Annotated in this window: 59 protein-coding genes and 1 pseudogene (1 of these 60 running past the window's edge); 28 read left to right on the forward strand and 32 right to left on the reverse strand. The window is 62.9% G+C overall.

The features are described from left to right. Positions 1-94: 94 nt before the first annotated feature. From NKH42_RS26855 to NKH42_RS26925, 15 genes are all read right to left on the reverse strand, one after another. Positions 95-316: a hypothetical protein gene (locus tag NKH42_RS26855; RefSeq protein WP_254820234.1), complete on the reverse strand. Its 222-nt coding sequence runs from the start codon at positions 314-316 to the stop codon at positions 95-97. 136 nt (positions 317-452) lie between these two features. After that, positions 453-1082, reverse strand: a complete 630-nt coding sequence (locus NKH42_RS26860; RefSeq protein WP_352507943.1) for a hypothetical protein — start codon at positions 1080-1082, stop codon at positions 453-455. Between the two features lie 80 nt (positions 1083-1162). Continuing rightward, positions 1163-1903, reverse strand: a complete 741-nt coding sequence (locus tag NKH42_RS26865; RefSeq protein WP_352507942.1) for an SDR family NAD(P)-dependent oxidoreductase — start codon at positions 1901-1903, stop codon at positions 1163-1165. 74 nt (positions 1904-1977) lie between these two features. Further along, entirely contained in the window at positions 1978-3447 is a 1470-nt protein-coding gene (purF, locus tag NKH42_RS26870) for an amidophosphoribosyltransferase (RefSeq protein ID WP_352479226.1), read from the reverse strand. A 144-nt stretch (positions 3448-3591) separates the two neighbouring features. Beyond that, on the reverse strand, positions 3592-4263 hold the full coding sequence (locus NKH42_RS26875) for a CvpA family protein (RefSeq protein ID WP_254820238.1): 672 nt from the start codon (positions 4261-4263) through the stop codon (positions 3592-3594). 46 nt (positions 4264-4309) lie between these two features. Then, the gene (radA, locus tag NKH42_RS26880; protein ID WP_352507941.1) at positions 4310-5728 is read right to left on the reverse strand and encodes a DNA repair protein RadA; all 1419 of its coding nucleotides are present in this window, start codon (positions 5726-5728) and stop codon (positions 4310-4312) included. Positions 5729-5999: 271 nt separating this feature from the next. Beyond that, positions 6000-6512, reverse strand: a complete 513-nt coding sequence (locus tag NKH42_RS26885) for a hypothetical protein (RefSeq protein WP_352507940.1) — start codon at positions 6510-6512, stop codon at positions 6000-6002. Between the two features lies 1 nt (position 6513). After that, positions 6514-8004, reverse strand: a complete 1491-nt coding sequence (locus NKH42_RS26890; protein ID WP_023677714.1) for a replicative DNA helicase — start codon at positions 8002-8004, stop codon at positions 6514-6516. 207 nt (positions 8005-8211) lie between these two features. After that, positions 8212-9180, reverse strand: a complete 969-nt coding sequence (locus NKH42_RS26895) for a small ribosomal subunit Rsm22 family protein (RefSeq protein WP_352974654.1) — start codon at positions 9178-9180, stop codon at positions 8212-8214. A 3-nt stretch (positions 9181-9183) separates the two neighbouring features. Beyond that, positions 9184-9507: a YnfA family protein gene (locus NKH42_RS26900; RefSeq protein WP_352507938.1), complete on the reverse strand. Its 324-nt coding sequence runs from the start codon at positions 9505-9507 to the stop codon at positions 9184-9186. Between the two features lie 81 nt (positions 9508-9588). Next, positions 9589-10878, reverse strand: a complete 1290-nt coding sequence (locus NKH42_RS26905) for a cyclopropane fatty acid synthase (protein ID WP_352507937.1) — start codon at positions 10876-10878, stop codon at positions 9589-9591. A 153-nt stretch (positions 10879-11031) separates the two neighbouring features. After that, entirely contained in the window at positions 11032-11616 is a 585-nt protein-coding gene (gene rplI / locus NKH42_RS26910; RefSeq protein ID WP_254820243.1) for a 50S ribosomal protein L9, read from the reverse strand. 214 nt (positions 11617-11830) lie between these two features. Then, positions 11831-12079, reverse strand: coding sequence for a 30S ribosomal protein S18 (gene rpsR / locus NKH42_RS26915; protein ID WP_006203718.1), 249 nt, complete (start codon positions 12077-12079; stop codon positions 11831-11833). Next, positions 12079-12570: a 30S ribosomal protein S6 gene (gene rpsF, locus NKH42_RS26920; RefSeq protein ID WP_254820244.1), complete on the reverse strand. Its 492-nt coding sequence runs from the start codon at positions 12568-12570 to the stop codon at positions 12079-12081. The genes rpsR and rpsF overlap by 1 nt, the downstream gene beginning before the upstream one ends. Before the next feature lie 557 nt (positions 12571-13127). Then, a complete protein-coding gene (locus tag NKH42_RS26925) occupies positions 13128-15053 on the reverse strand; it encodes an LTA synthase family protein (protein WP_352507936.1) in 1926 nt (641 codons plus the stop codon). Between the two features lie 247 nt (positions 15054-15300). Between NKH42_RS26925 and fabD the strand changes: the two genes are divergently transcribed. The 7 genes from fabD (at position 15301) to gmk (ending at position 21817) form a co-directional block, all read left to right on the forward strand. Then, positions 15301-16266, forward strand: a complete 966-nt coding sequence (gene fabD / locus NKH42_RS26930; RefSeq protein ID WP_352507935.1) for an ACP S-malonyltransferase — start codon at positions 15301-15303, stop codon at positions 16264-16266. Between the two features lie 60 nt (positions 16267-16326). Continuing rightward, the gene (gene fabG / locus NKH42_RS26935) at positions 16327-17064 is read left to right on the forward strand and encodes a 3-oxoacyl-[acyl-carrier-protein] reductase (RefSeq protein ID WP_352453223.1); all 738 of its coding nucleotides are present in this window, start codon (positions 16327-16329) and stop codon (positions 17062-17064) included. A gap of 187 nt (positions 17065-17251) precedes the next feature. After that, on the forward strand, positions 17252-17488 hold the full coding sequence (locus NKH42_RS26940; protein WP_006203723.1) for an acyl carrier protein: 237 nt from the start codon (positions 17252-17254) through the stop codon (positions 17486-17488). Between the two features lie 34 nt (positions 17489-17522). Then, entirely contained in the window at positions 17523-18785 is a 1263-nt protein-coding gene (fabF, locus tag NKH42_RS26945; RefSeq protein ID WP_352467164.1) for a beta-ketoacyl-ACP synthase II, read from the forward strand. A 93-nt stretch (positions 18786-18878) separates the two neighbouring features. Continuing rightward, complete coding sequence (gene mltG, locus NKH42_RS26950) at positions 18879-20099, forward strand: endolytic transglycosylase MltG (RefSeq protein WP_352752896.1); 1221 nt, start codon at positions 18879-18881, stop codon at positions 20097-20099. Between the two features lie 137 nt (positions 20100-20236). Continuing rightward, positions 20237-21127, forward strand: a complete 891-nt coding sequence (locus tag NKH42_RS26955; protein ID WP_352752902.1) for a YicC/YloC family endoribonuclease — start codon at positions 20237-20239, stop codon at positions 21125-21127. Between the two features lie 33 nt (positions 21128-21160). Beyond that, the gene (gmk, locus tag NKH42_RS26960; protein WP_254820312.1) at positions 21161-21817 is read left to right on the forward strand and encodes a guanylate kinase; all 657 of its coding nucleotides are present in this window, start codon (positions 21161-21163) and stop codon (positions 21815-21817) included. Here gmk and NKH42_RS26965 read toward each other — a convergent pair whose 3' ends face one another. From NKH42_RS26965 to lptF, 7 genes are all read right to left on the reverse strand, one after another. Further along, positions 21818-22111 carry a DUF1330 domain-containing protein gene (locus NKH42_RS26965; RefSeq protein ID WP_352507932.1) on the reverse strand — a complete coding sequence of 98 codons (294 nt, stop codon included), beginning with the start codon at positions 22109-22111 and terminating at the stop codon, positions 21818-21820. A gap of 75 nt (positions 22112-22186) precedes the next feature. Then, positions 22187-23026, reverse strand: coding sequence for a 16S rRNA (adenine(1518)-N(6)/adenine(1519)-N(6))-dimethyltransferase RsmA (gene rsmA / locus NKH42_RS26970; RefSeq protein WP_352507931.1), 840 nt, complete (start codon positions 23024-23026; stop codon positions 22187-22189). 69 nt (positions 23027-23095) lie between these two features. Continuing rightward, the gene (gene pdxA, locus NKH42_RS26975; protein ID WP_352752893.1) at positions 23096-24115 is read right to left on the reverse strand and encodes a 4-hydroxythreonine-4-phosphate dehydrogenase PdxA; all 1020 of its coding nucleotides are present in this window, start codon (positions 24113-24115) and stop codon (positions 23096-23098) included. A gap of 13 nt (positions 24116-24128) precedes the next feature. After that, positions 24129-25055, reverse strand: a complete 927-nt coding sequence (locus NKH42_RS26980; protein WP_352479239.1) for a peptidylprolyl isomerase — start codon at positions 25053-25055, stop codon at positions 24129-24131. A 113-nt stretch (positions 25056-25168) separates the two neighbouring features. Beyond that, positions 25169-27586, reverse strand: a complete 2418-nt coding sequence (locus NKH42_RS26985) for an LPS-assembly protein LptD (RefSeq protein WP_352752892.1) — start codon at positions 27584-27586, stop codon at positions 25169-25171. Beyond that, on the reverse strand, positions 27586-28671 hold the full coding sequence (gene lptG / locus NKH42_RS26990; RefSeq protein WP_352479326.1) for an LPS export ABC transporter permease LptG: 1086 nt from the start codon (positions 28669-28671) through the stop codon (positions 27586-27588). The genes NKH42_RS26985 and lptG overlap by 1 nt, the downstream gene beginning before the upstream one ends. Next, positions 28668-29870, reverse strand: a complete 1203-nt coding sequence (gene lptF / locus NKH42_RS26995) for an LPS export ABC transporter permease LptF (protein ID WP_352507927.1) — start codon at positions 29868-29870, stop codon at positions 28668-28670. The genes lptG and lptF overlap by 4 nt, the downstream gene beginning before the upstream one ends. 354 nt (positions 29871-30224) lie before the next feature. Between lptF and NKH42_RS27000 the strand changes: the two genes are divergently transcribed. The 5 genes from NKH42_RS27000 to NKH42_RS27020 all read left to right on the forward strand — a co-directional run bounded on the left by NKH42_RS27000 (position 30225) and on the right by NKH42_RS27020 (position 34933). After that, entirely contained in the window at positions 30225-31391 is a 1167-nt protein-coding gene (locus NKH42_RS27000; protein WP_352752900.1) for a flavin-containing monooxygenase, read from the forward strand. Between the two features lie 73 nt (positions 31392-31464). Next, positions 31465-31848, forward strand: coding sequence for a VOC family protein (locus NKH42_RS27005; protein WP_352507925.1), 384 nt, complete (start codon positions 31465-31467; stop codon positions 31846-31848). A gap of 81 nt (positions 31849-31929) precedes the next feature. Then, entirely contained in the window at positions 31930-33426 is a 1497-nt protein-coding gene (locus tag NKH42_RS27010) for a leucyl aminopeptidase (RefSeq protein WP_352507923.1), read from the forward strand. Positions 33427-33464: 38 nt separating this feature from the next. Next, positions 33465-33914: a DNA polymerase III subunit chi gene (locus tag NKH42_RS27015; RefSeq protein ID WP_352507922.1), complete on the forward strand. Its 450-nt coding sequence runs from the start codon at positions 33465-33467 to the stop codon at positions 33912-33914. Positions 33915-34033: 119 nt separating this feature from the next. Continuing rightward, a complete protein-coding gene (locus tag NKH42_RS27020) occupies positions 34034-34933 on the forward strand; it encodes an aminoglycoside phosphotransferase family protein (RefSeq protein ID WP_352507921.1) in 900 nt (299 codons plus the stop codon). Between the two features lie 28 nt (positions 34934-34961). Here the strand turns inward: NKH42_RS27020 and NKH42_RS27025 are convergent, their stop codons facing one another. Then, positions 34962-35429: a carboxymuconolactone decarboxylase family protein gene (locus NKH42_RS27025; RefSeq protein WP_254820302.1), complete on the reverse strand. Its 468-nt coding sequence runs from the start codon at positions 35427-35429 to the stop codon at positions 34962-34964. A gap of 85 nt (positions 35430-35514) precedes the next feature. Between NKH42_RS27025 and NKH42_RS27030 the strand changes: the two genes are divergently transcribed. The 5 genes from NKH42_RS27030 to NKH42_RS27050 all read left to right on the forward strand — a co-directional run bounded on the left by NKH42_RS27030 (position 35515) and on the right by NKH42_RS27050 (position 39102). Beyond that, the gene (locus NKH42_RS27030) at positions 35515-36186 is read left to right on the forward strand and encodes a TetR/AcrR family transcriptional regulator (RefSeq protein ID WP_254820301.1); all 672 of its coding nucleotides are present in this window, start codon (positions 35515-35517) and stop codon (positions 36184-36186) included. 4 nt (positions 36187-36190) lie between these two features. Further along, entirely contained in the window at positions 36191-36802 is a 612-nt protein-coding gene (locus NKH42_RS27035) for a hypothetical protein (protein WP_352507919.1), read from the forward strand. Continuing rightward, positions 36799-37647: a 23S rRNA (adenine(2030)-N(6))-methyltransferase RlmJ gene (locus NKH42_RS27040; protein ID WP_352689593.1), complete on the forward strand. Its 849-nt coding sequence runs from the start codon at positions 36799-36801 to the stop codon at positions 37645-37647. Before NKH42_RS27035 ends, NKH42_RS27040 begins: the two co-directional genes overlap by 4 nt. A 124-nt stretch (positions 37648-37771) precedes the next feature. Continuing rightward, entirely contained in the window at positions 37772-38224 is a 453-nt protein-coding gene (locus NKH42_RS27045) for a hypothetical protein (RefSeq protein WP_352507916.1), read from the forward strand. 125 nt (positions 38225-38349) lie between these two features. Then, a complete protein-coding gene (locus tag NKH42_RS27050) occupies positions 38350-39102 on the forward strand; it encodes a sulfite exporter TauE/SafE family protein (RefSeq protein ID WP_352507915.1) in 753 nt (250 codons plus the stop codon). A gap of 38 nt (positions 39103-39140) precedes the next feature. Here the strand turns inward: NKH42_RS27050 and NKH42_RS27055 are convergent, their stop codons facing one another. Next, on the reverse strand, positions 39141-39776 hold the full coding sequence (locus NKH42_RS27055) for a TetR/AcrR family transcriptional regulator (protein ID WP_352507914.1): 636 nt from the start codon (positions 39774-39776) through the stop codon (positions 39141-39143). On the opposite strand from NKH42_RS27055, the gene NKH42_RS27060 reads away from it, so the two are divergent. The 3 genes from NKH42_RS27060 (at position 39763) to NKH42_RS27070 (ending at position 42371) form a co-directional block, all read left to right on the forward strand. Next, a complete protein-coding gene (locus tag NKH42_RS27060) occupies positions 39763-40368 on the forward strand; it encodes a DinB family protein (RefSeq protein WP_352507913.1) in 606 nt (201 codons plus the stop codon). The two genes, NKH42_RS27055 and NKH42_RS27060, sit on opposite strands and share 14 nt — an antisense overlap. Before the next feature lie 495 nt (positions 40369-40863). Next, on the forward strand, positions 40864-41283 hold the full coding sequence (locus NKH42_RS27065; protein WP_352479251.1) for a hypothetical protein: 420 nt from the start codon (positions 40864-40866) through the stop codon (positions 41281-41283). 491 nt (positions 41284-41774) lie between these two features. After that, entirely contained in the window at positions 41775-42371 is a 597-nt protein-coding gene (locus NKH42_RS27070) for a glutathione S-transferase family protein (protein WP_352479252.1), read from the forward strand. Positions 42372-42448: 77 nt separating this feature from the next. Here the strand turns inward: NKH42_RS27070 and NKH42_RS27075 are convergent, their stop codons facing one another. Further along, positions 42449-43099: an outer membrane protein gene (locus tag NKH42_RS27075; protein ID WP_254820293.1), complete on the reverse strand. Its 651-nt coding sequence runs from the start codon at positions 43097-43099 to the stop codon at positions 42449-42451. 419 nt (positions 43100-43518) lie between these two features. Here NKH42_RS27075 and NKH42_RS27080 point away from each other — a divergent pair, with 419 nt between their 5' ends. From NKH42_RS27080 to NKH42_RS27100, 5 genes are all read left to right on the forward strand, one after another. Next, a complete protein-coding gene (locus NKH42_RS27080) occupies positions 43519-44295 on the forward strand; it encodes an SDR family oxidoreductase (protein WP_352752890.1) in 777 nt (258 codons plus the stop codon). Continuing rightward, positions 44292-46370 carry an excinuclease ABC subunit UvrC gene (gene uvrC / locus NKH42_RS27085; protein WP_352752888.1) on the forward strand — a complete coding sequence of 693 codons (2079 nt, stop codon included), beginning with the start codon at positions 44292-44294 and terminating at the stop codon, positions 46368-46370. The genes NKH42_RS27080 and uvrC overlap by 4 nt, the downstream gene beginning before the upstream one ends. Positions 46371-46470: 100 nt before the next feature. Beyond that, complete coding sequence (gene pgsA, locus NKH42_RS27090; protein ID WP_254820290.1) at positions 46471-47067, forward strand: CDP-diacylglycerol--glycerol-3-phosphate 3-phosphatidyltransferase; 597 nt, start codon at positions 46471-46473, stop codon at positions 47065-47067. A gap of 1 nt (position 47068) precedes the next feature. After that, positions 47069-47326, forward strand: coding sequence for a molybdopterin converting factor subunit 1 (gene moaD / locus NKH42_RS27095; RefSeq protein ID WP_352507910.1), 258 nt, complete (start codon positions 47069-47071; stop codon positions 47324-47326). Between the two features lie 3 nt (positions 47327-47329). Then, entirely contained in the window at positions 47330-47800 is a 471-nt protein-coding gene (locus tag NKH42_RS27100) for a molybdenum cofactor biosynthesis protein MoaE (RefSeq protein WP_352689597.1), read from the forward strand. An 18-nt stretch (positions 47801-47818) separates the two neighbouring features. Here the strand turns inward: NKH42_RS27100 and NKH42_RS27105 are convergent. Together NKH42_RS27105 and NKH42_RS27110 are read right to left on the reverse strand one after the other, a co-directional pair. Next, positions 47819-48311, reverse strand: a pseudogene (locus NKH42_RS27105) (DoxX family protein). A 5-nt stretch (positions 48312-48316) separates the two neighbouring features. Then, positions 48317-49117, reverse strand: coding sequence for an HvfC/BufC family peptide modification chaperone (locus NKH42_RS27110; RefSeq protein WP_352507907.1), 801 nt, complete (start codon positions 49115-49117; stop codon positions 48317-48319). Positions 49118-49312: 195 nt separating this feature from the next. Between NKH42_RS27110 and NKH42_RS27115 the strand changes: the two genes are divergently transcribed. Further along, positions 49313-50080 (forward strand): YbaY family lipoprotein, encoded by a 768-nt coding sequence (locus tag NKH42_RS27115; protein WP_352705323.1) that lies wholly within the window; start codon positions 49313-49315, stop codon positions 50078-50080. A 193-nt stretch (positions 50081-50273) separates the two neighbouring features. Then, positions 50274-50543: a hypothetical protein gene (locus NKH42_RS27120; RefSeq protein ID WP_254820285.1), complete on the forward strand. Its 270-nt coding sequence runs from the start codon at positions 50274-50276 to the stop codon at positions 50541-50543. A gap of 74 nt (positions 50544-50617) precedes the next feature. Here NKH42_RS27120 and NKH42_RS27125 read toward each other — a convergent pair whose 3' ends face one another. The 5 genes from NKH42_RS27125 to NKH42_RS27145 form a co-directional block, all read right to left on the reverse strand. Then, on the reverse strand, positions 50618-51226 hold the full coding sequence (locus NKH42_RS27125; protein WP_352689598.1) for a class I SAM-dependent methyltransferase: 609 nt from the start codon (positions 51224-51226) through the stop codon (positions 50618-50620). Between the two features lie 266 nt (positions 51227-51492). After that, entirely contained in the window at positions 51493-51915 is a 423-nt protein-coding gene (gene ndk, locus NKH42_RS27130) for a nucleoside-diphosphate kinase (RefSeq protein WP_023677669.1), read from the reverse strand. A 242-nt stretch (positions 51916-52157) separates the two neighbouring features. Further along, positions 52158-52373 (reverse strand): DUF1905 domain-containing protein, encoded by a 216-nt coding sequence (locus tag NKH42_RS27135; protein ID WP_502906431.1) that lies wholly within the window; start codon positions 52371-52373, stop codon positions 52158-52160. Between the two features lie 236 nt (positions 52374-52609). Beyond that, on the reverse strand, positions 52610-53245 hold the full coding sequence (gene bluB / locus NKH42_RS27140; protein ID WP_352507903.1) for a 5,6-dimethylbenzimidazole synthase: 636 nt from the start codon (positions 53243-53245) through the stop codon (positions 52610-52612). Positions 53246-53710: 465 nt separating this feature from the next. After that, the gene (locus NKH42_RS27145) at positions 53711-54421 is read right to left on the reverse strand and encodes a glutathione S-transferase family protein (RefSeq protein ID WP_352752885.1); all 711 of its coding nucleotides are present in this window, start codon (positions 54419-54421) and stop codon (positions 53711-53713) included. 76 nt (positions 54422-54497) lie between these two features. On the opposite strand from NKH42_RS27145, the gene NKH42_RS27150 reads away from it, so the two are divergent. Next, a protein-coding gene (locus NKH42_RS27150) for a DinB family protein (RefSeq protein WP_352457652.1) crosses the window boundary here: on the forward strand, positions 54498-54722 show its 5' portion. The gene runs 288 nt beyond the window's last position; only the first 225 of its 513 coding nucleotides appear in the window; the start codon lies at positions 54498-54500; the stop codon falls past the right edge of the window.

Consider the following 54722-nt stretch of genomic DNA (forward strand, 5'->3'; position numbering starts at 1 on the left):
TGCAAGCCAACGATAGGATGGCAAACTGTTCGCGATGTCCTCGCACAGCTGTTCGCGATGTCCCCGGTCCAAACAGGGGGGAGATCACGCTGTCCTACTGCGCCGACGGCTCCTCGGCGTCGCCCTCGTCGGCGAAGGGCGAGGCGCTCGGCACGCACTGCACCGACCAGCCGGCCGGCGTCGGTTGCTTCTGGTATTCGGTTATGGCGAAGGCGCACTGTTCGCGGGTGTCGAATGTGCTGGGCAGCACGACCATGCCGCCTTGCGGGCCGGCGATCACCAGATACCAGACTAACGCTACGCTCGGTGCCGCCATGAGTATTTCCTCGCTCTGCTTGTTTGGGAGTCGCACGATCCTAGCAACTCCGGCCCAGCGGCGAAAGCTGGGCCAAAGCGCGGCGTTAAGCCACGGCATCACAGCCGCGTGATGTCGGTCGTTTTCCGGCTGTGGTTCAGTTCACCGCAAAACAATAGAACAGGCCGTCGCCGCCGGTGCCCTTCAGCGCCTCCTGGCTGCAGCCACCGCGTGACGCATGCGAGGAATTCCACGATTTGGCGGCTGCCGAATCATCGAGGCCGGTACGATCGTGATGACCCATCATCGCCACACCTTCTGCTCCGCTCAGCGTCCAGTCGCCGCAGGTCTGGTCGGCTATTTTCGCGCCATCCGGCTTGGAGCCGGTCAAAACGTCGTGCCGGTTGGGCGTGTCGCCGCGGCCGTTGACCATTTGGCCCTTTTCGTCGAGTGCCGTCTGTTTGGTGATGGCGTTGGCATCGCTATGCAGGGAAGCGACATCATCGGCGATCTTGACGCCCTTGGCGTTGAACCACGGGCCTTTGCCGATACGGTCGCGTGCATCGGTATCGCTGGTCGAGAGATAAGCGCGCCATGTCTTGCCGGTAACGCCCGCGGCTTCGGCCAGTGAACTACAATGGGCGTCGGCGCCGGCCACACCGCCGAGATCGGCGCCTTTGCCGGAGCCGACGCTGGTGACGAAAAAGCTCATCGTTGCCTCCTGCGACGACGTGGCGCCGATAACTGCAAGCAGCGCGGTGGCAGTCAAGAGAAGCAGTCTCCGCATATGGTCCTCCGTTCCTCGAATTGTGGCACCCGAACAACGTTGGTGCCGGCGCAATTCTTCCGGCAAAATGCGATGTGTGGCTACTCCGGCTGCCGGTAGGCGACAAAGCGATTGTGCTTGGCCTGGAAGATCAGCCCGGTCTCCTTGAGCATAGGGCTGGCCAGCGGCACGATACGCTTGGCGATCTCCGAAGGGTGCGGCAGTGTTTCAGGATCCTCGCCGGGTACGGCCTGCGCCCGCATCGCGGTGCGCGTTGCCCCGGGATCGGCGGCATTGACCCTGAGCGGCAGGTTTTCGGTCTCATGCGCCCATGAACGCGTCATGGCCTCGACCGCCGCCTTCGACGCCGCATAAGGCGCCCAGAAGGCGCGTGCGGAGTGGGCAAGGCTGGAGCTCAGCACGATAGCACGGCCGGCATCTGAAAGCCTGAGCAGCGGGTCGACCGAGCGGATCAGCCGCCATGTTGCGGTGACGTTGATGGTCATCACCTTCTCGAAGGTCTTGGCCTCGACATGGCCGATCGGGGCGATGACGCCGAGCACAGCGGCGTTGGCGACCAGTATATCGAGCTTGCCCCAGCGCTCGTGGATGGCGCCGCCCAGCCGGTCGATCCCCGCCATGTCGGCAAGATCGAGCGGGACCAGCGTCGCCTGCCCGCCATCTGCCTTGATCTGGTCGTCGAGTTCTTCCAAGCCGCCGACGGTGCGAGCAACTGCAATCACATGCGCACCGGCCGCGGCAAGCTCCCTGGCGATGAAATAGCCGATACCGCGCGACGCGCCGGTGACGACCGCAACGCGGCCGGAGAGGTCAAGGCTCATACGATGGATTCCGACAGGCAAGGTGAAACCGCCGTAAGGGGCCAAGGGGACGGAGACAAACGGACCGGCAAGGCCTACGACCCACCTGCCGCCAACAGCGACAGCGTGCGCACATTGTCGGAGCCTTCGAAATCGGCAAGCCGGGTCGGATACTGACCGGTGAAGCAGGCGTCGCAGAATTGCGGCTGCTCGTTGTCGCGGCCGGCTTCGCCGACGGCGCGATAGAGCCCGTCTATCGACAGGAAGCCGAGCGAATCGACGCGGATGAACTCGGCCATCTCCTCCACCGACATGCGCGATGCCAGCAGCTTCGATTTCTCCGGCGTGTCGACGCCGTAAAAGCATGAGGCGCGCGTCGGCGGCGAGGCAATGCGCATATGCACTTCCTTCGCGCCGGCATCGCGCACCATCTGCACGATCTTCTGGCTGGTGGTGCCGCGCACGATCGAATCGTCCACCAGAACCACCCGCTTGCCTTCGATCATGCGGCGATTGGCGTTGTGCTTGAGCTTGACGCCCATGTGGCGGATCGAATCGCCGGGCTGAATGAAGGTACGGCCGACATAGTGGTTGCGGATGATGCCGAGCTCGAACGGAATGCCCGCGGCCTGTGAAAAGCCGATCGCCGCCGGCGTGCCCGAATCCGGCACCGGCACGACGATGTCCGCCTCGACCGGGCTTTCCAGCGCCAGCTCGGCGCCGATGCGCTTGCGCACTTCGTAGACATTGCGGCCTTCGACAGACGAATCCGGCCGCGCGAAATAGACATATTCGAAAATGCAGAAGCGGGTCTTCTGCGGCTCGAACGGGAACAGGCTTTCGATCCCCTTGCTGGTGACGACGACCATTTCGCCGGGCTTCAGGTCACGCACGAAACGCGCCCCGATGATATCGAGCGCACAGGTTTCCGAGGCGAGGATCCAGGCACCGTCAAGATCGCCGAGTACCAGCGGGCGGATGCCGAGCGGGTCGCGGCAGCCGATCATCTTCTTGGACGTCATCGCCACCAGCGAGAAGGCGCCTTCGACCTGGCGCACCGCATCGATAAAGCGCGAATTCAGGTCGCGCTCCTTGCTGGTGGCAACCAGATGCAAGAGCGTCTCGGTATCGGAGGTGGAAGAGAAGATGGCGCCTTGCTTCTGCAGCGCGCGCTGCACGGTCATGGCGTTGGTGAGATTGCCGTTGTGGGCGACGGCAAAGCCGCCATCGGCAAGTTCGGCGAAGAAAGGCTGGATGTTGCGCAGGCCGGAGCCGCCGGTGGTGGCATAGCGCGTGTGGCCGATGGCACGGTTGCCTTGCAGGCTGTCGATGACACGCTGCTTGGTGAAGGTGTCGCCGATCAGGCCGACATGGCGTTCGACATGGAATTGGGTGCCGTCGTAGGAAACGATTCCGGCCGCTTCCTGGCCTCGATGCTGCAACGCATGCAGGCCGAGGGTTACGATGGCTGCGGCGTCCTGCCGGCCGAAAATGCCGAACACGCCGCATTCGTCGTGGAAATGGTCGTCGGCTTCGGCGGAAAGCACGTCGTCTGCGTCTGCCATTGAGGCTGCCATTGGGGGCTCAAGCTCCGCTAAAGTCGCCATATAAGGCCATAGCGGATCGAAAGCAACGCACGTCGTGCGGCGTTCACATGATCGTCAGTCTTGATGCCTCGCCAAGCCTGCAGATTGGCAAGTCTGTCGAAATCAGTTTGCCGGCGCCGGGTTTGCAGGTGCCGGCGTCGCGGGCGCATTGTCTGCTGGCGGCGCGTCACTGTCGTCGGGTGCCGGTGCGGTGGCGTCGTCGCCGGCGGCAGGTGCTTCCGCTGCAGGCGCGTCTGGGGCCAGAGGCGTCTCGGTGGCTGGCTGATTCGGATTGAGCTTGTTGAGGATGGCGTTTTCCGGATCCTCGGGCAGCAGGCTTTCGAGCTTGGCGCCGATCGATTCGAGCAGCGGCTTTGACTTGGCGTTGGCAATCCAGCCTGGGGCCTTGGCGCCGGCCAGCCAATTGAAGAAAAGCAGAGCAACAGCGACGACCAGGATACCGCGCGCCGCGCCATAGAGGAAGCCAAGTGTACGATCGAGCGCGCCGATCCTGGAATCGATGATCCAGTCGGCGAGCTTCATGGTGATGACCGAAACGACGATCAGCGCTACAATGAAGACGATACCGGCGGCCGCGGCCATGGCGGCCTTTTCGTTGTCGATATAGGGCTGAATGTAAGGCAGCACCGGCTTGTAGAAGAAGAAGGCGGCCGCCGCGGCGGCTGCCCAGGAGATGATCGACAGGATCTCGCGCGAAAAGCCGCGAACCATGGCGAGCATCGCCGAGACCAGGGTGAAGCCGACGAGAATTCCGTCAAGCAGCGTAATCGGCATGTTTTCGCCCCACTCCGATCTCTTTTTCGCGGCTCGACGAGCCGCATCACTCTCGCTCGTCGACGCGGCTGCGCCGTGAGCCGGCTATGCGCGCCACGAGATCGGCAAGCTCGGTGGGCTGGAAAGCGCCGGCTCCGATCCCCCCGACCCCATTACAACCGACAAGTTCCTCGCTGCCCAAGGGCAGAACCGCGCTTCCGAAACCCAGCTTTTCGGCTTCCTTGAGGCGCTGCTGCGCATGTGCAACCGGCCTCACCGCACCCGAAAGGCTGATTTCGCCGAAATAGACGCAATCGGCGGGAAGGGCAAGACCGGTGAGCGAGGAAACCAGTGCCGCAGCCACCGCCAGGTCGGCCGCCGGCTCCGAAATGCGGTAGCCGCCGGCAACGTTGAGATAGACGTCGTGGGTGCCGAAGCGGACGCCGCAATGAGCTTCCAGAACCGCCAGGATCATCGACAGCCGGGCACCGTCCCAGCCGACGACGGCGCGGCGCGGCGTGCCGAGCGACGACGGTGCTACCAGCGCCTGGATCTCGACCAGCACCGGCCGTGTGCCTTCCATGCCCGCGAAAACCGCGGCGCCCGGCGACTTCGCGTGGCGTTCACCGAGGAAAAGCTCGGACGGGTTGGCGACTTCCCGCAAGCCCTTGTCCGACATTTCGAAGACGCCGATCTCGTCGGTTGGCCCGAAACGATTCTTGACCGTGCGCAGGATACGGAAGTGGTGGCCGCCTTCGCCCTCGAAATAGAGCACCGCGTCGACCATGTGCTCGACGACGCGTGGGCCGGCGATCTGGCCCTCCTTGGTGACATGGCCGACCAGAACGATCGCCGCCCCTGTGGATTTTGCGTAGCGGATCATCGCCTGGGCCGCGGCACGCACCTGGGTCACCGTGCCGGGCGCCGAATCAGCCATGTCGGTCCACAGCGTCTGGATCGAATCGAGAATGACCAGATCCGGCCGCTTGCCATCGGCGATGGTGGCGAGGATGTCCTCGACATTGGTTTCGGCGGCGAGCTCGACCGGGGTGTCGGCGACGCCGAGCCGCTGGGCGCGCAGCCTGATCTGGGCGACCGCCTCTTCACCCGAGACGTAGACGATGCGGTGGCCCTTTGCCGCCAGCGCGGCCGCGGCCTGGGTGAGCAGCGTCGACTTGCCGATGCCGGGATCGCCGCCGACCAGCAGCGCCGAGCCGCGCACGAAGCCGCCGCCCGTGGCGCGGTCGAGCTCGCCGATGCCGGAGACGATGCGCGGCGCGTCCTCGATGTCGCCGGACAAGGTGGTGAGCACTACGGCGCGACCCTTGCGCGCGTTACGGCTATTGGCCGGACCCGAGCCGATGCCGCCGGACGTACCTTCCTCGACCAGCGTGTTCCACTCGCCGCACGCATCGCATTTGCCGGCCCAGCGCTGATGCACCGAACCACAATTCTGGCAGATGAACTGGACGCGCGATTTGGCCATCAGGCGTGGCCCGGTTCGGGTGTGGCAGGTGCCAGCGCAGGATAGGGAGGCGGGACAGCGCCCCCCTCTGTCCTGCCGGACATCTCCCCCACGAGGGGGGAGATCGGACTGAACGTAGGATTTCGCCAATTTTCCGCGTCGCAAAAAAGAGTGGCGTCGCGAGTGACGGCCAATCTCCCCCCATGTGGGGGAGATGTCCGGCAGGACAGAGGGGGGCGCCGTAGAGCGCCGACCGCATTTTCGGGGCGTGGTTTAGCGAGCTGGTTCAAATTCAGTGCTTCTTGGCGAGAGCGCGAACTTCGGCAAGCGCCTCGTCGAGCAATTCCGGGTTGGGTGGCAGCATCTGCGAGTTGTAGATGGAAATCATCCCCTGTGTCTGGGTGGCAAACTCCGGCTCCGCTTTCCGCGCTTCCTCAGTGATCGCATCCACGTAAAACAGGAAATTCTGCCCGGCCAGAACAGGCACACCGCATCCACCCATGATCAGAGTGGTCGTGGAGACCACGCCATTCGGTTCCGGTTTGCCCTTGAACACCTCGGCAATCTCGTATCGTACGTTAACCAGTATTCGGCCATCACCCTCATCAGGCGGAACAGTTCCAAGTTTGATTGGGCTAAGCTCAGTTTCAGTAACCATGCCTCGGAATACCAGGGAGGCCTCCGCAAACGCTCGCTGCGGCGTCCAATGTGGAGGCATGGAACAAGCAGAGGCGGTTGCGAGGGCGGCAACCGCGCCAATGAGCGCAAAAGCAAGAACGGCGGCGCGTCTGAAGTGGTTACCCATGCTACTCAAACCGATCCGGCAAATGATGTTCCTCGGCAAGGTCGGAGAAGCGGGTGAACTCGCCCTGGAAGGCGAGGCTGACCGACCCCGTTGGGCCGTGGCGCTGCTTGGCGACGATGACTTCGGCCTTGCCGCGCATTTCGTTCATCTCGTGTTCCCATTTGATGTATTCGTCGGTGCCCGGCTTCGGCTCGCGGTTCTTCAGGTAGTATTCCTCGCGGTAGACGAACAGCACCACGTCGGCGTCCTGCTCGATCGAACCGGATTCGCGCAGATCCGAAAGCTGCGGGCGCTTGTCGTCGCGGCTCTCGACCTGGCGCGACAGCTGCGACAGCGCAATGATCGGCACCGCCAGCTCCTTGGCTAGCGCCTTGAGCCCGGTGGTGATCTCGGTGATCTCCTGGACGCGGTTTTGCGATGATTTCGCGCTCGACCCCTGCATCAGCTGGATATAGTCGATGACGATGACGTCGAGGCCGCGCTGGCGCTTCAGGCGACGTGCCCGGGCGGACAGCTGAGCAATGGAAATGCCGCCGGTCTGATCGATGAACAGCGGGATTTTCTGCATCGTCTGCGAGCACGCGACGAGCTTTTCGAAATCCATCTCGCTGATCTCGCCGCGCCGGATTTTCGACGACGGGATTTCGGTCTGTTCGGAGATGATGCGGGTGGCCAGCTGTTCGGACGACATTTCGAGCGAAAAGAAGCCGACGACGCCGCCATTGGCCGCTTTGAACGACCCGTCGGCCTGCTGCGCCGGGACGTAGGCCTCGGCGATATTGAAGGCGATATTGGTGGCGAGCGAGGTCTTGCCCATGCCGGGGCGCCCCGCAATGATGATCAGGTCGGACGACTGCAGGCCGCCCATGCGGCGGTCGAGGTCGCGCAAGCCGGTGGCGACGCCCGACAGATGCCCGTCGCGCATATAGGCGGCATTGGCCATGTCGACGGCGGTCTTGACGGCGTCGGTGAAGCTCTCGAAGCCGCCATCATAGCGGCCGGTCTCGGCCAACTCGAACAGGCGCCGCTCGGCATCCTCGATTTGGTCGGAGGGCGACATGTCGACCGGCGCGTCATAGGCGATGTTGACCATGTCCTCGCCGACGGTGATCAGCGCGCGCCGCGTGGCCAGATCGTAGATGGCGCGGCCATAGTCGGTGGCGTTGACGACCGTGACGGCCTCGACCGCCAACCGCACGACATATTGCGCCACCGTCATGTCGCCGACCTTCTCGTCGGCCGGCAGGAAGGTCTTCAGCGTGATTGGCGTCGCGATCTTGCCCATGCGGATGAGCTCGGCCGCGACCTCGAAGATCTTTCTATGCAGCGGCTCGTAGAAATGGCCGGGCTTCAGGAAGTCGGAGACGCGGTAGAAGGCATCGTTGTTGACCAGTATGGCGCCGAGCAGCGCCTGCTCGGCCTCGATGTTGTTCGGCGCCTCGCGATAGAGCGGTGTTTCCGCCACGCCGAATTTTCGTGCTGCCTCTGCCATGATGTCCCCGGTCCTGATCCCCGGTCTCTCGATATCAGAACGAGACAAGTCGGTGATGACTTATCTGCATCAGTCCCCAACCAACCAACTTTGATGCCCGCGATTCACAGCCAGGTTCTTTCGGTGGAAAGAATCTCAATTGACTCGAATCAAGATGGCGAGCCTAGCCGTTCTTGGGCGAGAACAAAACAGGAAAATAGCTGCCGGTCATTCCGGCAAGGCATCACCCCACTCCAGTCGCCGTGCGGCCTTGAACGTCTCGCCATCGCGCTTGGTGAACAGTCGCTCGGCAGCACTTCCATCCTGTTGGCAAAGCTTCAGCAAGACCTTGCCGGAGCCAGACTTCGGCGGTCCGATCACTCGCGCTCGAGGCGGAGTGGCCGGATGGCGGGAAGCCGCGACAAAGATGAATTTCTCGTCCTCCCACGGCACCTCGGCATCCTTGGCCAGACGGTGCAGGCGCGAGCGGGCGACCCGGCGGGCGAAATGGCACCAGTCGGGAGCGACGAGAGGGCAGGGCGCCTCATGCGGGCAGGGCGCAAGCACGTGCGCCCCCGTATCGATCAGCTGCCGCCGCACGGCAAGAATACGCTGCCAGCCGGCCGGCGTGCCCGGCTCGACGACCAGCAGCGTGTCGGCGGTCAGCTGCCAGAGCCGGTCGACGAGTTTTGCCAGCGATGCCGGCGCGATCTCATCCAGCACATAGGCTGAAGTCACCAACTCGGCCGGCTCCAGATCGACCAGGTCGACGGTGACGTCGCCGGTCCGCCAGGCGGTCCTGGCCGTGATCGCATGCGCGGCAAGTGCTTCGCCGACCCTTCGTACCGCGGCGCCGGCCTCGAGCAGCACCGCCTGCTGGAGATCAGGCCAGAGATTGATTGTGGCCCAAAGCACCGTGCCAGGGCCGGCGCCGACATCGAGCAGCGTTCTCGGAGCATAATCGGGCCGCGCCTCGCTTACCGCGTCGAGGCTGGCGCGGACGGCAGCATAAGTCGCCGGCAGCCGCGTTGCCAGATAGGCCTTCACCGCCATGTCTTCGGCCATGTGCAGGCGACCGTCGCGCAACTCTGCGCGGTAGCGGTCCGACAGCGTCTTTGCCGCTTGCTTAAGCATCGGCAACGGCACCTGTTCGAGAAGGCGATCGACGCCTTGTCTAAGCGGGACGGGCAGTTCCATCGCTTAGACAGTCCGAGGTGAGAGCAGAATGACCGAGGCGCCAACGATGCAGATCGCGGCACCGGCAAGATCCCAGCGGTCGGGGTGCACGCCTTCCGCCAGCCACAGCCAGGCCAGCGAGGCGGCAATGTAGATGCCGCCATAGGCGGCGTAGGCCCGGCCCGCGGCGCTGGTGTCGACCAGCGCCAGCAGCCACGCGAATAGCACCAGCGAGACGAGACCGGGCGCCAACCACAGCGGCGATTTTTCCAGCCGCCACCATGTCCAGAACGAAAAGCAGCCGGCGATCTCGGCAAGTGCGGCAGCGACGTAGAGGAGGTAGGTCATAAAAAGGTCCCGCGTTGACGGGAGCCTTTTCAGCGTGCCAGTCGGCAAATGGCAAGCGGCAATGGCGCGATCGCCGGCCGTCTACTCCGGATCCACCATTTTGCGGCGGCGAGCGGGCTTGGCCGCCGGAGCCTTTTCACGACGTCCAAGATCGCGCATCTCCAGCGCCTTCTCACAATTGGCCATGTAGTCGCGCGTCATCGGCAGCGTGTCGTTCTTCTTGGCAATCTGGATCTGGAAGATCACCAGATCTTGCCAGCGGAACGCAGCTTCCGAGGCGGCAAGATAGAACTCCCACATACGGCAGAAGCGCTCGTCATAAATCGCCTTGGCCTTGTCGCGGTTGGCCGCGAAGCGTTCGCCCCAATGCTTCAGCGTCTCGGCATAATGCAGCCGCAGAACCTCGATGTCGGTGACGACGAGCCCCGATTTTTCGATGGCCGGCATCACTTCGGAGAGCGACGGAATATAGCCGCCCGGGAAGATGTATTTGCGGATGAAGGCGCTGGTCGCCCACGGCACGCCGGAGCGGCCGATCGTATGCAGCAGCATGACGCCGTCCGGTTTCAGCAGCGTCGCCGACTTGTCGAAGAAGGTGCGGAAATGATTGACGCCGACATGCTCGAACATGCCGACCGAGACGATGCGATCGAAACGTTCATTGAGTTCGCGATAGTCCTTAATGTCGAAATGAACCCGGTTTTGCAGGCCCTGCGCATGGGCGCGGTCGGTGGCAACGCCGTGCTGCTCGGTCGACAGCGTCACGCCCTGTACGTCGACGTCGAACGCCTTGGCGAGATAAAGGCCAAGCCCACCCCAGCCGGAGCCGATATCGAGCACCGTCTGGCCGGCCTTCAGCCTGAGCTTGGCGGCAATATGGCGCTTCTTGGCCGCTTGTGCCTCGTCGAGGGTCATATCCGGCTGCTCGAAATAAGCGCAGGAATATTGCATGTCCTCATCGAGGAAGAGGCGGTAGAGGTCGCCCGACAGATCGTAATGGCGCTGCACGTTGCGGCGCGCCCGCGACGCCGTGTTGATCTGCTGCAGGCGCCGGAAGGCGTGGCGCAGACCTTCGATCGCTTTCGACCAGGTGGCATCGATACCGCCGCTGCCCATGTTCTGGAAGGCAATCCGCATCACCCCCAGCACGCCGCCCTCGAGAATGTCGAGTTCACCGTCCATGTAGGCTTCCGGCACCGCCAGCATCGGATCGAAAGTGATGGCGCGCTCGGCATGCCTGGTCTTGATGTGCATGTGCACCGGTTCGCCGCTGCCGTCACCGAAAGTCACCATCGAGCCTTGCGGCCCTGTCACCTTGAGATTGCCTGTGCGGACCAGGCGGTCGAGAATGCGTTTCAGCAGAATATTCATGACCAAATGTCCCCTCTCGGTCAGACAGGCTGTCTTATTCTGCATCAAGATATAGGGGTTCGAAAAGTTCCATTTGGCATAAAAATGCCCGGGTACGAGGCCCGGGCATTGGTCCAGAATAGCGATTAGCCGGCGAATGCCGACGAATGACGATCAGCCGTTGTCTTCGCCGCCCTCGAACTCCGCATTCGGATCGAAGAAGTTTTCCGGCCGCGCATTATCGTTGATGTCCTCGCCGTAGATGGCTTCCGCGGTTGTCAGCGTTTCGCCCTTGGCCTGGCGCTCGGCTTCGTCGGCCGTGCGGGCAATGTTGAGCGTGATGGTAACCTCGACCTCCGGATGCAGCGCGATCGCCACATTGGTGACGCCAATGGTCTTGATCGGCTGGTTGAGCAGGATCTGGTTGCGGTTGACCGAAAAACCTTCCGCCGTCACCAGCTCGGCGATGTCGCGTGTCGAGACCGAACCATAAAGCTGACCGGTCTCGCCGGCTGAGCGCACGGCGATGAAGCTCTTGCCGTCGAGCTTTTCTGCAATCTGCGCGGCCTCGGACTTGCGCTCCAGGTTGCGGGCTTCCAGTTGCGCCCGCTGTCCCTCGAACTTCTTCTTGTTAGCTTCGTTGGCGCGCAGCGCCTTGCCCTGCGGCAACAGGAAATTGCGGGCGAATCCGTCCTTGACCTTGACGGTGTCGCCCATCTGGCCGAGGCGGGAAACGCGTTCGAGAAGAATGACTTCCATGGTTTTGTTCCTTCGCTTGGGCGCTATCCTCAGGATCGGCGCCGAGTTGTCTGGAACAGGTCAGAAAGCTGGGGCGTCACCGCCTGTGTCGCTGTCCTGCCTGTCGCGGCAGTTAGGATCTCGTGTCGAAATCCAACCCGGGATTTGGTGTTCGATCCGGCTACGCCCGTCGTGGCCGGTGACAAAAAGCGGGCGGCGAACCGCCCGCGTAGATTTAGCGGACCACGTAGGGCAGCAGGCCGAGGAAGCGGGCACGCTTGATCGCCTTGGCGAGTTCGCGCTGCTTCTTCTGGCTGACGGCGGTGATGCGCGATGGCACGATCTTGCCGCGCTCGGAGATGTAGCGCTGCAGAAGCCGCACGTCCTTGTAGTCGATCTTCGGCGCGTTGGCGCCAGAGAACGGGCAAGTCTTGCGGCGGCGGTGGAAGGGGCGCCGGGTTGGGATCTGATTGATGTCGACCATTATTCTGCGGCTCCTTCAAAGCCTTCGCGCGGACGGCGCGGGCCACGATCGGCACCGCCATCGCCGAAGCTGCGCGGCGGACGATCACCACGGTCACCGCGATCGCGGTCGCCGAATGAGCGCGGGCCACGGTCGCGGTCGCCGAAGCCGCCGCGTTCCGAGCGCTCTTCGCGCTTCTGCATCATTGCCGACGGACCTTCCTCATGCGCATCGACCTTGATGGTCAGGAAACGCAGTACGTCCTCGGACAGACCCATCTGGCGCTCCATTTCGTTGAGCGCGGCCGGGGGGCAGGTGATGTCCATGAGTGTATAATATGCCTTCCGGTTCTTGTTGACCCGGTAGGTGAGGGACTTCAGTCCCCAGTTCTCGACCCGGCCGACGGACCCGCCATTCGCGGTGATGACGCCCTTGTACTGTTCGACAAGCGCATCGACCTGCTGCTGCGAGAGGTCCTGCCGAGCAAGAAACACATGTTCGTATAGAGCCATAGTGTTCGTGCCTTTCTTCGTTTCTCTCCCGGTTCCCGGCGGCAAAAGCCTCTGCAACTTCTCTGACCCGCAATCCTTGCGAAGGCGGGGAAGAAAGGAGCATGACGAGACGGTCGAGAGCGGAGACACGGGAGGCGGAAGCGCTTCTGGCTTCACGCGAAGGTTTCGAAAAACCTCCGGCCCTCCGTTCAGCCCCCAGCAAGGACCGGCAGATTGCGGGCGTCTATACAGGAATTTGGCCGCAAGGCAAGGGCAAACGGCCGACGTGTCGTAAGCAGATGAGTTGTCCGGATTAGGTAGCACATGAGTTGTCCGGTCTTATTGGGCTGCTGGCCTCATTCGCAAGGTCTTACGGATTCCCTGCCCGGACCCAAGAATGTTTTCCTGCATTTCGCCTGACAAAACAAACCGGATGCCCTGTTCGTATAATCGCGGGAGACGGTCGAGGTAACGCCAACAAATCGAACAGCTCTACGCAGTCGGCAATCAGCTGCAACAATTCCCGTCTCTCGACGACACGATCGGAGTTCGCGCATCACGCTGCAACTTCAGCTGCCTCAGCTCGTGTGTGCAGCCACTTTGCCTGTGGTTTCGGGGAAGAAATCGGGCGCCGCATGGCGCTTGCCGAACATCATGTCGTATTGCAGCAGACGGAAGTCGCGGATTGCCGGGTCGATCTCTTTCTGACGCGACCAATCGGGGGTGGCCTCGCCCCCCGGTGCCAACAGCAAATTACGGTCGATGACGCGGTAGCGCTCTCGCAACTGGCCGAGGAAGCCGGTGTAATAGGGATGGCTGATGCCGGCCGTTTTCAGGATATGGTAGGGCAGGAAGGCCGGGCTGACGGCGCCCAGATCCTCGGAGGGGCCGCTGCGGTTCGACCAGACGATCAATGGCGTCTGGTGGTGCTGCAGCATCTGGTCGGCCGGCTCCTTGCGCGGCGCGACATTGTCCTTCAGGAAACCGGTCTCGACGTAGACCGGCCCAAGCGGCGGCAGGTGATCGCCGAAGAATGCGATGACGGTCGGCCGCTCGCGTTTCTTCGCCCATTCGATCAGCCGCTCGAGGCCGCGGTCCGCGTCGGAAGAGCCTTCGGCGTAGCTCAACAGCGATTCACGTGCCCATTGGCTGATCGGCGCCTGCACCTTGTGGGTCGGATTGGTATAGCGATACGGCTCATACGGCCCGTGGTTCTGCAGGCTGACGGCGAAAAAGAAGACCGGCTCGGCGCTGGTATCGGCTTCGCGGATGATCTCGTCGGTCATCGCTGCGTCCGACGCGAGCGGTCCGCGCTTCTGCATGGGCGGCAACGTCTCCTCGGACTTGAAGTCGTTGAAGCCGAAATCGGCATAGACGGCCCCCCGGTTCCAGAACCAGTTGGTGCCGGGATGGATGGCGCGCGCTCGGTAGCCCTGACTTTTCAGGAAGGTCGCCAGCGAGGGAGTCGGTGTCCGCACATATTGCTGGTAGGGAATGCTGCCCGCCGGCAGGAAGGCGTTGGAAAAGCCGGTCAGGGCCTCGAACTCGATGTTGGCCGTCATGCCGCCGAACTCGGGCGAGAACATGTAGCCCGTGCGCAGTGCCCGCACATTGGGGATAGGGTCGGGTGTGATGGTGACGCCGGGCAGCTTGGTCGGATCCCAGAAGGATTCGCTCATCACGACGATGATGTCGGGCTTCTCGGCAGGTACCGAGGCGATCACCTGCGGTTTGCCGATCGCTTCGATCGCCTTGTCGGAATAGCCGGGCGGCGCCGAGACATGCGCCATCGGGACGTTCAGCGCGAAGGCGAGCGCAAAACCGTTCGAGGCATAGTTTTCCTTCTGGTCCCACATAATCGGGATGATCTGCAGCCGGTCGCGCGTCCACGAGAAAGTGGCATAGTCCATGATGGAGACGAAGAAAGCGATCAGCGGCACCGTCAGCGTCAGCCGGGCAAGGCGGCCCTTGTGGCTGAGCGCCGGAACGCGGCGGCGCCATAACCGCCAGCCATAGACGAGCAGCGACAGCCCGCCGACGATGCCGATCGCCAGGGCAATGGCGGTTCCCGGGCGATCGCGGACCAGGAGTGGCATCAGTGCCACGATCTGCCGGGAATAGAGGAAATCGGTCGGATAGAGCGGATCGCCGAGATAGAGCGACTTCTGGTGGCCGACGAACGCCAGCGACAATGTCAGCGGCGCGACGATCATCAGGCTCTGATGGCTGCGGCCGAGCACGGCGTCGAGGCCGATGAGGATCAGCGCAAAAATGATGATCGTGGTCCAGCCGGGTTTGAAAGGCTGCAGAAAGAAATCAATGGTGCCGGCAAAGTTGCCGCGCACGATCAGTTCGATGGCAAACACCAGGATAGCCGCAGCCAGCAAGCTGATAAGGCCATAGCGGATGACAGGCCATCTGCGCGCCGGCAGATAGCCAGTCGACGGATCGCCTTCAAGAAACTGTGGCGCCGCCTCGGCTGCGCTCTGCTTGGTCTTTGCCACTTCAATAGTTCCCCGGCCCGCAACAAAGGCGTCACTCGATTGTCATCGAACTGTCACGCAAAGCCTAGCGCCTGCGGCGGAAATAAGAAGAGCCAGCAAACAAATCGTGAGCGGTTTTCATCATGAGTGATCGCCAAAAAGCCTGCCGAAACAGGCACTCGGCCGACGCCGAGCGGTCAAGGTTGGACTTGACTTGGGCGCACGCCTTGCGTCACAGGCAGCGAGAACCAGCAGCTGGGAGCCGACGATGGCCATCGCATTCACCTTTCCGGGGCAGGGCAGCCAGGCTGTCGGCATGGGCAAGGACCTCGCCGATACTTTTGTGGAATCGCGGCAGATCTTCGAGGAAGTCGACGACGCGCTCGGTGAAAAACTATCGCAGCTGATCTGGGAAGGCCCGGAAGAGACGCTGACGCTGACCGCCAATGCTCAGCCGGCGCTGATGGCGGTGTCACTTGCCGCAGTCCGGGCGCTGGAGGCGCGCGGCTTCTCCCTGAACGGCAAGGTCACCTATGTCGCCGGCCATTCGCTCGGTGAATATTCGGCACTTGCGGCCGCTGGTTTCGTTTCGGTCGCCGACGCCGCCCGGCTGTTGCGTATCCGCGGCAATGCCATGCAGGCGGCTGTACCGGCCGGCGAGGGCGCGATGGCGGCGATCATCGGGCTGGAACAGGCCGACGTCGAGGCCGCTTGCGCAGAGGCCGCCCAAGGCACCGCCAAAGATCCCGCGCAAGCCTTGGTGTGCCAGATCGCCAACGACAATGGCGGCGGCCAGCTGGTGATCTCCGGCGCCAGGCCGGCGGTCGAACTGGCGGCGAAGCTATGCACGGAAAAGGGCGCCAAGCGGGCGCTGATGCTGCAGGTCTCGGCGCCCTTCCATTCGGCATTGATGAAGCCTGCGGCCGAGATCATGCGGGAGGCGTTGGCCGCCGTGACGAAGCGTGCGCCGGTCGTGCCGCTGGTCTCGAATGTTACTGTGACCCCGACGAGCGATCCTGACGAGATTGCCCGCCGCCTCGTCGAACAGGTGATCGGGCGCGTGCGCTGGCGCGAAACGGTGGAGTGGTTCGGCAGCAACGGCGTTGCGACGCTTTACGAAGTGGGCGCCGGCAAGGTGCTGTCGGGGCTGGCCCGCCGCATCAACCGCGATATTGCCACCACTGCCATCGGATCCGCGGCGGATGTCGAGGCGGCGCTGGCGGCGCTTGCATAATCAACTGGCGATTTGACCCCGCTCCATGCAAAGGGTGTTCGCTCAGATCAGGAGGCAAGAATGTTCGAATTGACCGGCCGCAAGGCGCTCGTCACCGGCGCATCGGGAGGTATCGGCGAGGCGATCGCCCGCGTGCTGCACGGCCAGGGCGCCATCGTCGGCCTGCATGGCACACGTATCGAGAAATTGGAGGCGCTGGCCGCCGAATTGGGCGACCGGGTCAAGCTTTTCCCGGCCAATCTTTCCAACCGCGACGACGTCAAGGCGCTCGGCCAGAAGGCGGAGGCCGACCTCGAAGGCGTCGACATCCTCGTCAACAATGCCGGCATCACCAAGGACGGGTTGTTCGTGCGCATGGCTGACGCCGACTGGGATAGCGTGCTCGAGGTCAACCTGACCGCCGTGTTCCGGCTGACCCGCGAGCTTACCCATCCGATGATGCGGCGCCGCCATGGCCGCATCATCAACATCACTTCAGTGGTTGGCGTCACCGGCAATCCCGGCCAGACCAATTACTGCGCCTCCAAAGCCGGTATGATCGGCTTTTCCAAATCGCTGGCGCAGGAGATCGCCACCCGCAATATCACCGTCAACTGCGTCGCCCCGGGCTTCATCGAATCGGCGATGACCGCCAAGCTCAACGACAAGCAGAAAGAGGCGATCATGGCGGCGATCCCGACCCGGCGCATGGGCACGGGCGCCGAAGTCGCCTCTGCCGTCGCCTACCTCGCTTCCAACGAGGCAGCCTACGTCACCGGCCAGACCATTCATGTCAATGGCGGCATGGCAATGATCTAACACTTGGGAAAACGCTTCATTCCGTCTTGGATGCATGGGATTTTTCGTGTAATGCCGCCCGCAACCCGGCGGTTCGGGCAAAAACCGGTCCTGTTCCGCTGCGTTTCCGGCAGGACCATCTTTCAGCTTGATTAGCGGCATTCTGCCCGCTAACGAAGACAGACAACCAAAAGACGAGGATGCCCAAATGAGTGACACCGCAGAGCGCGTCAAGAAGATCGTCATCGAGCACCTTGGCGTCGATGCCGACAAGGTGACGGAGCAGGCGAGCTTCATCGATGATCTGGGCGCGGACAGCCTCGACACGGTCGAACTTGTTATGGCGTTCGAAGAAGAGTTCGGTGTCGAGATCCCGGACGACGCCGCCGAGACCATCCTGACTGTTGGCGATGCGGTGAAATACATCGACAAGGCCTCGGCCTGACGCTATTTGCAGTCATCACCGAGGAGGACCTGCGATGAGGCGTGTCGTCGTCACGGGCCTTGGGCTGCTTTCGCCGTTCGGCATGGGCTTCGAGCACAGCTGGAAGGAGCTTCTGACCGGCCGCAGCGCAGCCAAGCGCATCACCGAATTCGAGGTGGAAGACCTTGCCTGCAAGGTCGCCCACGTCATTCCGCGCGGTGACGGCTCCAATGCCACTTTCAATCCTGAAGCCGTTCTCGAGCCGAAGGAACTGCGCAAGATCGGCGATTTTATCCTGTACGGGATCGCGGCCGCCGACGAGGCACTCAAGGATTCCGGCTGGCAGCCGAAGACGCACGAGGAACAGTGCGCCACCGGCGTGCTGATCGGTTCGGGCATCGGCGGCATCGAAGGCATTGCCGAGAATGCGATGATCCTCAAGGAACGCGGCCCGCGCCGCATCAGCCCGTTCTTCATCCCCGGCCAGATCATCAACCTCGTCTCCGGCCAGGTCTCGATCCGGCATGGGCTGAAAGGCCCAAACCACGCCGTCGTCACCGCTTGCTCGACCGGTGCGCACGCCATCGGCGACGCCGCCCGCCTGATCATCTGGGGCGATGCAGACGTTATGGTCGCAGGCGGCGCCGAAGCGCCGGTGACGAGACTGTCGATCGCCGGGTTCGCCGCTTGCCGCGCGCTCTCCACCGAGCGCAACGACGCGCCGCAAACGGCCTCGCGTCCCTATGATCGCGATCGCGACGGCTTCGTCATGGGTGAGGGCGCCGGTGTTGTCGTGCTCGAGGAACTCGAACACGCCAAGGCCCGCGGCGCCAAGATCTATGCCGAGGTCACCGGCTACGGTCTGACCGGTGACGCCTATCACATCACCGCGCCTGCCGAGGATGGCGACGGCGCTTTCCGTTGCATGACAGCGGCGCTAAACCGGGCGAAGCTGACGCCCGCAGATGTCGACTACATCAACGCGCACGGCACATCGACCATGGCCGACACGATCGAACTCGGCGCCGTCGAGCGGCTGGTCGGCAACGCCGCCTCTAAGATATCGATGTCGTCGACCAAATCGTCGATTGGCCACCTGCTGGGCGCGGCTGGTGCTGCCGAGGCGATCTTTTCGATCCTCGCCATTCGCGACAACATCGCGCCGCCGACCATCAATCTCGACAATCCGGAGCGCGAAACGGCGATCGACCTGGTGCCGCACAAGCCGCGAGCCCGGCAGATCGACGTGGCGCTGTCCAACTCCTTCGGCTTCGGTGGCACCAACGCCTCGCTCGTCTTCCAGCGCTACAATGGCTGACCGCTCTGCCGGTTTCCGTCTGCCGTCAATTTTGCCATATTCGCCCCTACTCTGCCCGAGGGGATTCGTCGCAAGATCAGATGGTAGGGCGCTATGAACACAAATCCGGCCGATAACGGGGAATTCGGGCAACGGCGAGCAACGTCCGGCCCGATCGTGCCGAAAACGGCCAGCGAGGCGTTGCGGCCCGAGGCCGGCACGCCGCCGCCGAAGCGCTCGCGTGCCTCGCGCAGCCAGTTCGTCGTGTTCATGAACTTCGTCATCTCTTCGGTGATGCTGATGGTTCTGGCGGCGGGCGTTGCGCTGTATTTCGGCAAGCAGGAGTTCAACGAGCCCGGCCCGTCGGCCAATGGGGACACCTTCCTGGTCAAGCCGAATAGCGGCGTCCAGGAGATCGCCGACCAGCTTGAGCGGCGAGGACTGATCAGCGACGCCCGCATTTTCCGCCTTGGCGTGCGCGCCTTCGGCAATGATTCCGCGCTGAAGGCCGGCGAATACGAGATCAAGCCGCAGGCGTCGATGCACGACATCATGGAACTGCTGAAGAGCGGCAAGTCGGTGATGTATTCGCTGACTATCCCCGAGGGGCTGACGGTGGAGCAGGCGCTGCAACGGATCGCCGAGCAGGACGCGCTGACCGGCGATATGCCGTCGACCACTCCACCTGAGGGCAGCCTCGCCACCGACACGCTGCGCTTCACCCGCGGCGCAACACGTCAGCAGATGGTTGACAAGCTTCTGGCCGACCAGAAGAAGCTGGTCGACGAGGTCTGGCAGCGCCGAGCGCCAGATCTGCCGATCGCCAATGTTGAGGATTTTGTCACCCTGGCCTCGATCGTCGAGAAGGAGACCGGCAAGGGCGATGAACGCTCGCGCGTAGCCGCCGTCTTCCTCAATCGGCTGGCCAAGGGTATGCGGCTGCAGTCGGACCCGACCATCATCTACGGCCTCTTCGGCGGCAAGGGCAAACCCATCGACCGCCCGATCTATCAGTCGGACATCCAGAAGCCGACGCCCTACAACACCTATCTGATCAACGGTTTGCCGCCGACGCCGATCGCCAATCCCGGCCGTGCGGCGCTGGAGGCCGTCGCCAATCCGTCGAAGACCAGCGATCTCTACTTCGTCGCCGACGGCAGCGGCGGCCACGTCTTTGCCTCGACGCTCGATGAGCATAACGAGAATGTCGCTCGCTACCGGGCGCTGCTGAAAAAGCAGGCGCAGGACGCCGCCAAGGCCGGGGCAACCAATACCGGAGCCGACACGCCGGCGGGAGCCATCGTTGACGATGCGGGCGCCACCGCCGCCCAGTAGGGCCGGACGCCATCAGGTTGGCCCTGTGCATGTCCGGGTGGATGTGCAAGGGCTGCTATGGCATTGAAATTCACATGATCCTGCCCGGAGAAAATTGCTCCGGCTTGAGGGCATTCGGCAAAGGGACGCACGGCTACATGAACTTGCAGAGCATGACCGGTTTTGCGCGCAGTGTCGCCGAACACGACGGCACTGCGATTGCCTGGGAAGCCAAGTCCGTCAACGGCAAAAGCGTCGAGGTCAGGCTGCGGCTGCCGCAAGGTTTCGACCGGCTGGAGCCGGCCGTCCGGCAGACGGTGCAAAAGCGTTTTGCGCGCGGCAATTTCCAGATGACGCTGACCATTGGCCGCGCCGCCGGCGCGCAAGCGCAACCCGTGGTCAACGAGGCTTTCCTGAGGGATCTGGCGGGCTTGGCCAAGCGGCTGCAGGAGCAGTTCGGAGTAGCCCCTGCGGCGGCCGACGGCCTGCTTGCGCTGCGCGGCGTCCTCGACATTCCCGAAACCATCGAAACCGAAGAGGCGCGCAGTGCGCTCGATACCGCAATACTGTCGGCGCTGGAAGCAGCACTGAACGGGCTGCAGCAGGCGCGCCAGGGCGAAGGTGCCGCACTTCGTTCCCTGCTGTCCGGCCATATCGATGCCATCGAGGCGCTGACGCTGCGGGCCGAGGCCGATCCATCACGCGAGCCGGCCATGATCCGCGAAAGGCTCGCCGAGCAGATCCGCCTGCTGATGGACGCGTCCGCCAATCTGGACGCCAGCCGGCTGCATATGGAAGCGGCGTTTCTGGCCACCAAGGCCGACATACGCGAGGAAATCGACAGGCTGAAGACGCACGTGACGTCGGGGCGGGCGCTGCTCGCCGGCGGTGGCGCCATCGGCCGCAAGCTCGATTTCCTGGCACAGGAATTCAACCGCGAATCGAATACGCTGTGTTCCAAGTCGAATGCTGCCGCGGTCACCGCCATCGGGCTGGAACTGAAGGCGGTCGTCGACCAGTTTCGCGAACAGGTCCAGAATCTGGAATGATCCCGATGCCAAGCCACATGACTGCCAAGCCCCATGACCGCTAGGGATTTGGGTTCCCGCATTCGGCGCCGCGGGCTGATGCTGGTCTTGTCGTCGCCGTCAGGCGCCGGCAAGTCGACGATCGCGCGCAATCTGCTGGAGAGCGATTCCAGCCTCGAATTGTCGGTCTCGGTCACCACGCGGCCACGCCGCGGCAGCGAGATCGAGGGCGTCCATTACCACTTCCGCACCATGCGCGAGTTCGAGCGGCTACGCGATTCCGATGCGCTGCTCGAATGGGCGGAGGTGCACGGCAATTGCTACGCGACGCCGCGCGAGCCGGCCGAACAGGCGCTGGCCGAAGGCCGCGACATGCTGTTCGACATCGACTGGCAAGGCGCTCAGCAGCTCAAGGAGAAGATGCGCGCCGACATCGTCTCGATCTTCATCCTGCCGCCGTCGATGAAGGAATTGAAGGCACGGCTGAAGCGTCGCGCCGAGGACCAGGAAGCGGTGATCGAGACGCGGCTCAAGAACGCCCGCAACGAGATCGAGCACTGGAAGGAATATGATTTCGTCATAGTCAACGACGATCTCGACCGTGCTTTCGCCGAGGTGCGCGGCATCGTCACGGCCGAACGGCTCAGACGCGATCGCCGGCCGGGCCTGTTCGATTTTGTCTCAGGGCTGCTCGATGAGAAGACGGATTGATCAAGGCGTTGTCCCCGCGACCAGGATCAGATTGCGGCTGAGCGCGGCGTCGCGCAGTTCCAATGCCGCGGCATATTCGGCGGAGCGGTACCAACGCCGCGCCGTGTCCATGTCGGGGAATTCCACGATGATCAGCGGCCCGGGAGACCAGTCGCCTTCCAACCTTTCCACCTCGCCGCCGCGTACCAGATAGCGCCCGCCATGCTGGGCGATGGAGGCAGCCGCGCGGGCGCGATAGGCTTCGATAGCCTCTGTGTCACGGATCGTGACGTCGGAAATGACATAGGCGGCCACTGTTTGTCTCCGGGCAGGGTTTGTCCGGCTATCTATGCCATGAGAGCGGAAATTCCACGCGGACGCTTCCCGGCATCACACCGCGTTGGTCAGGCGAATGAATTCCTCGACGCTGAGCGTCTCCGCACGCCTGGTCGGATCGATGCCGGCGCGGGTGAGCAGTGCCTCGCCGCCGAGGCTTTTCACGCTCTGCCGCAGCATTTTCCGGCGCTGGCCGAATGCCGCTTCGGTGACGCGGCTAAGCCGTTTGACCTCTGCCGGCAAGGGGCTGGCGCGCGGCACTAGATGCACCACCGAGGACGTCACCTTGGGTGCCGGTGTGAACGCCTGGGGCGGCACGTCGAAGACAATCCTCGCCTCCGTCCGCCAGCCTGCAAGCACGCCGAGCCGGCCATAGGCCTCGCTGCCGGGGCTGGCTGCAATGCGTTCGGCGACCTCGCGCTGGAACATCAGCGTCATTGATGCGTAGAAAGGCGGCCACTCGGTCACGGTCAGCCAGCGGATCAGCAATTCGGTGCCGATATTGTAAGGCAGGTTGGCAACGATTTTCACCGACCCCCCGCTTCCCGGCGCTCCTTTGGCAAGCGCTGCAAAATCAGTTTTCAGCGCATCGCCGGCCACGATCTCGAGCCGACCCGGATAGTGCTTCGCGATCTCGTCCAGGGCCGCCAGGCAGCGCTCATCGCGCTCGATCGCGACGACCCGCCGGGCGCCGTTGAGGAGCAGGGCCCGAGTCAGCCCGCCCGGACCGGGACCGACCTCGATAACCGTAACGTCGCTCAGGTCGCCGGCGGTCCGCGCAATCTTGCTTGTCAGGTTAAGGTCGAACAGAAAATTCTGGCCGAGTGCCTTTTTCGCCTGCAGCCCATAGCGCTCGATCACCTCGCGCAGTGGCGGCAGGCCGTCTATGCTCATCGGGCTGGGCTCATCGGGCTGGGCTCGTCGGGTTAAGGCCATCGAATTGGGCTCATTTGGCTCAGTGGCCTACGGCCTTTTCCCGGTATCGGCAAGCAGGCGAGCGAGTTTCAGCGCCGCAATCAGGCTGTCGGCACGGGCAATGCCCTTGCCGGCGATGTCGAAGGCGGTGCCGTGGTCGGGCGAGGTGCGGATGAAGGGCAGGCCGAGCGTGACATTGACTGCCTCGTCAAACGCCAGCGCCTTGGCGGGGATCAGCGCCTGGTCATGATACATGCAGAGCACCACGTCATAGCCGGTGCGGGCGCGAGCGTGAAACAGGGTGTCGGCCGGCAATGGCCCGAAGGCGTCGATTCCTTCCTGCCTCAGCCTGTCGATCGCCGGGCGCACGATCCGCTCGTCTTCGGTGCCCATCGCGCCGCCTTCGCCGGCATGAGGGTTGAGGCCGGCGATGGCGAGCCGCGGCTTGGCAATTCCGAAGCGGTTTGCAAGGTCGGCGGCGGTGATGCGGCCGGTGGCGACGATCAGGTCGGTCGTCAGCGCCTTCGGCACCTCGGCCAGTGCGATGTGAATGGTGACCGGCACGGTGCGCAGGTCCGGACCGGCAAGCAGCATAACCGGCGTCACTTCGGTGCGGGTGTGAAGCGATGCCAGATGCGCCAGATATTCGGTGTGGCCGGGAAAGCGAAAGCCGGCATCGTAGAGCGGCTTCTTGGCAATGGGGCAGGTGACGACCGCGGCAGCGCGGCCGGCCAGGCAGTCGGCAACGGCGCGGTCGATCGCCTCGATGATTCCGGCGGCGTTGGCTGGACCCGGGCGGCCGGGACTGTCGACGAAACGGGCGGAAAGCGCCACCACCGGCAGCGCGCGCGAAAACATACTAGGCGCTAGCGCCGGCGTCGTCTCGGCAATCGCGATATCGGTGCCGAGCCCGTGCGCCCGCGCGGCAATCAGCGCCGGATCGGCAAGGAGATAAAAAGACGGAACGCCGGCGCTGTCGCGGGCCTGCCAAGCGGCGATGGCGATGTCCGGCCCCACGCCGGACGGATCGCCGACGCTCAACGCCAGCGGAAGCTCTGCGTCAGGCATGGCGATCGCGACTTCAGCGCTCGATGATGCGGGCTTTCTTCCGCAACTCCTCGACGTATTTCTTTGAGAGCTCGTCGGCGTTCTTGTCGCTCGAGCCCTCGCTCTGGAACACCATCTGCGCGACTTTGTCGTCCGACACTTCGCGCGACGAGCAGATGCCGACGAATTCGACGCCGCGGTCGGTCTCGCGCGTCGCGGTGGCGCCGCCGACCTTGGTGGCCTTGATCTGCTCGGCCCAGTCCGGCGGCAGTTGCGGCGCCAGCACCCGGCCGAGGTCGCGAACGGTGACATCGATCAGGCCCTTGGCAAATTCGCGCGTGGTGTTGCAGCCGTTGAAGCGGGCGCGCATGGCGTCGGCTTCGCGCTTGCGCTTGGCCAGCGTCGCGCTGCGCTCGGCTGCCGGCACGACGAAGATGACCTGCTGCAGCATGTATTCGGTGGCGCTCGGCTTGCTGCCGCCTTTTTCGAGCATGCGCTTGACGACGTCCTGCTCGCTTATGGCGCCGCCCCCGTCGGCGGAGCGGTAGCGCGCGGACAGCGCCTGGTTCCAGGCCATCTGCGCTCGGATGAATTCCTTGAAGTGCTCCTTGGTGACGCCTGATTGCGCCATCACACCGTCAAGCTGCTTGAGCTGCATCTTGTTGTTCGTGGCGAAACGCTGATAGGCGGCATCGACCTGCGCATCGCTGATGCGGATGCCTAGGCGCCGGGCCTCGGCCGAGCGCAGCGTCTGATCTATCATTTCCTGGCCGGCATCGCCCTTTCTGCGCTGCAGGCGCAGGAAAGCGGCCCGATGCTGGATGTCGCCTGTGGTGATCGGTACGTTGTTGACGACGTATTTGATCTCGGTGGCGAAAGCCGGCGGCGTCACTGCGGTGGTCGAGAACGCCACCAGCAGCGCGAACCCTGCCGAAAAGAGGTATTTCCTCATCGAAAGCATCCCAGTTCCATCCCGATTCGACCCAACCCATCCCAGTTCAGGTCGCCGAAATCCGTGCCTGCTCTATGCGGCGAAACAATGTCGTCCGCCAGCCACCCCGTTGCCGACTTCCGTTATTGGATGGTGTCGATTGAGCGTTGCGACGAGCCGAAATCGCCGAGCGTGCGGAACGACAGGTTGAAGCCGACGTTCTGCGACACTTCCCTGGTGTTAAGGTCACGTCTTTCCGAAAACGTCATCAAATAGGTAAAGCACGAATCACTATAGGCAAAGCCGACGCCGTCCTTGACCAGCACGCTCTGCTCAAGATCATATGTGCCGGTGCCAAAGACGCGCCAGTTCTCGGCAAGATGCGTCGAGGCGCCGAGCGTGACCTCATGGCGATCCGTGGAGAAGCCATAGAGCGGCTGCGCCTGGATGAAGGCGTATTTGGCGCTCAGCGATACTGGCAGGCCTGAAAAGGCGGCCTTTACCTCAGCGCGGCGGATCTCGAAGCTTTGCTCGTCGAAACGGCCGCTGACCGAGCCGGAAAACCCGCTGGGGCTGTTGAAGCCGACAAGGCCGACATAGTCGGAGGTTGCAGTTTCAAGACCCGAATAGGCACCGACATTGACCAGATCCGGCGTGCCGAACGAGTTCTGGCCGCCGAGCTGGTAGGATTGGCCGAACACCGCGTTGGTGCCCCAGCCATTGTCGTATGCGCCGGAATAGCGGAGCCCGACATTGGCGCGTGTGCCGCCTTCCATGCGGTCATAGCCCGAGAATTTGTCGCGCTCAAACAGCGTCGTGGCGTCGAAGACGAAGCTCTGGGCGTCCTCGTTGGGAACCGCCAGCCCGCCGACATATTGCTCGTTCGGACGCATGAATACTTGCGCCATCGGCTCGAAGACATGGCTGGAACTGGTCATCGAGAACAGCACCGGCCAGCGCATCTCAAGCCCGGCGGTCGCCATATAGCGGGCAAGCGATGAACGCATATCGTCCTCAACGCCGAGATTGGTCGCCATCTGGTTGATGGCGTCGAGCGAGGCGGAGGAGGCGTTGACATAGCCGGCGTCGCCGCGCAGCGCCAGGAGCGGCGTCAGCAGCAGCCCACCATCGGTGGTGATGGTGCGCTTCCATTCGGCTTCCGCGGTAAGACGGCCAGATTGACCGTCGATGCCACGAACGTTGTTGACGGACGAAGGGACGCCCGAATCTGCAAGAGCCGTATCGAGCCTGTCGCGGTCTATGACCCGCGCGTTGACGTCGAACGAGAGCTGCCCGCCGGCCACCGGCATGTCGGGGATATAGGCGTAGTCGAGCGAGGGCAGCACCCAGGGCTGCTTGGCGGCGCGTGCGGTCGGATCGCTGGCGAGAGTGTCTTCCTGAACGTCGAAGTGCATGGCGCGCACATCGAAGTAATTGCGATCGTTGAGTCCCGTCAGATACACCTCGGAGCGGTGCACGCTGTCGTTGAAGCCATCGATGTCGTAAGTGCGCGCGAAATTCTTGTCGCTCTGCAGCAGGATATCCCAACCGAAGTCCCAGCGCGGGTTGATAGCGAACTGGCCCTGGGTGCCCATCATCCCGCGGAACCTGTTCGGGTCGCCTTCGGTACCCGAATTGACGTTGTGGCCATTGTCGTCGATGAAGGCGTCGGGATTCTCCTGCCGGATGCCTGCAATCTTCAGGCTGTACTGACCATTGTTGAAGCGCTGCCTCCACTCGGCCTCACCGAGGAAACCTTGCTTGGTATAGCCGCTGCCGGTGACAGTGAGATCGTAGGTCGGCGAGAGCGCGAAATAATAGGGGACTTTAATACCCACGCCGAGGTCGCTCTTGTAGGCGACGCCGGGAATCAGGAAGCCGCTCTTGCGCTTGACCGTTGGGTCGGCGATCTCGAAAGCCGGCAGATAGGCCAGCGGAAAGCCGAAGAACTCGAAGTTCGAGTTTTCGAAGCGAACCGTCTTCTTTTCGCCGTTCCAGATGATCTTCCTGGCCTTGATACGCCAGGTCGGCGCTTTGTCGGGCTTGTCCTCGCACGGCTCGCACGCGGTATAGACGCCATTGTGGAACGTCGTCAGCACGCCGCCCATGCGCTCCGCGCTTTCGGCGGCGAAGTACGCCTTGTCTATGGTCTCGACCCGCAACGCGTTGACGAAGCCGTCGGCGAAATCGTCAGTGATGTCGGCATGCTGCGAATAGATTTTGGTGCCGTCGCTATTGACGAGTTCGACATTGCCGCTGGCGACGAGGCGTTTGGTGTTGCGGTTGTATTCGACCCGCTGGGCGACGAGACGGTTGCCGCCGTAGTCGATCTGGACGCCGCCGACGGCCGTCACGGTCTGCTTGTCGTTGTCGTAGACCAGCGTATCGGCTGCCATCAGCATTTGCGTGCCACTCGGAACCTTCGTCGCCAGGTCACTGACGTCCTGGGCAAAAGCCGGAGCAGCCGGGGCGACGCTGGCAAGCAGGCATGCCAAGGCGCTCGCCGCAGAGAGGCGTGCCAAACCGGCGTGCCTATGGCTGCGCAAAACCGCCTCCCTCACTAGCCGTCTTCCTTGTATAGCAGGAATGTCACCCCGAAGAACATAGCCACGACAACCGGGACCCAAGCCGCTACGGCTGTGGGTACGAATCCCGCTACGCCGAATGCCTTGACCAGCACCGAAACGACATAAAGCAGAAAGCCGGCCACGATGCCACCCAGAATCATCGTCGCCGACTGCCCCATCCTCGCAAATCGCATTGATACCGTTGCCGCAATCAGCGTCATCGCGACGAGCAGGAAGGGCAGCGCCACGAGGGAATCGAACTGCATGGCGAAGGCATTTGCCTTGAGGCCGAAGGAGCGGGCCACCTCGACTTTGCCGGGCAAATCGTAGAAGGGGATAGTCTCAGGGCGCGCCAACCGCTCTTGCACGAATTCCGGCTTGAGATTGGTCGGCAGCCGATCGCTGGGTAACGACTGGATGGTGCCGTCCCGGAACACCTTGACGTCCTGCAATTCCCAGTAGCCGTCCCGCAAAAAGGCGCGCGCCGCATCCTTGCGCTCGATGATATCGCCTTGCGGACTGAAGCTGAAGAAGACCGCGTCGGCCATCTCCAAGCCTTGATTGAGAATGGCGCGCGCTCCGATGATGGTATCGCCGGAACTGGTTTTCTGCCTGATCCAGGGTGCGGCATCGGCCGAGACCGTATTCGACTTGCCCGAACGGAGTTGGGTCTCGATCTGCTCGGACCAGGAATAGGCGTGCGCGGCTATCGGATTGATGACGCCGACCGACAAGGCACCAAACAGCAGCGCCCCGATGCAGCATGGCAGCAGGAACTGCCATGCTGAAACCCCGGCGGAACGGGCGATTACCAATTCATATTTGCGGTTGAGCGACACCAGGGTCGCCATCGCCGAGAACAGGCCGACGAACGGCACCGTCTGCAGCATGATCATCGGCATCCTGAGCCCGGAAATGGCGAAGGCAGTTCCGTAAGTGAAGCCTGGCACGCCGGTCGTGCGGCCGGAAAGCTCGGTGAAATCGATCAGGAACACCAGCGCCAAAAGACCGATGAAGAACCAAATGGTGATCGTCACATAGCGAAAGAAGAAGTATCGACCCAGAGTCCAGCCCATCAGCCGGCTCCCTGTCCGGAAGCGCCGCGCCCAGCAAAACGGAGCTTGATGGCGCTCCAGCCCTCACTGAAGCGGCCGGCAAGATTGGTCACCCAGTCGGCCCAGGCAACAGGCAGTTCCATGGTCCGGTTGGAAACAATGAACCAGATGGCGATCGCCGATGCCACGATCGGGACGCCGTAGACCATATAGGCATATTGCGGCACCTTGTCGGCCTTGCCGGCGGCAAAGAACCCGAGCCAGCGCACGAACAGCGCGATCGCGATTGCCGTGATCAGCGGGTGCACACGCGCCTCACGATGCGAGCGTGCATCTCCGGCGACGGCGAGCGCGATCAGCGCGAAGACGAGCGAATAGGACCACTCGGAAAAACGCTGGTCGAGCTCGGCTAGGTACCTGTTCGGCTTTTGCTGGTACATCTTGTCGTTCGGACTGGGATTGAGCAGATACTGGGTCGTCCGGTCCTTCGGCAAAAGCAGGATGTCGGATGATGCCGACATGAAAGCGGACAAATCGAAGGCATAGGAGGTGAACCGGATCACCGAGAGGTCGCCGGTCATGGTTTTGCGATGGATCACCCCGTCATTCATCATCAGCACCTTCTCGTCGCCGCGTTCGATGATGCTGCCGGACTCGGCATAATAGACGAGATTGACGCCTTCTTCGCGCGAATCGGCGACGAAGATGCCGCCGAGGCGATTGTCGGGAAGCCGTTCGCCAACCTGCAGGAACAGGCCGTCATCGATCTTGCGGAAGGTGCCTTCCTGGATGATCAACGACAACAGATCCGCACGCGAAGATGCTATCAGCTCGCGGTTCTTCTGGCGCGCGTAGGGGTCGACGCCATTGTCGACCGCGAACGAAAAAACGCTGGCTGCTAGTGCCAGAAGCATGATCGGCCTGACGATTGTCCAGCGTGAAGCGCCGGCGGCATTGATGACGGCGAGCTCCGAATCCGAATTCATCACGCTGAGGATCTGGGCAACCGCGACCACCAGGGCGAACGGTACGACGATCGGAACGATCGTCGGGATGATCAGCGCTGCGACTTCGAAGAAGGTGAGGGCCGATTGACCGCTATCGGTGACGAGGTCGATGCGGGCGAGGACCTGAGTCGTCCAGACGATCGCCAGCGTCCAGACGAGCGCCAGCGCGAATACCGCGAAGGCACGGCGCATGATGTAACGTTCAACGACCTTCATGAAGGCTTTTCTCGGCGATTTCGAACGGCATCATGCCTTGGAACAAGGTAGTCGTCCGGCGCCGGCTGCACAACTGGCTCAGTTTGGCGGTTCGATCCGGGTTCTGTCCCGTATCGTACATTCCGCTGGGCCGGAGTGTCGGCGGCAATGGATAAGAAAGGGCGAACATTGTTGGTTAACAACAGGTTGCGGCTGGAAGCGGGGCCGTGCCGCGACGAATCGTGGGTGGTTCGATATCGCATATGGGAGCGATTTCGGCCAAAGTCTTGTCAAATGCGGCAAAACGACCAAATGTCGCGCCGGTCGCGACCGCCGCGGCGTGATAAGACGGGTCAGGATCTGTTGAGCCCCAGCATGGAAGCGGAAAAATTGCGCAGTCAAACCGGTCGAGAAACCGTCTTTGACGGCGCGATCGTGGTCGGCGCCGGCGCGGCCGGCCTTGCCGCCGCCCACGCCTTGATGAAGGCCGGCGTACCGACGCTCGTCCTGGAAAGGGAGAGCCGGCTTGCCGAACCCTGGCATCGGCGCCACCAGCGGCTACACCTCAATACCCATCGCGATCTCTCGACGCTCCCCGGTGTCGGCTATCCCGCAGGCACCCCGGCTTTTCCGCATAAATCGGCCGTCATTCGCCATCTGAACGATTTCAGCCAGACGCATGGTCTGCCGGTCGCATTCGGCGTTGCCGTTGAAGAGGTCACGTTCGACGGCGATCACTGGACCGTGCGGACGAACGCCGGACGTCGTCTGGCGCGCCATATCGTCGTCGCCACCGGGCGCGACCGGCAGCCGTTTATTCCCGCGTGGAAAGGCATGAAGGATTTTGCAGGCCGGATTATCCATTCGGCCGATTTTGGCGATGCGAAGGACTACGCCGGCAAAAGGGTGCTGGTGGTCGGTGCCGGCAATTCGGGGTTCGACGCACTCAATCATCTTGCGAATGCAGATGCCCAAAGCATCTGGCTGTCGGCCCGCAACGGCCCCTCTCTGCTGCCGAAACGCATCGGCAAGGTCGCCGTCCACAGGCTTTCACCGTTAATGGCGAGCTTGCCGGTGCGGCTGGCCGATGCGGTGATGGCGACAACCCAGCGCCTGGTTTTCGGCGACCTGACGAAATTTGGGCTTCCGCCGGCTCCCACAGGCGGTGCGAGCCGTCTGAGCGCCGACTACACCGCGATCGCAGCCGACGACGGCGCGGTTCGCGCCATCACGGCAGGCACGATCGTGGTGGTGCCACCATTGCGGGAATTTAGCCAAGACGGCGTCGTGTTGAATGACGGCAGGTTTATCACGCCCGATATCGTCATTGCAGCGACTGGTTATCGCACCGGTCTGGAGCAGATGGTCGGCAAGCTCGGCGTTCTCGACGGCAAGGGCGTTCCGCTTTTCAACGGCGGCGATGCCGATCCGAAATTGCCCGGCCTGTGGTTTACCGGCATGCGGCCGAGCATTCGCGGTTGTTTCGCCAATGCCCGCATTCAGGCCAGGGCGATAGCGGCGCGGATTGTCAAGCAGCGATAGTGAGCAGGACTATGCCGATTGTTCCGCCCGCAATAGACACGCCTTGTTGGAGCGTGCTCGAACCGAAAGGTCAATGATCATGACGCCAGTCAGCATTCGCTACATGGTCGATGATGTCGCCACCTCGATCGATTTCTACTGTGGACAACTGGGCTTTACCGTCGAACAGGACGCGCGACCGGCTTTTGCTTCCGTCACGCGCGGCGCGTTACGGCTCCTTCTGAGCGGACCCGGCAGTTCGGGTGCACGGGCTATGCCGGATGGCCGGCAGCCGGTGCCGGGAGGCTGGAACCGCATCCTGCTGGTGGTGCCGGACCTGAAAGAAGAGGTTGCGCGCCTCAAGAGTGCTGGACTTGTCTTTCGCAACGATATCATAACGGGCGTCGGCGGTTCCCAGACCCTGCTCGAAGACCCATCGGGCAATGTCATCGAGCTGTTTCAACCCGCCGCTCACTGACGCAACAACACGGCACCTTTCGGTCCGACCAATCGAACGCTTCTCGCGATAATCCAACGCACTTCCCGAAAGCAGGACATCATGAATTCGAGACCCTCGATCGCCTTCGCCAAATTCGCCGCGCCCAAAAAGGGCAGCGTTTTCGTTCTGGCGGCCGACGAGGGCGACCTCAGCGATGCCGCCAGGGCTTGTGATCCGGCAAAGACCCTTGAGCGGGCTTTTCCGGTCGCTGACTTCACCGGCAAATTCGCCAGCTTGGTCGAAGTGCTGGCACCGGAAGGGACATCGCTCGATCGACTGGTAGCGGTCGGTGCCGGCAAGGGCTCCAATCTCGATGATTATGGTTGGCTGAAGCTCGGTGGCACGATTGCCGCGTCCTTTCGCAAGGCAACCGAAGTGGCCGTCGTGCTCGATCTTCCCGGTGCCGCCATCAGCGGCAGGCAAGCCGTTCAGCTCGCAGCAGGCATCCTGCTGCGCAGCTATTCCTTCGACAAGTACAAGACCAAAAAGAACAATGGTGACGACAAGCGCGAGCCAAAAAAGCCGGTCAAGGTGACTATTCACACCGCCGATCCGGCAGCTGCAAAGAAGGCCTTCGCCGATGAAGCGGCGGTGATCGACGGTGTCTTGCTGGCGCGCGATTTGGTCAATGAACCGGCCAATGTTCTGGGGCCGGTGGAATTCGCCACCCGCATCGCCGAACTGGAGGCGCTCGGCGTCACGGTCGAGATCCTGGCCGAGAAGGAGATGAAGAAGCTCGGCATGGGTTCGCTGCTGGGCGTAGCGCAGGGCTCGCCGCGTGGCGCCCGCATCGCGGTCATGCGGTGGGACGGCGGCAAGGCCAAGGAAAGCCCGGTCGCCTTCGTCGGCAAGGGCGTCACCTTCGACACCGGCGGCAATTCGATCAAGCCGGCCTCGGGCATGGAGGACATGAAGGGGGATATGGGCGGCGCTGCTGCCGTCACCGGGCTGATGCACGCGCTAGCCGCGCGCAAGGCGAAGGTCAATGTCGTCGGCATTGTCGGGCTGGTCGAAAACGCCGTCGATGGCCACGCTCAGCGACCGGGCGACATCGTCACCTCGATGTCGGGCCAGACCATCGAAGTGCTCAATACCGACGCCGAGGGCCGCCTGGTGCTGGCCGATGCGCTGTGGTACTGCAACGACCGCTTCCAGCCGAAATTCATGATCAATCTGGCGACGCTGACCGGCGCCATCATGGTGGCGCTCGGCCAGCATTATGCCGGCCTGTTTTCCAACAATGACGAGTTGGCGGACCGGCTGACGGCGGCCGGACAGGCGACGCAGGAGCGGGTGTGGCGCATGCCGCTCGGTGCCGAATACGACAAGCTGATCGATTCCAAGAATGCCGACATGAAGAACATCGGCGGCCGCCACGGCGGCGCCATCATCGCCGCGCAGTTCCTGCAGCGTTTCGTCAAGGACACGCCCTGGGCGCATCTCGACATTGCCGGCACCGCTATGGGCGCGCCCTCCAACGAGATCAACCAGTCATGGGCTTCCGGCTTCGGCGTCAGGCTGCTCGACCGGCTGCTGCGCGATCATTACGAGCAATGAGCGGCTGGGGCGGGGTTCCGAAAATGTAGACTGAACGCATGGCCGAGATTCTGTTTTATCACCTGACCGAATCGACGCTGGAGGCTGCGCTGCCCGGCCTCCTGGAGCGCAGTATCGATCGCGGCTGGCGCGCCGTGGTGCAGACCGGCACCGAGGAACGGCGCGACGCGCTGGACCAGCATCTGTGGACTTTCCGGGACGATTCATTCCTGGCCCACGCAACGGACCGCGAAGCCCGTCCCGCCGAGCAGCCGGTGCTTCTGACCGTCAGCCCTGACAATCCGAACCAGGCGCAGATACGCTTCCTGGTCGATGGGGCGGTGCCGCCGGAGCTTGGCGGCTACCAGCGCGCCGTGTTCCTGTTCGACGGTCACGATGCAGCCCAGCTAGAGGCGGCACGCACGCACTGGAAGACAATGAAGGAGGCGGGCCACACCGTGACCTACTGGCAGCAAACGCCCGACCGGCGCTGGGAACGCAAGGCTTAGGGAATTTGCCGCCTAGTGGAATCACTGGCGCCGCAAGAATGCGACGCCAAAAAGATGGACTGCCGGCTATTCAAAAGACCTGAGCAAGCCCGATGCCGCCCGATGAACGAACACCAGGCATGCCGATAGATGCCGCACTTGTTCGCCGGCTGATTGCCGCGCAGTTCCCCAAATGGGCGGACCTGCCGGTAGAGCCGGTCGAGCCTGGCGGCTGGGACAACCGCACGTTCCGACTGGGCGATCACATGTCGGTGCGGCTGCCGAGCGCCGCCGCCTACGTCGCCCAGGTCGAGAAGGAGCATCGCTGGCTGCCCCGCCTGGCGCCTCACCTGCCTCTGCCCATACCCGTGCCGCTGGCCAAAGGCGCGCCCGGGGAAGGCTATCCATGGCCTTGGTCCGTCTATCGCTGGCTTGGCGGCAGACCGGCGGCTGGTGGACTGATTGCCGATCTTACTGAGCTCGCCCGTTCGCTGGCCGGCTTTTTGGTGGCGCTCTACCGGATCGACGCTGCCGATGGGCCACCGGCAGGGCAGCATAATTTCCACCGCGGCGGCCGGCTTTCGGTCTACGACGCCGAGACCCGAGCCGCGCTCTCGGCGCTCGGTGGCCGCATCGACAAGGCCGCAGCCGAGGCCGTGTGGGCGACGGCCCTTGCCTCGGGATGGAAAGGGCCGCCGGTCTGGGTCCATGGCGACGTCGCCTCGGGCAATCTGCTCGTCGAAGATGGCAAGCTGTGCGCGGTGGTCGATTTCGGTAGTTCGGCTATCGGCGATCCTGCCTGTGATCTGGTGATCGCGTGGACGGAATTTTACGGCGAGAGCCGCCAAGCGTTCCGCGACGCCATTGCGCTTGACGAGCACAGCTGGGCGCGCGCTCGGGGCTGGGCGTTGTGGAAGGCGCTGATCGTCGCTTCGGGACATGACGGCAACCAGCGCGAGGCGGAAAAATCGTGGCGGGTCATCAATGAGGTGCTGGCGGATCACACAAACAGTCGGAGCGGGATGGCTAATTCAGTCTGAATGCATCCCGCTCTAACAACGAAAGGCATTACTGCCCGCCCATCTCCTTCTTGAATGTATCGAAATCGACCTGCATGCCGTTGAAGATGGTGCTCCAGTGGCGGGTCAGCGCTGAAACGGCGACCGCCTCCTGGATCTCCTCGTCGGTAGCGCCGGCCCGCTTGGCGTCCTGCGTGTCCGACCAGATGCAGTAGTTGCACGGGATTTGCGCCGCCACCGCCAGCGAGATCAGTGACTTGACCTTCGGCGGCAGCGCCGTCTTGTCGCTGAGCTGGATAGCCTTGACCTCGGCCCATGCACCGGGCAGACCGGCTTTCGGGAACTGCTTTACGAAACCGGGCACCCCGCCCATGGTCGACTGGATGTCCTTGACGGTTGCGTCATACTCATCGGCATAAGAAGGAGTTGCAGCCAGCGTCAGCACACAGGCGGCGGCGAGCAGGCAGGCACGGCGGATGGAAGAATGCGTTGATGAAAGAGTACGATACACAGACATGACGTTCTCCTCTGGCGTTTGTAGACCTTACGGTGTAAGGTAATGTCGAAAATGAACCTTACAGTGTAAGTTGTCAAGCGGCACCATGGACACATCGATCAAAAAAAAGCGACCGCGCGGCAGACTGTCTCGCGAGATGATCGAGGCTGCCGCTTTGAAGGTGATCGAGAGCGAGGGCCTCGCCGGTTTTTCGATGCGCAAGCTGGCGACTGCACTCGGCTGCGAGGCGATGAGCATCTATCACCACTTTCCTTCGGTGGCGCATCTCTTCGAAGCCTTGGTGGACCGGCTGATCGGCTCCCTCGAAATGCCCGACACGGACCTACCTTGGCGACAAAGGTTGCGCATCGCCGTGCAGGATTTCCGCCGCGTCGCGCGTGAGCACCCGGCTTTCGCCAGCTTCTTCGTTACCTACCGGATGAACTCGCCGACCTGCCTTGCGTGGCTGAACGGCATCCTCGGCCTGTTCGAGGCCGGCGGCTTCGGACCGGAACTTGGTGCGCGGCTGTTCCGTACCACCGGCTATTATCTGATGGGTGCCATCCTCGACGAGACTGCCGGCTATGCGAAGGGGCCTTCGGCCGTGACCACGGTCAGCGATGAGCAACTGGCGCAGGATTTTCCAAAAGTAGCTGCGGCCGGGCGTTATTTCGGCACCGCCGAATTTGACCGGACGTTTGATCTCGGCCTTGATATGCTCCTGGACGAAATGGAACGCGCCCGCGACGGCACCAGCGCGCCGAATACCGGGTCTTGACCTCATGCGCTCTCTGTTCGCCCTGATACTGCTCATCGGTACCGGCATCGGCGTCGTCTATCCCTGGGCGATGACCAATTTCTCCGGCCGTGAGATCGGCACCTGGAGGGTTTACGACCAGGGCCGGTTCAAGCCAGTGACGGTGGCCCTTAGCGCACGCGACGGGCCGCTACGCGTGCTGGTCGACCTTACGGCAAGAGCCGAGCGTATCGTCTCGCAGCAGCGCACCGTGTTGACCCTCACTGCCGCCACCGCCGGCAGGACGGTGCTCGCCTCGACGCTGCAGTTCAACCATTCCGACAATCCTCGGCAGGTCAGTCCGCAACTGCCGGACAGGATCTTTCGCGACGAGGCCGGCCTGATCCCGACCGTTACCGCCGGCCCCTATATTTTTACCGTTGGTCCGGGCGACGCCGAGGGCATTCCGATGCGGGCCGTCGACCTCGTCCTGCGCTCGGCTGCCGGCGAGGTCGACCGCCGGGCGCGACCGGTCGGTTTTTCCCTGATGGCGGCCGGCTTGGCCGGGCTGGTGCTGGCATTCCGTTTCGGCGGCCGTCGGCCGGAAAATCCGAATTCGCAGCCGCCAGCGCCTCGCTGGGGCAGGGGCTCCAATTGAACTATCGCCACGCCTACCATGCCGGAAACTTCGCCGACGTCGTCAAGCATGTCGTGCTCAGCCGGCTGATCGAATATCTGAAGCAGAAGGACAAGGCGTTTCGGGTCATCGACACCCATGCCGGGATCGGCCGTTACGATCTGTCCTCGACCGAAGCGCAAAAGACCGGCGAATGGCAAGGCGGCATCGGCCGGCTGGTCGATGCGGCCCTCGATGCGCCGGTGGCAGCACTGCTGGCGCCGTATCTTGAAGCCGTCCGCTCGCTTAATCCGGACGGCGGCGTGAAAAAATACCCGGGTTCGCCGCTGATCGCTCGGCACCTGATGCGCAAGCAGGACCGGCTGTCGGCGGTCGAGCTGCATCCCAAGGATGCCGCCAGGCTGAAGTCGCTGTTCGACGGCGACTTCCAGACCCGGGTGATCGAGCTCGACGGCTGGCTGGCGCTCGGCGCGCATCTGCCGCCAAAGGAGAAGCGCGGCCTCGTCCTCATCGATCCGCCTTTCGAGGAAGAGGGCGAGTTCGGTCGCTTGGTCGACGGGCTGCAAAGAGCCCATCGGCGCTGGCCAGGAGGGATTTACGCGCTCTGGTATCCGTTCAAGGACCGCAAGGCGGTCGCCGCCTTCCGCAAGGCGCTGAAGCAGACGGGCGTTCCCAGGCTGCTCGACATCGGTTTTGAGATCAGGCCGGCCTCTGTCGAGCCGAGCCTCGATGGCTGCGGCATGGTGGTGGTCAATCCGCCCTTCACCCTGGAGGGCGAGTTGCGGACGCTGCTGCCGGCGCTGCACCGGCTGCTTGCTGTCGAGCAGCCATCGCATTGGACGCTGGACTGGCTGGCGGGAGAGTAGTTTGAGATGCGGTCGTTGTCGTTCCCTCAGCGCAACCGCGTCACCACAACCATAGTCGCTACAACCGCTTGACCGCGCGTCAGCGAATCCGCACAGTGCGCGCAGTCGACCTTGAGAGGCTGCCATGACTCGCTTCGCCCAATCCGCCCTTGCCGCACTGCTCGCCGTTTGCACGCCGCTGGCTGCGCCTCTTGGCGTTACTCAGGCGGTGCAGGCCGCCGACCTTGCAATCTATACTGATGAGGACAGCGGCGTGTGCGGCGAGGCCTGGGTGCTGAACAAAATCACCGACCGCTTCTCCTATCAGGTGCATCACGTGCCGCATCTGCCGGATGTGCAGATCGTCGACTTCCAGCGCATCCACCAGCATCGCTATCTGCCGGCCGACGACACCTGGCCGATCGGCCGCCGTTATTGCGGCGCCACCGTCAGCCTCTCCGACGGCCGCGCCCGCACCATCTGGTACCTGATCGAGGAAGGCCAGGGCTTTGCCTCGATCGGCGACAATGTCGAATTCTGCGTGTCGGGCTTCGACCGCTGGATGGTCTACAACGGCCGCTGCCGCGTCCTGCGCTGATCGCGCACTCGCTGATTCCGACTTTTTAGCACCGGCCACCTGATCGACCGTCACCGTTTCCATGCGGCGCAGCATTCGCGGGAAGCGCGATCTGCTGTCACGAGTTTGCGGGGAAACAGCACCACATGGATTTGCTTGTTTATACTGTTGCTCTCGGCGCGGTCGTTGCTGGCTTCGTCCAGGGGCTTTCCGGGTTCGCTTTCAGCCTGGTTGCCATGTCGATTTGGGTTTGGACCGTGGAACCCCAACTGGCTGCTGCCATGGCGGTCTTTGGGGCGCTCACCGGTCAGATCATCGCTGCCGTCACCGTCCGCCGGGGTTTCGACCTCAGGCTTCTGCTGCCCTTCCTGATTGGCGGGACCATAGGGATTCCGGTCGGTGTCGCCATCCTGCCCTTGCTGGATGTGCAGTTGTTCAAGCTGGTCTTCGGCGCGCTGCTGGTCGTTTGGTGTCCCTTGATGCTCTTTGCGCGTCGCCTCCCTCCCATCAAGGTCGGGGGTCCTGTTGCAGACGGTGCAATAGGTCTGGTCGGTGGCATCATGGGTGGACTTGGCGGCTTCACCGGCCCGGTTCCAACGCTGTGGTGCGTGCTGCGCCAATGGGAAAAGGACAGGCAGCGTATTGTCATCCAGAATTTCAACCTTGTGACCCTCTCCATGACGATGGCCGCCTATCTTGCGGCCGGAAAGATCAAGCTCGAAATGCTGCCGATGTTTGCCGTCGTCGCGCCGGCGATGTTGATACCGACACTCCTTGGCGCGAGACTCTACATCGGCGTTAGCGAGGCGACTTTTCGAAAGATCGTCCTCACACTCTTGGCCGCATCAGGTGCGGCATTGTTGGCATCGTCCCTGCCGCACCTCATAAGCCGGCTTTGAACGACACACAGAAATCCCGACTTCCGCCGTGCCATGCGCTATCGACCGGTACGGCCCGCTCCCGATAGGTAGGCGCAGATCAGTTCGACGAGTTGCTTTTGCAGCTCCGGCGCGGCGAGCATGTTCCGGCGTGCCGCGTTGTGGATCACACCTTCGATCGCTGACGACAGCACCCGCGCCACGGCCTCCGTGTCGGCGCCTTTCCTTGGCTTGCGATAACTGGCGACAGCAGCCGCATAGTGATTGAGGTATTGTGCCTGGAACGAAGCATGGGCGGCCCTGGAGCCACGATCGCCAGGCGCCTCGTCGAGCAGCACCTGGTGTAGTGTCGGGTGAATGCTGTGTGCCGCGATCATGCCGCGCACCAGCTCCTGCGCGAATGTCCTGAGCGGCTTTTGGTCTTCCGCCGAATCGCGAATGACCGACAGCACATGATCGAAGTGACGGCGCCGGACGGCTGCGAGCAGGGAGAGCTTGTCGGGAAAATACTGGTAGAGCGTGCCGATGCTCACACCTGCTGTCTCGGCCACTTTGTTGGTGGTGAAGCCGGCCCAGCCCAGCCCGCTCAGAACATGAGCCGCTGCCTCGATGATCGCCTCGACGGTTGCCCTGGAACGCGCCTGGCGCGGCTGCTTGCGCATGCGCGGATGCGGTCTTGCAATGCGAGTAGACACGCCCTCTCATTCTCCTGAAAATATAAACAACATACTCGCATTTCCGGAAAAGGACACCGACCATGAGTGCGCTCGCTCTGGTTCGCAGCCTGTTTGCCTATCAGGCCTGGGCCATGACGAACTGCTGGAAAAGCTCGCGAGTCTCGACCCGCATGTTCACGGCAAGGAACGGCAGGCCGTGATACGGCTCGTCGATCACAGCCATGTGGTGTCGCGGATATTCTCGGCGCACCTGGTTGACGCAAGCCATGGCTACTCCGCCGCCACCACTGAGGACACGCCGGCGTTCGACGAACTTCGCGCCGCGGTCGCAGCGACCGATCGCTGGTATCCCGATTATCTCGAAACCGTTTCGTCGCGGCAGCTGTCCGAGCCCCTCGCCTTCGTGTTCACCGACGGGGATAAGGTATTGATGTCGCGACAGGAAATGCTGACCCACGTCGTACTGCACGGCGGCTATCATCGCGGTGAAGCGGGGCGCATCCTGGCACAGATTTCCGTCATGCCGCCATGGGATACCTTCGCCGTCCATCTCCACAGGGCCGAGCCTTCGCGCCGGCTGCAGATGAGCCGTGAGCCGCCCGGCGCCTGAACGGCCAAGCGCTTTCGATCACGCCGGTCGGCTCGACCGGATCTATCGAACGATATCCTGTCCTTCAGAAATGTGAGCTGTCTGCTTACTTTCATCGCGCCGTGCAAGATAGTGCAGCGGCGTGCTCGTCGCGTTGCTTCCTACTTACCTGTAGTTTATCTTTTCAAACAAGACGAGGCGGGCGACCGCCTTCGTTCTGGACAATGTTCGCGCTGAGCGCCGGACGTTGAAGCGCAAAGCTGGTCGAAAAGGTCCTGAGCTTGACGAGAAGACCGGTCGAGATAGAGCGGCCAGAATTTCTGTCGCAGAACTTCACTGCGGGAGACAAAGATTCGCAGCCGGTTTTTGCGAGGGTAAAATGGTCGTGCGCTCGCCGTAACCGAAACTTAAGCTGCAAAAATCATTCTAATGCTTCGCTGGCTAGCAAGCCGCGAGTCAGATATGCAATGCGCGCCGGGTCAATAACGGCCGTCGGCACAACGGAAGGGGCATGATATGGCTAAGCAGTCATCCAAGGCGCCGGCATCCAAGGCACCGGCAAAGAAAGCACCAGCAAAAGCAGCCGCGGCAAAGGCCGCAACTGCTGTGAAGAAAGCGGCACCCGCTGCCAAAGCGAAGGCCGCCGCGCCTAAAGCAAAAGCAGCGCCGGCCAAAAAGCCGGCCGCCAAGGCCGCGGCAAAACCGGCCGTGAAGAAAGCAGCACCTGCTAAGGCAAAGGCAGCACCGGCCAAGGCTGCACCCGCAAAGAAGGCGGCACCGGCCAAGAAGCCGGCTGCAAAGGCGGCCGCGAAGCCAGCTGCGAAGAAGGCAGCACCGGCAAAGGCCGCCGCTGCGAAATCTTCTGCGGCAGTGAAGAAAGCAGCGCCCGCGGCCAAGCCGAAAGCAGCGCCCGCAAAGGCGAAGGCCAAGAAGTAGTCGCCGCCCTGCTACCGTCGGGGACAATACTCAAGACAGTCAGGGCGGGATGCCGGACAGGCGCCTCGCTTCTTGGTTGACGGTCGGGCAGAACGAGAAAGAGGCGGGAGGAAGACGTCTTTTCGCAGCTCCCAGGGCTTCGCCATGCGGCGAAGTCCGGTGGGATTTTCGTGGCTGCCAAAGGCTAACCTTCGGTGCAAGGCCGAGTTGGTAGCCAATCGGATTTGGATTGTCCGACCCGCTCGCGTCTGCCGCCGCACTGCGGCTTATCGCATCGCGATTGACGTCGAGACAATGGTTGTACGCTGGCGGCGCGGTTTTCCGCCTCTGGCCGTTGATGAACCCTGCATGATCGGTCAACAGTGCCCACGCACGAGCCCCTGTCGGAATCGATTTTCGGTGAGGGTCATGTGCGAAGTCACAATGCTACCGCGTCCTTTTGCGCGTCCAACGGGGCATATGGAGCTGTAGCCGCCAAACAGGAATCGACAATGCCCAGACTGCTCTACGCGTCTACTTCCCCCTACAGCTCCAAGGTGCGCATGGCAGCACTTTATGCTGGCATCGCGGTCGATCTCGTGCCGATAAAGACGGAGGAAAGGCCGGCCGAACTGATCGGCGCCAATCCGCTCGGCAAGATCCCGGTGCTGGTGCTCGATGACGGCCGCTCGGTCCACGACAGCCGCGCCATCACCCAGCATCTCAATCGGATGTCGAAGAACGCATTGTTTCCGCGCAATCCCGACAGGCGCCTTGAGGCGGAGGTGCTGGAGGCATTGGCCGACGGTATCTGCGACTGCGCGCTGTCGATGGTCTATGAGCGGCGCACGCGGCCGGAAGAGATGGTCTACCAGCCTTGGCTCGAGCGCCAGTGGACGAAGATTTCGGCCGCGCTCGATCTGCTCAACGCCAATCCGCCGAAGCTGCCGAAGAAAATCACCTTAGGCCAAATCGCATTGCGCGCCTGCCTTGGCTATCTCTCGCTGCGCTTCGCCGGAAAATGGGAAAAGGGCCGCGGCCGGCTGACGCGCTGGGCGGCACGCTTCGACGAGAAGTTCCCGGAACTGAAGCCCGCCATCCCGGCTTGAGGGCGGGCGGCCTCAACCGGTGCCACAAAAAAAGCCGGGCGCGAGGCCCGGCTTTTTCGTGTCGTGGCTTGGACGACTCAGAACTTCATACCGACGCCGAAAGTGACGCGATTGTCGGTCGACTTAACTTTGCCGATACCGTCGAAGTCCTTCCTGCCGAAGTCCGTGTAACGATACTCGACACGGCCGAACACATTGTCGGTGATCTTGATGTCGGTACCGACGCCGGCTGTCCAGCCGAACTGCGTGTTGGTGTCGCTTACGCCGGCAGCTTCAATCTTCTGGTTCTTCAGCGCGCCACCGGCGGTGCCGTAGAGCAGGATGTCCGGGCTGACGGCATAGCCGAGGCGGGCACGCAGCGAGCCCTCGAAGCCACCCTTGGCCTCGATGCCGGCATCGTCGCCCTTGACGCCGTTGTAGCCGATATCGGCTTCGGCACCGTAGACGAAGTTCTCCTGCTGCCAATTATAGCCGCCGAAGACGCCGCCGACAAAACCCTTGGTGTCGACGTCGACGCCAATGTCTTTGGCTTTGGCATGGCCGGCGAAGCCGTAGCCGACGCTCACACCGGCATAGGGACCGGCCCAGGATGCGACCGGAAGTTCTGCAATCGGGGCAGGTGCCGGCGGCTCTTCCTGAACCACGTCCGCGGCATAGGCAGTTCCGCCGAGGGCGAACAGCCCAAACGCCACCGCCAGCGGTCGCGCAAATTTAAGATTGGCTTGCATTGTTCTTTACTCCTTAAGCCACAGGACACAGGCTTGTTTTTCATGAGCGCCCTCAACCCGTCCGGGGGATGAAACGGATCCGGCGTTCAACGGTTGCAAATGTCGTGTCGAAATGCGGCTGAAGCGAACCTGAACTTGGGTCATTCCCTGGCACGAATGAGGCAGAACCTTGACGTTGCATCTTCGCAACAGCGAATGTCAGCAGGTTCGCCGTGCTGCACTGCACACGGCTTGGTATAAGGGCTCCAGCGCCCTATATTGCGGACGGGCTGGCCCGAATTCCGGTCGAACCAGAACGCCCACCGGCCACTTTGCCACAATCTTGCCCCAGGTGGAAATGGGATTTAACGCTTGGCGGGCCATAATTTGCCGGCGCTATCCCGGCAGGTCGGAATCGGCATCGGATTAAGGATTGACAGATGAGCAAGGTCGCCGCGACGGCACTGGTGACGGGCGGGGCGAGGCGGATCGGCAGGGCGATCGTCGAAGATCTTGCCGGGCATGGTTTTGCCGTCGCCATTCACTGCAATCGCTCGCTGGCCGAGGCGGAGGCGCTCGCGGCCGAAATCAACGGTGGTCATTTTGGTCGACATGGCCAGGCCGCCGTGGTTGCTGCCGACCTGACCGACATGGATGCCGTCGGCAACCTTGTCGGCCGCGCGGCGGCGGCGCTCGGGCCGGTGTCGCTGCTGGTCAACAACGCCTCGCTGTTCGAGCACGACAGTGTTGAGGATTTCGACTGGCCGGCCTGGGATCGCCATTTCGCCGTGCATGTCAAGGCGCCGGCGCTGTTGGCGCAGACTTTCGCCCGGGCCTTGCCGCAGAACAGTGAGGGGCTGATCGTCAACATGATCGACCAGCGCGTCTGGCGCCCGACGCCGCGTTATTTTTCCTATGCGCTGTCGAAGTCGACATTGTGGGCGTCGACCGAGATGATGGCGCAGGCGCTGGGTCCCCGCATCCGCGTCAACGCTATTGGTCCTGGCCCGACCTTGAAGAACACGCGCCAGCACGACAGCGATTTCGATGCCCAGATTGCCGGGCTGATCCTGAAACGCGGCCCGGAATTGCCGGAATTCGGTGCCACCATCCGTTATCTGTGGGCGGCACGCTCGGTCACCGGCCAGATGATTGCGCTCGACGGCGGCCAGCACCTTGCATGGCAGACGCCCGATGTGACAGGCATGGCGGAATGAGCCCCATGGACCAGAAACAAAAAACGCGCGGTGGCGCCGACGACCTGCCGCCCGAAATCGACCTCGAGGACGAGGCGGCCGAAGAGGTCGTCGAGCCTGCGGCCGGCGGTCCGGACGTCACCTTCACCGCCATCGACTGGACCCCGCATGCCGGCGACGCCGACGGCATGGTCGGCGCCGAGGTGATCCAGACGCTGGTCAAGCGGCTGCCCAATGCGCCCGGCGTCTACCGGATGATGAATGCCGCCGGCGACGTGCTCTATGTCGGCAAGGCACGCAGCCTCAAGAAGCGGGTCACCAGCTACGCGCAAGGCCGGTTCCACACCAGCCGCATCGGCCGCATGGTGCGCGAGACGTCGACGATGGAGTTCGTCGTCACCCGCACCGAGATCGAAGCGCTGCTGCTTGAAGCCAACCTCATCAAGCGCTTGCGGCCACGCTTCAACGTGCTGATGCGCGACGACAAGTCGTTCCCCTATATCCTGTTGACCGGCGATCATGTCTCGCCCGGTATCTACAAGCATCGTGGCGCGCGCTCACGCAAGGGAGACTATTTCGGCCCCTTCGCCTCGGCCGGCGCCGTCGGCCGTACCATCAACTCGCTGCAGCGCGCCTTCCTGCTCAGGAGCTGCACCGACTCCTTCTATGAGAACCGCACCCGGCCTTGCCTTTTGTTCCAGATCAAGCGCTGCGCCGGCCCATGCACCGGCGAAATCTCGCATGGCGATTATGCAAGGCTTGTCGCCGAGGCGAAGGATTTCCTTTCCGGCCGCAGCCAGAAGGTGAAGACGGAGATCTCCGCCGCCATGCAGCAGGCTTCGGAGAACCTCGATTTCGAACGCGCCGCCATCTATCGCGACCGGCTGGCGGCGCTGTCGCATGTGCAGAGCCATCAAGGCATCAATCCGCAGACCGTCGACGAGGCCGATGTCTTCGCCATCCATCAGGAGGGCGGCCAGGTCTGCATCCAGGTGTTCTTCTTCCGCACCGGCCAGAACTGGGGCAACCGCGCCTATTTTCCCAAGGCCGATCCGGCGCTCGAAGCCGGCGAGGTGCTGGGATCGTTCCTGGCGCAGTTCTACGACGACAAGCCGACGCCGCGCACCATCCTGTTGTCGCATGGCGTCGAGGACCAGGAATTGCTGGCGGAGGCGCTCTCCACCCGGGCCGGCCGCAAGGTGTCGATCTCGGTGCCGCAGCGCGGCGAGAAAAAGGACCTGACCGACAATGCGCTGCAGAATTCGCGCGAAGCGCTCGGCCGGCGGCTGGCCGAAACCTCAACTCAGGCGCGGCTGCTCACTGGCTTTGCCGAGACCTTCGGCCTGGAAAAGCCGCCGGTGCGCATCGAGGTCTATGACAACTCGCACATCATGGGAACCAACGCCGTCGGCGCCATGGTCGTCGCCGGGCCGGAAGGGTTTGTGAAGAACCAGTATCGAAAGTTCAACATCCGCTCGACCGAGATCACGCCGGGCGACGATTTCGGCATGATGCGCGAGGTGATGCAGCGGCGCTTCTCGCGGCTGTTGAAGGAACATGGCGATGCCCCGCAAACCGAGGGCACGGGCGAGGCGAGCCCTACCGAACCGGGCGACGATATCGAGGACGCGGGCGGCTTCCCCGCCTGGCCCGACGTCATCCTCATCGACGGCGGCCAGGGCCAGATGACGGCGGTGCGCAAGATCCTCGCCGATCTCGGCATCGAGGATCGCGTTGTCGCCATCGGCATCGCCAAGGGTCAGGACCGCGATGCCGGCCGCGAACGCTTCTTCGTCAAGGGCAGGGCCCCATTCTCGCTGCCCGTTCGCGATCCGGTGCTCTATTTCGTCCAGCGGCTGCGCGACGAGGTCCATCGCTTCGCCATCGGTTCGCACCGCGCCCGCCGCAAGAAGGAGATGGTCAAGAGCCCGCTCGACGAGATCAGCGGCATCGGCCCGGGCCGCAAGCGCGCGCTGCTGATGCATTTCGGTACGGCCAAGGCGGTCAGCCGTGCCGCCGTCGAAGACTTGGTCAAGGTCGACGGCATTTCCGAACAGGTGGCGAAATTGGTCTACAATCATTTTCACGAGAGCTAAGACTTATTGCCGATATTTCGGCTGGCTAATCGATTCTGGCCTGTTGACCCCCCACATTCGCTTCTGATTTGACTAAGCAGGCAGAAAGAGTTCCCAAAACATGTCCCAGCGCGCGTTCAACCTGCCCAACATGCTCACTTACGCCCGCATCCTGGCGGTGCCGCTGGTGGTGCTATGCTTCTTCCTAGAGGGGCATCTGAAATCGAGCGACTTCGCGCGCTGGTCGGCGCTCATCATTTTCCTGCTCGCCTCGATCACCGATTACTTCGACGGCTATCTGGCGCGCGCCTGGCAGCAGACCTCCAACATCGGCAAGATGCTGGACCCGATCGCCGACAAGCTGCTGGTCGCCACTTGCCTGCTGCTGCTTGCCGCCGACACCGACCGCCATGCCGGCATCGCCGGCTGGTCGCTGTGGGCGGCGATCATCATCCTGTGCCGCGAGATCCTGGTCTCGGGCCTGCGCGAATATCTGGCGGCTTTGAAGGTCTCGGTGCCGGTGACGCAGCTCGCCAAATGGAAGACCACCATCCAGATGATCGCCATCGCCTTCCTGCTTGCGGGCCCGGCCGGCGACAAGCTCTTTCCGCTGACCACCCAGACCGGGCTGGTGCTGCTGTGGATCGCCGCCCTGGTGACGCTTTACACTGGCTACGACTATTTCCGCGCCGGCCTCAAGCACATCATGGACGAGTAGCATGTCGACGAAGCTCATTTATTTCGCCTGGGTGCGCGAGCGGATCGGCAGACCGGAAGAAGACGTCGAGTTGCCGGCCGGCATCGAAACGGTCGCCGACCTGTTGCGCTGGCTGAAATCGCGCGGCGAGGAATACGAGCACGCGCTGCAATATCCTGACGTGATCCGCGTCGCCATCAACCAGGAACATGTCGAGCACCGCGAAAAGATCGCCGGCGCGCGCGAGATCGCGCTGTTCCCGCCGATGACCGGTGGCTGAACCATGTCCGCGGTGGTGCCTGTCGTGCGCATCCAGGCGGAGGATTTCGACGTCGCCGCCGAGATCGCCAGGCTGACCAGGGGTCGCAACGACATCGGCGCTGTGGTGACCTTCTCCGGCCTTTGCCGCGACGAGCAAGGCAGGCTCTCCGCGCTCGAGCTCGAACATTATCCCGGAATGGCTGAAGCCGAGATATCCCGCATCGCCGGCGAGGCAATCGAGCGCTGGCCGCTGCAGGGGCTCACCGTCATCCATCGCCACGGCAAGATCGCGCCGGGCGAAAACATCGTGCTGGTGGTGTCCGCTTCCGCCCACCGGCAGGCGGCGTTCGAGGCCGCGAATTTCCTGATGGATTATTTGAAATCACGGGCGCCGTTCTGGAAAAAGGAACACCATAGCGACGGTTCCGAAGGCGGCTGGGTCGACGCCAAGGAGGCCGACGACAAGGCGGCGAGCCGCTGGAAGCGAGACTGACCAGGCTTCCGCGAGCCCTCAACCTTTGTCAGTGCCGATCAGATGATCGAGCGAAATCCGGCCGGGTCCCCAGGCCATGATGCCAAGCGCCATCGCCGCCCAGGTAATGTGCAGCGGCGAGCCGTCCGGCACGGTGAGCTCGATGACCAGCGTCATCAGCAGCAACCCGAACGCCGCCAGTCGCGTCGCCAGGCCGAAAACAAGGAGAACTGGCAACACGATCTCCGCTGACCCTGAAGCGAACGCCACCAGCGCGGGTGCCGGAAAATCATAAGGACCGCCCGGCAGATGCAATTTGAGTTCCGAGCTGAAAAGCAGCACTGCGACATCGTTCAACTGTAGAAAACCGTCCCATGTTGACGCCGGACCGCCAGAACGGGACAGCGAGCGCGCAGCGCAGGACAAGCTGCGTCAGCGATGGCGTCGCGATCGTGCGCAGGGCGGCATTCAGCCTTTCGACGAGAGCGGCGAACCCTCGCGGTTCGGTGCTCGCGTTCTGCCTATGGCTCATCGTGCTCACCTTTCCTGATGTGCCGTCGTGAAGGCTCCCGCTTCCAGCACACCGGCAATGTTGGCGGAAAGCTCGAATTCGGCACTCTCCGCAAACGCTGCCGCGGCCGCTGCACCGAGCGACTCGCCCGCGACCAGATGCGAGATAAATACTGCGCCGCCGGGCGGTAGGTGGCGGACGAAGACCTCGAGGCCGGGCCGCGTGACCAGCGCATCTTCAGCGCCCGTTGCCCGGATCGGCCCAACAGGAGCGTCGTTCCGGTTTGCCGCGAAGACTGTGACTGCCGGGAACCGGGAGCGCGCGATCCGCGTCGCCGGATGCGGCCGCAGCACGGTGTCGGCAAGCCTCTCGCGAGGGATCGACGCCAGTGCCTCAGCCGACAGCGCCTCCGCGTCGGCGGCATGATAGGCATCGAGCCAGGCCCGCTCGATGCGCGCCACGTCGGCCAGCCACGGCATCGACTGCGCGTGTTCGTAGCGCTCGATGAAATCGGGAAAGTCGCGGCCATATTCGAATAGAAGCGGCGAGGTGGGTGGCGTTTCGCGGATGTGAAAGCGCGCCATCGCGCGAAAGAAATCCGGGCCGGTGATGCGCAGCGTCGCTGGAAAGCTGGCGGCCAGCGCATCGATCAGGCTGACCGTGACGTTGTTGCGGTAGACGGCATATCGCTTGATCGCAGCCTTCCCGTTCGGCCCCGAGACAGAGTCAGGCGGGGCACGGTCAGGATCGAGCAAACCGGCGGTGAATGCCGCCGCATAGTCAAACCGGCGGCCGAGATCGCCCGACTGGAGCTCATCCTGCGGCATGGGCTTTTCCGAGACAGTCGCCGAGCGTGGACTGAACAGAGTTTGCGGAGCGGCCAAGAAGGCCGACGACAAGGCGGCGGGCCGCTGGAAGCGCCCCGCCGTCCAAACAAATTCCTGGGACAGCCATGCCCATACGCCGCCGGCCATTCATTGACCGCAATCCTGCGAAACCCTTTGCCGAAGGGGAGCAGGATCATGCTGGACAGGATCGCCGAGTTCTTCATCTTCGGACTGGTGCCGCTGGCCGTTGGCATACTTGCCGTTCCGGATCGTTCCGTGGCTGCCGAAAAGACCCTCAAGGGCGAGGTGATGTATCGCGAGCGCATCGCGCTGCCGCCCAATGCCGTGCTTTCCGTGCAGCTTGCCGACGTGTCGCTGGCCGACGCGCCGGCAGCAATCATCGGCGAGCGCAAGGTGGTGCCGGCCGGCCAGGTGCCGATCAAGTTCGAGATCAGCTTCGACCCGCGGGTGATCCGGCCTGATATGACCTACGCGCTGCAGGCGCGCATCACCGTCGATGACCGGCTGCTATTCGTCACCGATACGCGCCATCAGGTCGACCCGCTCAGCGACGCGCCACAGACCATCATGCTGAAAATGGCGGCGCCGGGCGACGAGCCGGCGGCACCTTCCGTGTTCGGCCAAAGCTGGCTGGTCGAATATATCGACGGCGTCGGCGTGATTGCCGAGCCGCGGGCGACATTCCGCATCAGCGAAGCCGGCAAGGCCGGCGGCAGCGGCCCTTGCAACGTCTATTTCGCCACCGCCAGGATAAACGGCTCGACGATCGCTATCAGCGACATCGGCTCGACCTTTAAGGCCTGCGCGCCTCAGGTCATGGCCGAGGAAAAGGCGCTGTTCGAGGCGCTGGCCAAAGCAGCATCCTACCACGTCGACGCCGGCAAGCTTGTCATCGCCGACAGAGATGGCCGCGACATCCTGCGCTTCAATGCCGCGAGCTAGCGCTTAGTCCGCGCCGATTGGCCCGCGCGGCAGCCGCATGTCGATCACGATGTGTTTCAGCGGGAAGAGGCCGGGCAGAGGGCGCGTTAGTTCCACATAAATGGCGGGTAAGGCAAAAGGGACATTTGTCCCTTCGTTGAAGCCGCCAGAATGGCTGCGGCTCGTTCTGGCCTTAACTCAAAGGAGTCCAGACATGAAAACGCACACGCTTATCCTTGCCGCCACCGGTGCATCGCTCCTTGCCTTTACCGGCCTTGCCAAGGCGGACGACCATCTTGTCAATGCTCTTGACCACGGTCTCAAAGCGGACAGCCAACCGTTCCAGACCAACAAGGCCGGCCATAGCGGCGATCTCGCACCGGGGCAGGGCAGCCCGTTTTCAGGTGAAGAGACCAAGACCCCGTCCACCGACACGGAGGCGGCGAATGAACATGCGAACGTGAAGGAACGCCAGGCGAAATAGACTGACAGAACCCGCCGCTAGGGGGCGGCGGGCGACACACATCCTAGCGACAAAGTCGCATACGCCCGGCATTCTCAATTTGTCGCTTGTTTGAATACCGCGCCATAGTGATAGGGCGGCACATCAACCAATTCGGCAAGCTTGAACCCGCTCGCTTCCACCGCCGCGATGGTCTGTTTGGGTGACAGCCTCAGCTCGGTCTTTGGCCCGCGCGGCTCGCCCAAGAGCGTGGTTTGCTCGCGCGGATACTGGTGCCAGTTGACGATGGCAAAACGACCGGCAGGGTCAAGCGTCGTCCGCACGGCGCGGGCAAGGCGCGGCCGGTCCGGAACGCCATGGAAAGCGTTGGCCATGAAAACGAAGTCGACGGTCTGAGGCACCAGCCCGGCAAGCTCATAGGCGTCGCCCGCCACAAACTCGCAATTGCCCGCGCCGCCTTCGGCCAACCGCCGCCTTGCGACTTCGAGCAGATCGGCATCGATGTCGATAGCGATTACATGACGGGCGACCCTGGCGATTGGCAGCGTGAACCAGCCGTCGCCGCAGCAGAGATCGACCACGTCCGTGCCGGGCTTCATGCCTACTGCCGCCAGGACGCTGGCGGGCTCGGGCCACAGCGCTTCCCACCAGCCGCTGGTTGGCATTTCGGTGCCCTGGAAGAAGCCGGGAATGGCGCTGGTCATGGCCTTGTCGGCTCCCCAAAATCCTCATTGTCGGGACGGCGTTTGATCCGCCCTCCGAGCTTAACGCACCGGTGACCCGTCGAGGAGCCTGAAGCTGAAAATGTCCGCTACTGCATATCGCGCAGCAGCGTGCAGCGGTTTTGCGATACCGGCATGCATCAAAACAAGAACCTGAAGTGCATCGCATGAGACCGATCGAACGCGACGCGCTTTAGCGAAAAAGGCCGGCGTTGCGCCGGCCTTTTGATGGGGTTCGGAATGCCGGCTTAGCCGACGATCTCGGTATCCGAGAACCAGTATTTGATCTCTTGCGCGGCGGTTTCCGGCGCATCGGAACCGTGCACGGAGTTCTCGCCGATCGACAGTGCGTGCAGCTTGCGGATAGTGCCTTCGGCGGCGCTTGCCGGATTGGTGGCGCCCATCACTTCGCGGTTCTTGGCAATGGCGTTCTCGCCTTCCAGTACCTGCACGACTGTCGGGCCCGACGACATGGATTCGACCAGCTCGCCGAAGAACGGACGTTCCTTGTGCACGGCATAGAAACCTTCCGCCTCGCGGCGGCTCATCCACACCCGGCGCGAAGCCACGACGCGCAGGCCGGCATCTTCCAGTATCTTGGTAATAGCGCCGGTGAGATTGCGACGGGTCGCGTCCGGCTTGATCATGGAAAAGGTGCGTTCGAGCGCCATGGGGTCGTCCTTGTGATGGAGAGTGGAATTGAGGGTGGCGGGCTCTATACAAGCCGCCCGCCGCCTTGCCAAGGGGAGGCCGGCGCAGCGCGCATTTCTGCGGTGGGGCGGCGGACTTTCAAGTCGAACCATGCCGCCGCTCATCTTTTTGTTGAGATCGGATTTTCCGACAACCGGTACCCACTTGGGTCCGATCGACTGGCCGCCCTATAGCGCGTCGTCGTCAGCCTGACCCGACGTCGTCATAACTGCATCTCGATCGTCAAGTTGGCCGTGTCGCCAGCCCCGAGGCCTTCGCGGACCCGCACCGCGGTCTTGATCGGCAAGAGCAGGCTGCCGGATTTCTTGTCGGGAAACAGCGATGTCCGCCATCTGGTCTGGCCGATGACGGCCTCCACGCCAAGGGAGCCCCAGGGGCCTTGCCATCCCAACCATCGCCGCCTTGATCCGGGCTCCAAGCTCCGGCGGCAGGGTCACGAAATGCCAGCCGCCCTTGCCCTGATAGACCCAGATCTCGGCCTGCATGTCGTAGCGAAACATTCTATGCACTTCCTCAGGTCAAGGCCTTCACGACCGGCTTTGCCATGGTGTCTTGCTGGCATGCTGACGATCGGCGAACCATCCATGATATCCACAGCCCTGCTGGGGAGGAGTCATTCTTCCCCGCAAGGAGGATGGCAGCGCTGCCATTCCACTACCGCCTTGTCACGATAGACGGCCGCCGCGTTTCCCAGCCTTCCCGTTCCAGTTCCGGCACGCTGTGGTTCTCGCTGGGGTAGCCGATGCAGAAGTAACCGATCAGTGTCCACTCCGGCGGCACGTCCAGGATCGTCGCCATCTCGGCCGGGTCGAGGATCGAGACCCAGCCCATGCCTATTCCCTCGGCGCGCGCCGCCAGCCACATCGTGTGGACCGCCATGACAGCGGAATAGTCTATGGTGGCTGGCATGGTCTGGCGGCCAAGCCCATGCCCTTGCTCGGTTGCGCGGTCGGCGAAAACCGCAAGCTGGCAGGGCGCCTCGTTCAGGCCGGCAAGTTTCAGGCGCCCATACAGCGCGGCGCGTTCACCGCAAAAATTTGCGAGTGCCTCCGCGTTGCAGCGCTCGAAGCATGCCCTGACGGCGGCGCGGCATGTTTCGCTCTCGACGATGACGAAGCGCCAAGGTTGGCTCAGCCCGACGGACGGCGCGGCGCTGGCAAGCTCGAGCAGCCGCTCCAGCGCCCCTTCCGGGAGCGGCGTCGGCTTGAACCGCCTGACGTCGCGCCGCCACAGGAAGAGCTTGGCAAGCCCGGCGCGAAAATCGGCCGGGAACTCTGGGTTTGCGGTCATGGCGCGCTGCCTCTGTTGTGGTTGCCCGGTTCGCCGGTTTTTCGTCTTGTTTGCTTCGATCCGGGCAGTGATGCGGCGCCTCAAGCGACACTTCGTCTACCCGCGTTGTCGCATTTCGCCGGGCGGGAATTCTAATGCATGTCGCGCAAAAGTGTGCAGCGGTTTTGCGGCAACGACAAACAAGTGCATGCCGCGCAAAGGTGTGCAGCGGTTTTGCGGTAACGACATGCATCAAAACAAGAACCTAAAGCGCGTCACATGAGGCCGGTCGAACGCGACGCGCTTTAGCCGAGGCCGGGCGACGTTGCCGTCATCTACGCCGTTGAACCTTGATCGGCAAACAAAACCCGCCTCGGCAAGCCGGGCGGGTCGTCGGTACGAATCAGCACCATACCGAAATTAGTAGCATAGCTGCCGGCACAAAGCAAGAACAAAATGTGCCGCCGCCGATGAAAACTGCCGATTTCAACTCTCGAGGCGGGAGATCGCTGCCGCCACGACGTTGCGGCCGAGGCCGCCATGCAGATCGAGGCATCGTTCGAACCATTGCGCCACGACGTCGCCGTCGTCGAGCAGCCGGTAGGGCGTGGCGATTCGCGCCCATTGCAGCGCGCCGAAAACGATGTAATCGGCAAATAGCGGCGACGGGCCGCCAATGAAGGGCTGATAGCCGAGCATCGAGCGGAGCGGCTCCAGCGAGGCGCGGAAGCCGGCGAGCCCGGCGTCGCGGGTGGCGCAAACCGCCTCCAGGCACCTGCCGAAGCGCTGCTCGCGGTTCTGCCGGAAATAGGCGGCGTTCGCTTCGTCCTGCATGGCATGCAGGTCCAGTAGCGCCGCGGTGGTGACGTAGGGATGGATGGTCAGCTGCGACCAGCGTTCGATGAAGCGCGCCGTCGCCTTACCGCCGTCGCCGGAAAACAATGTCGGCCGCTCGGGATAGGTCTCCTCGAGATAGAGCGCGATGGCGAAGGAATCGGCGACCACCGTCTCGCCGTCGCGGATCACCGGAACGAGCTTCGAAACGCCGCCTTCCACCTTCGGCACTTCGAGGAAACAGGTCGGCACGCTGGCGATGTCGAGTCCCTTGTGGGCCAGCGCCATCGCCGCCTTCCAGCAATGTGGGCTGAACGGGCGAGCGGCGTCGCGTCCAACAAGGTCGTAGAGCAGAATGGTCATTGGCGGCAGCGTCCTTGCAGTCTAACTATGGCCGAAACAGACCCGCGCGAAACAGGGTCTCGCAGGTCGAGAGAAAATGAAACAGCATTTCAGGATGTTTGCGGCCTACAATCAATGGGCCAACGGCCGCATCTACGATGCCGCCGCCGATCTCGACGAGGAAGAGTTCGACCGCAATATCGGCGTCTTCTTCGGTTCGATGATGGGAACGCTCAACCACCTCCTGGCAGCCGACCGTATCTGGATGAAACGCTTCACCGGCGAGGGCGACGCGCCGGCAAGGCTCGACACGATCCTGCAC

The sequence above is a fragment of the Mesorhizobium sp. M1142 genome, assembly GCF_040318565.1.
GTDB lineage: Bacteria > Pseudomonadota > Alphaproteobacteria > Rhizobiales > Rhizobiaceae > Mesorhizobium.

What these genes read in the sequence shown, in the direction of transcription:
- uvrC (WP_352752888.1), top strand. Translation starts at nt 44,292, where the DNA reads ATGAGCCCCATGGACCAGAAACAAAAAACGCGCGGTGGCGCCGACGAC.
- NKH42_RS26865 (WP_352507942.1), bottom strand. Translation starts at nt 1,903, where the DNA reads ATGAGCCTTGACCTCTCCGGCCGCGTTGCGGTCGTCACCGGCGCGTCG.
- moaD (WP_352507910.1), top strand. Translation starts at nt 47,069, where the DNA reads ATGTCGACGAAGCTCATTTATTTCGCCTGGGTGCGCGAGCGGATCGGC.
- NKH42_RS27045 (WP_352507916.1), top strand. Translation starts at nt 37,772, where the DNA reads ATGACTCGCTTCGCCCAATCCGCCCTTGCCGCACTGCTCGCCGTTTGC.
- fabD (WP_352507935.1), top strand. Translation starts at nt 15,301, where the DNA reads ATGGCCATCGCATTCACCTTTCCGGGGCAGGGCAGCCAGGCTGTCGGC.
- NKH42_RS27065 (WP_352479251.1), top strand. Translation starts at nt 40,864, where the DNA reads ATGGCTAAGCAGTCATCCAAGGCGCCGGCATCCAAGGCACCGGCAAAG.
- NKH42_RS27110 (WP_352507907.1), bottom strand. Translation starts at nt 49,117, where the DNA reads ATGCCGCAGGATGAGCTCCAGTCGGGCGATCTCGGCCGCCGGTTTGAC.
- NKH42_RS27010 (WP_352507923.1), top strand. Translation starts at nt 31,930, where the DNA reads ATGAATTCGAGACCCTCGATCGCCTTCGCCAAATTCGCCGCGCCCAAA.
- NKH42_RS26890 (WP_023677714.1), bottom strand. Translation starts at nt 8,004, where the DNA reads ATGGCAGAGGCAGCACGAAAATTCGGCGTGGCGGAAACACCGCTCTAT.
- NKH42_RS26885 (WP_352507940.1), bottom strand. Translation starts at nt 6,512, where the DNA reads ATGGGTAACCACTTCAGACGCGCCGCCGTTCTTGCTTTTGCGCTCATT.
- NKH42_RS26900 (WP_352507938.1), bottom strand. Translation starts at nt 9,507, where the DNA reads ATGACCTACCTCCTCTACGTCGCTGCCGCACTTGCCGAGATCGCCGGC.
- radA (WP_352507941.1), bottom strand. Translation starts at nt 5,728, where the DNA reads ATGGCCAAATCGCGCGTCCAGTTCATCTGCCAGAATTGTGGTTCGGTG.
- NKH42_RS27125 (WP_352689598.1), bottom strand. Translation starts at nt 51,226, where the DNA reads ATGACCAGCGCCATTCCCGGCTTCTTCCAGGGCACCGAAATGCCAACC.
- NKH42_RS26905 (WP_352507937.1), bottom strand. Translation starts at nt 10,878, where the DNA reads ATGAATATTCTGCTGAAACGCATTCTCGACCGCCTGGTCCGCACAGGC.
- pdxA (WP_352752893.1), bottom strand. Translation starts at nt 24,115, where the DNA reads ATGCCTGACGCAGAGCTTCCGCTGGCGTTGAGCGTCGGCGATCCGTCC.
- NKH42_RS27100 (WP_352689597.1), top strand. Translation starts at nt 47,330, where the DNA reads ATGTCCGCGGTGGTGCCTGTCGTGCGCATCCAGGCGGAGGATTTCGAC.
- ndk (WP_023677669.1), bottom strand. Translation starts at nt 51,915, where the DNA reads ATGGCGCTCGAACGCACCTTTTCCATGATCAAGCCGGACGCGACCCGT.
- NKH42_RS27075 (WP_254820293.1), bottom strand. Translation starts at nt 43,099, where the DNA reads ATGCAAGCCAATCTTAAATTTGCGCGACCGCTGGCGGTGGCGTTTGGG.
- NKH42_RS27120 (WP_254820285.1), top strand. Translation starts at nt 50,274, where the DNA reads ATGAAAACGCACACGCTTATCCTTGCCGCCACCGGTGCATCGCTCCTT.
- lptF (WP_352507927.1), bottom strand. Translation starts at nt 29,870, where the DNA reads ATGAAGGTCGTTGAACGTTACATCATGCGCCGTGCCTTCGCGGTATTC.
- mltG (WP_352752896.1), top strand. Translation starts at nt 18,879, where the DNA reads ATGAACACAAATCCGGCCGATAACGGGGAATTCGGGCAACGGCGAGCA.
- NKH42_RS26855 (WP_254820234.1), bottom strand. Translation starts at nt 316, where the DNA reads ATGGCGGCACCGAGCGTAGCGTTAGTCTGGTATCTGGTGATCGCCGGC.
- NKH42_RS27035 (WP_352507919.1), top strand. Translation starts at nt 36,191, where the DNA reads ATGCGCTCTCTGTTCGCCCTGATACTGCTCATCGGTACCGGCATCGGC.
- NKH42_RS27115 (WP_352705323.1), top strand. Translation starts at nt 49,313, where the DNA reads ATGCTGGACAGGATCGCCGAGTTCTTCATCTTCGGACTGGTGCCGCTG.
- NKH42_RS26895 (WP_352974654.1), bottom strand. Translation starts at nt 9,180, where the DNA reads ATGGAACTGCCCGTCCCGCTTAGACAAGGCGTCGATCGCCTTCTCGAA.
- NKH42_RS27015 (WP_352507922.1), top strand. Translation starts at nt 33,465, where the DNA reads ATGGCCGAGATTCTGTTTTATCACCTGACCGAATCGACGCTGGAGGCT.
- NKH42_RS27005 (WP_352507925.1), top strand. Translation starts at nt 31,465, where the DNA reads ATGATCATGACGCCAGTCAGCATTCGCTACATGGTCGATGATGTCGCC.
- rpsR (WP_006203718.1), bottom strand. Translation starts at nt 12,079, where the DNA reads ATGGTCGACATCAATCAGATCCCAACCCGGCGCCCCTTCCACCGCCGC.
- pgsA (WP_254820290.1), top strand. Translation starts at nt 46,471, where the DNA reads ATGTCCCAGCGCGCGTTCAACCTGCCCAACATGCTCACTTACGCCCGC.
- bluB (WP_352507903.1), bottom strand. Translation starts at nt 53,245, where the DNA reads ATGACCGCAAACCCAGAGTTCCCGGCCGATTTTCGCGCCGGGCTTGCC.
- NKH42_RS27000 (WP_352752900.1), top strand. Translation starts at nt 30,225, where the DNA reads ATGGAAGCGGAAAAATTGCGCAGTCAAACCGGTCGAGAAACCGTCTTT.
- NKH42_RS27025 (WP_254820302.1), bottom strand. Translation starts at nt 35,429, where the DNA reads ATGTCTGTGTATCGTACTCTTTCATCAACGCATTCTTCCATCCGCCGT.
- NKH42_RS26955 (WP_352752902.1), top strand. Translation starts at nt 20,237, where the DNA reads ATGAACTTGCAGAGCATGACCGGTTTTGCGCGCAGTGTCGCCGAACAC.
- fabG (WP_352453223.1), top strand. Translation starts at nt 16,327, where the DNA reads ATGTTCGAATTGACCGGCCGCAAGGCGCTCGTCACCGGCGCATCGGGA.
- rsmA (WP_352507931.1), bottom strand. Translation starts at nt 23,026, where the DNA reads ATGAGCATAGACGGCCTGCCGCCACTGCGCGAGGTGATCGAGCGCTAT.
- gmk (WP_254820312.1), top strand. Translation starts at nt 21,161, where the DNA reads ATGACCGCTAGGGATTTGGGTTCCCGCATTCGGCGCCGCGGGCTGATG.
- rplI (WP_254820243.1), bottom strand. Translation starts at nt 11,616, where the DNA reads ATGGAAGTCATTCTTCTCGAACGCGTTTCCCGCCTCGGCCAGATGGGC.
- rpsF (WP_254820244.1), bottom strand. Translation starts at nt 12,570, where the DNA reads ATGGCTCTATACGAACATGTGTTTCTTGCTCGGCAGGACCTCTCGCAG.
- fabF (WP_352467164.1), top strand. Translation starts at nt 17,523, where the DNA reads ATGAGGCGTGTCGTCGTCACGGGCCTTGGGCTGCTTTCGCCGTTCGGC.
- purF (WP_352479226.1), bottom strand. Translation starts at nt 3,447, where the DNA reads ATGGCAGACGCAGACGACGTGCTTTCCGCCGAAGCCGACGACCATTTC.
- NKH42_RS27050 (WP_352507915.1), top strand. Translation starts at nt 38,350, where the DNA reads ATGGATTTGCTTGTTTATACTGTTGCTCTCGGCGCGGTCGTTGCTGGC.
- NKH42_RS26980 (WP_352479239.1), bottom strand. Translation starts at nt 25,055, where the DNA reads ATGCTTTCGATGAGGAAATACCTCTTTTCGGCAGGGTTCGCGCTGCTG.
- NKH42_RS27030 (WP_254820301.1), top strand. Translation starts at nt 35,515, where the DNA reads ATGGACACATCGATCAAAAAAAAGCGACCGCGCGGCAGACTGTCTCGC.
- NKH42_RS27060 (WP_352507913.1), top strand. Translation starts at nt 39,763, where the DNA reads ATGCGAGTAGACACGCCCTCTCATTCTCCTGAAAATATAAACAACATA.
- NKH42_RS27145 (WP_352752885.1), bottom strand. Translation starts at nt 54,421, where the DNA reads ATGACCATTCTGCTCTACGACCTTGTTGGACGCGACGCCGCTCGCCCG.
- NKH42_RS27080 (WP_352752890.1), top strand. Translation starts at nt 43,519, where the DNA reads ATGAGCAAGGTCGCCGCGACGGCACTGGTGACGGGCGGGGCGAGGCGG.
- NKH42_RS26940 (WP_006203723.1), top strand. Translation starts at nt 17,252, where the DNA reads ATGAGTGACACCGCAGAGCGCGTCAAGAAGATCGTCATCGAGCACCTT.
- NKH42_RS26860 (WP_352507943.1), bottom strand. Translation starts at nt 1,082, where the DNA reads ATGCGGAGACTGCTTCTCTTGACTGCCACCGCGCTGCTTGCAGTTATC.
- NKH42_RS27070 (WP_352479252.1), top strand. Translation starts at nt 41,775, where the DNA reads ATGCCCAGACTGCTCTACGCGTCTACTTCCCCCTACAGCTCCAAGGTG.
- NKH42_RS26875 (WP_254820238.1), bottom strand. Translation starts at nt 4,263, where the DNA reads ATGCCGATTACGCTGCTTGACGGAATTCTCGTCGGCTTCACCCTGGTC.
- NKH42_RS27020 (WP_352507921.1), top strand. Translation starts at nt 34,034, where the DNA reads ATGCCGATAGATGCCGCACTTGTTCGCCGGCTGATTGCCGCGCAGTTC.